Source organism: Paracoccus sediminilitoris, from assembly GCF_003259195.1.
GTDB classification, from domain to species: domain Bacteria; phylum Pseudomonadota; class Alphaproteobacteria; order Rhodobacterales; family Rhodobacteraceae; genus Paracoccus; species Paracoccus sediminilitoris.
Genome location: NZ_QJPK01000004.1, coordinates 1 through 55,142, shown reverse-complemented (window position 1 = coordinate 55,142; position 55,142 = coordinate 1). Strand labels below are relative to the sequence as shown.

The window sequence follows — 55,142 nt, the reverse complement described above, 5'->3', positions numbered from 1 at the left end:
AGTCCGAAGATCGTGTCATTGGCCTTGGCGATGGCCTCTTCCTCGGTGTCGAACTTGAACAGGGGGGCCAGGGGCCCGAAGGTTTCCTCGGTCGCGACCTTCATGCTGTCGGTGACGCCGGTGACAACGGTGGGTTCGAAGAACAGCCCCTCCATGGGTTTGCCGCCGGTCAGGACCTGGCCGCCATTGTCCTTGATGTCGCGAATATGCTCCTGAACCTTGTCGACAGCGTCCTGGTTGATCAGCGGGCCGGTGGTCACGCCATCCTCCAGCCCGTCGCCGACCTTCAGCTTGGCCACCGCCGCCGCCAGCTTTTCGGCGAAGGCGTCATAGACCCCCGCCTGCACATAGATGCGGTTGGCGCAGACGCAGGTCTGGCCGTTGTTGCGGAATTTCGACGCCATCGCCCCTTCGACGGCGGCATCCAGATCGGCGTCGTCGAAGACGATGAAGGGCGCGTTGCCGCCCAACTCCATGCTGCATTTCATCACCTGATCGGCGGCCTGACGCAGCAGAATGCGGCCCACCTCGGTCGAGCCGGTGAAGGTCAGCTTGCGGACCTTGGGGTTTTCGCAGAATTCCTTGCCCACATCGCTGGATTTCGACGATGTGACGACCGAAAGGATGCCCTTGGGCATGCCCGCGCGTTCGCCCAAAACCGCCATCGCCAGGGCCGACAGCGGCGTTTCCCGCGCGGGGCGGGCGACAAAGCCGCAGCCTACCGCCAGCGCGGGGCCGGCCTTGCGGGCGATCATGGCATTGGGAAAGTTCCAGGGTGTGATGCTGCCCACGACGCCGATGGGCTGTCGGATCACGGTCAAGCGCTTGTCGGCCTGATGGCCGGGAATGGTTTCGCCGTAAATGCGCTTGGCCTCTTCGCCGAACCATTCGATGAAGCTGGCGCCATAGGCGACCTCGCCCTTGGCTTCGGCCAGGGGCTTGCCCTGTTCGGCGGTCATGATGGTCCCCAGGTCGTCCTGATTCTGCATCATCAGGTCATACCATTTGCGCATCACCTGGGCGCGTTCCTTGGCCGGACGCGCCGCCCAATCCTTCATCGCGGCCTCGGCGGCATCGATGGCGCGCGAGACCTGCGCCCGGCCCATGTCGGCCACCTTGGCGATCACGTCGCCCCGCGCCGGGTTCATGACGTCGAAGGTCGCGCCGTCGGGCGCATCCATCCATTCGCCCGCGACATAGGCGCGGGTTTCCAGAAGCGACGGGTCTTTCAGCAATGTCTTTAGGTCTGTGGTGCCAGAGGTCATCGGACTATCCTTGCGCAGTGTTTCGGGCAGATATCTGTCATGCATAACCGTCGGTGCCCCGGCGCGTTCCAAAGACGCGGTCCTAGCCTGACAGGGTGCAATTTCGCATGAAACCCGATGCCGGGGTGATGCGTTCGGGATGGAATCATCAGGCTTCCCTCTTGATGATCTTTCTCTGTGTGGGGCGGCGCATTTACCGGTGCGCTGCCCCTTTCTTCATTTTTCCGGGTCATTCGACCGATCGGATGCGGGCAGATCGCACCAGCAGGATTGCAGGTCGCCCGGTGCGGGGCGCGCCGCATGAACAGCGCGCGCAATCGCCCGCGCCAAGGTGCAGGCAGCCGCGTGTCCCAAAACAAAGGGATCGGTCCCGTCATCCCGCATGGCCCGCGCACCGGTCGAGACCGCAAAGACCAGATCCCCGTCCAGCGGCGTGTGGCTGGGCACCAGCGCGCGCGCCATGCCGTCATGGGCCACGATCGCCAGCCGCTGCAACCCCGCCTTGTCCAGCGCGGCGTCGGTGGCGACGATGGCGATGGTGGTCGCCTGACCCAGGGTCTTGCCAAGGATCGGTTCCATGGCGGCCGGGAAGATCGCGGGCAGGCCCAGCCCGCCGAATTCAGCATCCAGTTCCCAAGGCGCGGCCCAGAAATGGGGACTGCCGTCGATATTGGCATGCCCCAGGGCGTTCACCACCACCAGCGCGCCGACCGTGATGCCGCTGTCCAGCACCGCCGAGGCCGATCCCAGCCCTCCCTTCAACCGCCCCGTCATCGCCCCGGTGCCCGCGCCGACGCTGCCGATGGCGAAACCGCTGGCGGCATCCTGCCATGCCTGGCGGCCCAGGGCGGGATAGGGGTTTTCCTCCCAATCCTTGTCGCCGCCGTTCAGCAGGTCAAAGCAGATCGCCCCCGGCACGATGGGCACGCGTACCGGTCCGACCGCATGGCCCCGTCCCGCGCGGCGCAGCGCATCCGCCACGCCGTCGCAGGCCGCCAGCCCGAAGGCCGATCCCCCCGACAGGACCAGCGCATCGACCGCCTGCACCAGCTTGTCGGGCGCCAGAAGGTCGGTCTCGCGCGTGCCGGGGGCGCCGCCCATCACGTGAACCCCTGCCGAGAAGGGGGCGTCGGCGGTCAGCACCGTCACGCCGGATTTCAGCGCGGCATGGGCAGCATGGCCGACCCGCAGGCCCGCCACATCCGTGATCAGATTGCGCGGTCCGGGTTTCATAGTGCGGGTCATCCCTTCAGGAACTCGATCTGCCGGATGCGGACATGGCGCAGCGCCTCTACCATCATGGCGGTGGTCAGGCCGAAAACCACCAGCCCGTTCACCGCCACCAGCCCGCCCAGGATGCGCCATTCCGCGGGCATCAGCACGTCACCATAGCCAAGCGTGGTGAAGGTGACCAAGGTGAAATACATCGCCAGCTCGAACCCCGCAAAATGCCCCAGCAGGTACAGCACCACCGCCCAAAGCCAGACCGACAGCGTGACCATCGCCATTACCCCAAGCGCCGTTCCGATGACCACCACGAACAGCTTCAGCCGATGCGGCGGCTTGACCAGCCAATGGGTGGACCGCGCGAAGGCCAGTTCAAGCAGCCAGAAGGTCATGCCCGACAGGATGACGCTGGCGACCATCATCAGCGATCCGATGGCGATCTGTTCGAACATGTCTTTTTCCCCTCTGCGTTCCATCCATCTTTACACAGGCCGCCCGCAACCCTATCTGACAGCCCTATGGCCAAGGACGATGACAGCAAGAACTACAAGGTGATCGCCGAGAACCGGCGCGCACGCTTTGACTATTTCATCGAGAGCGATCTCGAGGTGGGCATCATGCTGACCGGGTCCGAGGTGAAGTCCCTGCGGGTCGGGCAATCCAACATCGCCGAAAGCTACGCCTCGGTCGAGGATGGCGAATTGTGGCTGATCAACGGCTATATCGCGCCCCTGCTGCGCGCCGGGGTCTTCGGCCACGAGGCGCGCCGCCGCCGCAAGCTGCTGGTCAGCAAGCGCGAACTGGCCCGCATGTGGCAGGCCACGGGCCGCGAGGGGATGACCCTTGTTCCACTGGTGATGTATTTCAACCATCGTGGCATGGTGAAGCTGAAGATCGGCATCGCCAAGGGCAAAAAGAACCATGACAAGCGGGAAACCAGCGCCAAACGCGACTGGGGACGCCAGAAACAGCGGCTTCTGAAGCAAGGGTAGGCCTTGCGGCATTGCAGCGCAGGCGCTGGCCCTGTAAATCGGGGCGGCGCAGCAAGGGGGGCCGCAATGCAGGACGATCCGAAAACTCTGGTCTCGACCGACTGGCTGGCGGCGCATCTGAACGACCCCGACCTGCGGATCATCGACGCCAGCTGGCACATGCCGGATGCCGGGCGCGACGCGCGCGCCGAATATGACGCCGCCCATATTCCCGCCGCCCGTTTCTTCGACATCGACGCCATCAGCGACAAGCGCAGCGCCCTGCCGCACATGGCCCCCCCGGTCGAGATGTTCATCAGCCGCATGCGCGCGATGGGCATCGGCGACGGGCACCAGATGGTCATCTATGACAATTCCGACGTCCACAGCGCCTTCCGCGTCTGGTGGACCATGCGCCTGATGGGCAAGACCGACGTCGCGGTGCTGGATGGCGGCTTCGCCAAGTGGCGCGCCGAAGGCCGCCCGGTCGAGGATATGCCCCCCGTCATGCGCGACCGCCACATCACCGTGCAGCGTCAGGCGGGCCTTGTACGCGACGTAACGCAGGTGGCGGCGGCCAGCAAGCTGGGCGATCATCAGATCATCGACGCCCGCAGCCCCGACCGTTTCCGCGGCGAAACGCCCGAACCCCGCGCGGGCCTGCGTTCGGGCCACATCCCCGGATCGCGCAACCTGCCTTGGCCGCGGCTCTTCAACGCGGATGGCACGATGGTCGATACCGACGCCCTGCGTGCCCGTTTCGATGCCGCGGGCGTCGATCTGACCCAGCCCGCCATCACCACCTGCGGCAGCGGCGTGACGGCGGCGATCCTGTCGATGGCGCTGGAACGGCTGGGGCATCGCACTCACTCACTCTACGACGGCAGCTGGACCGAATGGGGCAGCTTCGCCGACCTGAACATCGCAACCGGAGACGCCTGAAGATGCTGTCCAACCTCAAAGCCCAAGCCCCCGACAAGATCCTGATGCTGATCGAGGAATTCAAGGCCGACACCCGACAGGGCAAGATCGACCTTGGGGTCGGCGTCTATAAGGACCCGCAGGGCGTGACGCCGGTCATGCGGGCGGTCAAGGCGGCTGAACAGCGCATCTGGGAAAGCCAGACGACCAAGGCCTATACCAGCCTTGCGGGCGAAGCCGAATATCGCAATTCCATGGCGCAGATGGTGCTGGGCGACGTGCCCGCCGACCGTCTGGCCTCGGTCGCGACGGTGGGGGGCACGGGGGCCATCCGCCAGGCGCTGGAACTGGCGCGTCTGGCCAATCCCGACGTGACAATCTTCGTGTCGAACCCGACCTGGCCCAACCACCTGTCGATCATGAAGTTCATGGGCCTGCCCTTCGTCGAATACGCCTATTTCGATGCCGAAACCCGCGGCGTCGATTTCGAGGCGATGAAGGCCGACATCTCGAAGGCCAAGAAGGACGACATCGTCCTGCTGCACGGCTGCTGCCACAACCCGACCGGCGCCAACCTGACGCTGGAACAGTTCGAGGAAGTCGCCGCGATCCTGGAAAAATCCGGGGCGATCCCGCTGATCGACCTGGCCTATCAGGGCTTTGGCGACGGCCTGGACGCCGATGCCGCCGCGACCCGCATGATCGCCAAGCGCCTGCCGCAGGTGCTGATCGCCGCATCCTGCAGCAAGAATTTCGGCATCTATCGTGAACGCACCGGCATCCTGATGGCGCTGACCGACAACACGGCGACGCGCGACCTGACCCAAGGCTCGCTGGCCTATCTGAACCGCCAGAACTATTCCTTCCCGCCCGACCACGGCGCGCGCATCGTCAGCACCATCCTGACCGACGACGCCCTGCGTGCCGATTGGGCCGCCGAACTGGAAGAGGTGCGCAACACCATGCTGGGCCTGCGCACGCAGCTGGCATCCGAACTGCGCCAGCTATCGGGCAGCGACCGTTTCGATTTCATCGAACATCATCGCGGCATGTTCTCTCGCCTGGGGGCCACGACCGAACAGGTCGAGACGCTGAAGCGCGACGCGGGCATCTACATGGTGGGCGATTCGCGGCTGAACATCGCGGGGCTGAACACCGACACGGTGCCGGTGCTGGCGCGGGCGATCATCGAAGCCGGGATCTGATCCCGCCACCGACCTGATGCGAAAGGGGGGCCATGCGGCCCCTTTTTCATGCGCGATTAACGGCGGGCCAGCTTGGCCTCGATATAGTCGCGCAATTCCTCGATCTCGGTGCGGCTGTCGCGCAGGCCCTCCAGCGCGGCCTCGGCCTCGGCACGGGCGCCCGCCAGTTGCGACGACAGTTCGGCCTCGCGCTGTTCCAGCAGGGCCACGGCGCTGTCGCGCTGTTCCTCGGCCTCGTGCAGCTTCTGGGCCATGTGATCCAGTTCGGTCATGTCCGACCGCACGGGACGCGCGATGCGATGCACAAGCCAGCTGGCGATCCAGCCAAGGACAAAGGCCCCGAACAGGATCACGGAGGTCACGGCGATGAATTCGGATCGGTTCATGGGGTCTTCGCTTCGTCTTCCTGGGTCGTGGCTTCTTGGGTCGCAGCGCGTTCGGCCACATCATCGGGACGCGGACCCGGACGCGGCGTGTCGGCGTCGGGGGTCTGCACCGGCACCCTAAGGTTTTCCTCGCGCGCGTCCAGCGACTCGAACTCTTCGCTGACGCCGATGGTCAGGGGGGTCATGCTGGACCCGTCATTGCTGCGCGGCAGGTTCGGTCCCTGCATCTGAGCCGGGCGCGGCGGCAGGTTCGGACCCTGCATCTGCGGCAGGTTCGGGCCCTGGACCGGCGGCGCATCCGGCTGTTCGGCCTGCTGGCCGGTGATGCCTGTGACGGCCGTGACCGCCGGCGCGGCTGCGCGGACCGGGTGGGGGGACAGCAGGCGGAACTCGATCCGGCGGTTCTCCTCGCGGCCTTCCTCGGTGTCGTTGGTGGCGATGGGCTGGCTTTCGCCATACCCGCGCGAGGTCATGTTGGTGACGTCGATCCCTGCATCCTTCATGGCGGTAACGATGGCTTGGGCGCGCCCGCGCGACAATTCGGCGTTGAACCCGTCCGAGCCCTGGGCATCGGTATGCCCGCCCGCCTCGATCTGGAAATCGGCGCATTCGACCATGGCCTGAGCCAGACGGTCCAGCGTCGGGCCCGGATCCCCCGCAATCGAGGAGCTGCTGGGTTCGAAGCCGATCTCGCTTTCCGACATGACGGTGTTCAGCTGCGCCACGCATTCGTCGCCATCCGGCAGCCCAAGCGCGGGGTCCAGCCGCCGGTCATAGCCGATCGTCAGGGCATAGCGCGCCCCCGTCCCCAGGCGCTGCGACAGCAGGGCCGCCGTGCGGTCGGTGGCATTGGGGTCGCCCGACATGCCGGTGACCTGCAACAAGTCGGGCGTGACGCGGACGCTGCCCGATTGCAGGGCGTCGATCGCCTCAAGCGCGGCGACGACGCGGACGGTCCAGCCGCCGGGCACGTCGGAATCGCTGCGCAGCCCGCTTTGGGTCACGTCGAAGCGCGACGTGGCAAAGCTGTCCACAGCCTCGCGCATCTGCTGGTCGGCGATGCGGCCCGTCATCGACAGGCTGCCGCTTTCTGTCAGGGTGGCCTCGAAGATGGCGGGGCCCTGGTCCTTGGGGCGGGCCTTTTCCAGCACCGCCTTCAGCGAGAAACCTTGGGGAAGGGCCTGTTCCAGCTCTCCCGCGGCGGCGTCGAAGCGGCCTTGGTCCATGCCCGGCGGCACGACCAGCGCCACATCCGCATCCAGGATCGTGACCTGCCCCGCGCCCAGCTGGCCCACGGCCTTGATGGCGGCCTCGGCGGCGGTGCCCCAGTCGGGGGATGGCGCGCCCAACCCCAGCGTGCAGTCCACCGCACCCTCCAGCCCGACGGTGCGGGCGGCGGCGATGATGCGGTCCTGGGCGGCTTCATCATCGGCGGCGCAGGCGTCGAATCGGGGGCCCTTGTCATCGATGGCAAAGCGCATCGTGAAGGGCGCGATGACCGGGCGGGGGGCCGTGATCCTGCTCTCCAGCCGGACCCCTTTGGGCAGGTCGCGCTTCAACGCTGCCTCCAGCCGGCCCTTGTCCTCGCGGTCCTTGGCAAGGGCTGCGACCACCACCAGTCCCGGCCCGATCGAGACCTTGGCCTGATCGGTCATCTGCGCGGCCTTGATGCCATATGCGACCGAGGCGTCCCACAGGTCGGGAACCTGGTAATCGGCGCTTTCCAGCAGGTCGGTCACCTGTCCGTCCTGCACATCGGCCCGCAAGGTGCGCAGGATCGCCGCGCGGTCCGTCGCGGCCGGCACAAGTCCGATCAACGATATGCCCTGGTCGTTGCGCAGCAGCTCGATCTTGAAATCGGGGGGCGTCATTGCCTCGACCGAGGCGACGGTCATCTGGTCCACGATGCGGTTGGCATCGACGACGGCCGTGGCCTGGGTCATGGCACGAAAGCGATCGACCTCGGTCGGGGCGGTGCCGGTCAGCCGGACGCGCAGGCCATCGGTCGATACCGTCGCCCAGTCAAAGCCGCCGCTTTGCAGCGCCAGCCCGACATCCTGCGCCGCGCGTTCCTCGATGAAGGTCGCAGCCGCTTCGGCCGCCACCCAGCAGAGTCCACCCGCCCCGCCCATGACCAGGACGGTTGCCAATGTGGTGGAAAATCTGCGGCGCGGGGAAGCCATGCGTGAAAACCTTGGTCTGTTGCAAGCGCGCAACGTTTAGCCCCCGGACCCCCTTGGCGCAATCACGCCAAGCCGGCCACGGCAAGAAACAGCGCAAGGATCAGCCCCGCATCGCGGTTCGACCGGAACAGGCGCAGGCAGACATCCCCTTGGTCGGGTTCGAATTTCTTCAGCTGCCATGCCAGATGGGCGGCGAAACCGGCCAGGCCCGCCCAGGCCATCAACAGATTGCGACCGGGAAGGGCGGTGGCGATGGCCAGCACCGCGACGGCCAGGATCGCAAAGCCCGCAAGGATGCGGGGGCTGGCATCGCCGAACAGGCGCGCGGTCGATTTCACGCCGATCATGGCGTCATCCTCGGCATCCTGATGGGCGTAGATGGTGTCATAGAAGATCGTCCAGGCGATCGCGCCCAGCCATGCGATCACGGGCGCCAGATCCACCCGGCCCATATGCGCGGCATAGGCCAGCATCACGCCCCAGTTGAAGGCCAGCCCCAAGAAGATCTGCGGCCACCAAGTGAACCGCTTGGCAAAGGGATAGATCGCCACCAGCACAAGCGACGCCACCCCCATCCAGACCGCCGCCTGCCCAAGCGTCACCAGGATCGCCAGCCCCACCAGCGCCTGCAGCGCCAGCCAGACATAGGCCCCCCGCAGCGATACCTGTCCCGAAGGCAGGGGCCGCGACCGCGTCCGCGCCACCTGGGCATCGATGTCACGGTCGGTGATGTCGTTCCAAGTGCATCCCGCGCCGCGCATGACGAAAGCACCGATGGCGCAGGCCAGCGCGATCCACAGATCGAACCAGCGCGGCGCATCCGTCATCATCGCCAGGCCCACCCCCCACCAGCAGGGCAGCAACAGCAGCCATGTCCCGATGGGGCGGTCGGCGCGCGACATGCGCAGCCAGGGGCGCGTCCGCGGCGGGGCATAGCGGTCGACCCAATTTCCCTTGGGCGCGTCGATGACGGCATCTGGCCTTTCGGTCTGGCTTTGCATAGCGTCGCACCCATCATGGCGAAAATCAGACTTTACATAGATCACCCTCTGGCCGCTGGACAACCCGTTGCGCTGGAACAGGGGCAGGCGCACTACCTGTCGGGCGTCATGCGCCAGAAGCCGGGCGATCGGGTCCGGGTCTTCAACGGGCGTGACGGCGAATGGCTTGCCGAACTGGACCAGATCGGCAAGCGCGGCGGCAGCGTCACCCCGGTGGAACAATCCGCCCCCCAGCAGGACCCGCCCGACCTGTGGCTGTGCTTTGCCCCCATCAAGAAGGCGCGGACCGATTTCATCGTCGAAAAGGCCGCCGAGATGGGCGCGGCCCGCATCCTGCCCGTGCAGACCGATCACACCAATTCCGAACGCATCCGCCAGGACCGCCTTCAGGCCCACGCCATCGAGGCCGCCGAGCAATGTGGCGGCACCTATGTCCCGCCCGTCGATGACCTGACGCCACTGTCGCGCCTGCTGGACGGATGGGACGATGCGCGCCGGATCCTCTGGGCGGATGAGGCGCTGGCCGGTCCCGCCCAGACCCTGGCCGGGTTGCAGGGCGGCCCCTGGGCCATCCTGATCGGCCCCGAAGGCGGCTTTTCGGCAACCGAACGCGCCCGCCTGCGGTCGCTGCCCTTCATCACGCCGGTCAGCCTCGGGCCGCGCATTCTGCGCGCGGATACGGCAGCGGTCGCGGCGATGGCCCTGTGGCAGGCATCTTTGGGCGATTGGCGTTAGGTCAACCTGGCGCCAACCGACCCCCTACATGGAATTTGCGACATTTCGGCAACGAAATCACCGGTGGCTGTTGCAGCCATCGCATAGCGGCAATGACCCTTTGGCGGCTACTCTTTGTCGGTTGCCCGAATTATCTCCTGTCTATCCGAAAACTGCCCGACGATAGGGCAATCTGAAAACAGGTGACACGATGACGACGATCGAAACGAACCGCAGCATGGCTGTCGGAGGCGTGGGCAACATCGTCGCGCATATCATCTCGCTGTTCGGCTCGTGGAAAGATACCCGCGTGACCCGTCGCGAGCTGAGCCGCCTGTCCGACCGCGAGCTGGACGATATCGGTCTGTGCCGTGGCGACATCGAGCGGATTGCGCGCGGCTTCTGAAGCCACTGCCCGTCCAAATGACGAACGAACCCCCGAAAGCCGAGGCTCGCGGGGGTTTTTTCATGTCCGATCGGTGGGGCGGGATCAGCCGCGGGTCAGGACCAGCGTCGTCCAGTCGCCCTGATCGTCGCGGCGATCCAGCGTGAAGCCGGTTTTGCCATATGCCTCGACAACTTCGTCGGCCTGAGTGGTCAGGATGCCCGACAGGATGATCTTACCCGCCTGCGCGACGTTGCGGGCCATGTCGCCCGCCAAGTCGATCAGCGGCTGCTTGAGAATATTGGCCAACACCAAGTCATAGGGCGCGGCCTGTTCCAGCGTCGGATGCTCGAAGCCCGCGGCCTCCATGCAGACGACGCGCCCGTCCAGGCCGTTGGCAATGACATTGGCGGCGGCCGTATCGACCGCGACCGGGTCGATGTCGCTGGCCAGCACCGTCACCTGCCACAGGCGCGCGGCGCCCATGGCCAGCACGGCGGTGCCGCAGCCGATATCGGCGATGCGCGTGGCCTTGAAGCCTTCGGTCGCCAGCCGGTCCAATGCCTCAAGGCAGCCCTTGGTGGTGTTGTGATGGCCGGTGCCGAAGGCCATCGCCGCTTCGATCCACAGTGGTTCGACGCCATCGGGGATCTCATCGGCATTGTGGCTGCCATGGACATAGAAGCGTCCCGCATGGACGGGGGTCAGTTCGCGGCGGACATGCGCGACCCAATCCACCTCGGGCAGTTCCGAGATGACGAAGGGGTTCGCGCCATGCGCCGCCGCCAGCAAGGCCAGACCGATCTCGTCGGGGCTTTCGGTGAAATAGGCGCCGACCTCCCACCGCTCCGATCCGTCCTCGATCTCGAAGACGCCGGTGCCGACCGGTTCGGGGGTCAGATCCTCGCAGGCCTCTGCCAAGGCTTCGGCGGCTTCGCGGCCTTGCAGGTGGGTCAGTGCAGTATATGTGGGCATCAGATGGGGTCCGGGTTGGGCATGGACGCCTCTACCCCTGTCCCCTTGAGGCCGCAATAACCCTCGGGGTTCTTTTCCAAGTATTGCTGATGGTCCTCGTGGGCGGGCCAAAGGGGTCCGGCTGGAATGATGGCGGTCGTGATCTCGGGGAAACCCTGCACGGCCAGGCGGTTGTTGTAGTCAGCCTTGGATGCCTCGGCGGCGGCTTCCTGGCTTTCGGAAAAGGTCATGATCAGGCTGCGATACTGGTTGCCCATGTCGTTGCCCTGCCGATCGCCCTGCGTCGGGTCGTGGTTTTCCCAGAACAGCTGCAGCAGGTGATCATAGCTGATCAGAGAGCTGTCATAGATGATCCGGACGACCTCGGCATGGCCGGTATCGCCGCGCTTGACTTGATCGTAGGTCGGGTTCTGAACATCGCCGCCGGCAAAGCCGACCTCGGTCAGCCAGATGCCGTTCTGCTGCCAGAACAGGCGTTCCACCCCCCAATAGCAGCCCATCCCGAAGATGGCCTGATCGTATCCCGGGGGCGGGGCGACACCCAAGGGGCGGTCGAAGATCGCGTGGTTGGTCATCCTGAAAGCCTTCTTTTCAACATGTTGTCGGGACAACGCCGCCCATGTGGCGCGGGTTCAACCGCGCGGATGGGCCGACCGATAGACGGCCATCAACTGGGCGTCATCGACCCCGGTATATACCTGGGTGGTGGACAGGCTGGCATGGCCCAGCAATTCCTGGATGGTGCGCAGATCGCCCCCCGCCGACAGCAGATGCGTGGCAAAGCTGTGGCGCAGCGCATGGGGCGTGGCCGTGGCCGGCAGGCCCAATGATGCCCGCGCCTTGCGCATCGCGCCCGCCACGGCATCCCCCGACAGGCGCTTGCCGCGCATGCCGCGAAACAGTGGCTGATCGGCGCGATGGCCCCAAGGTGACAGTTCCAGATAGGCCGCGATGGCCTGACGCGCGACGGGCAGCACCGGCACCTGCCTTTCGCGCCCGCCCTTGCCGCGGATGGTCAGCGCCTCGCGGAAGGGCCAGTCGCTGCCGTTCAGGGCCATCGCCTCGGAGATGCGCAGCCCGCTGCCCCACAGAAGGGTCAGAACGGCGGTATCGCGGGCCGCGATCCAAGGCGTGTCGTGCAACCCGACTTGCGCCAGCGTGTCCTGTGCCTGGTCGGGGGTCAGGGGGCGGGGCAGGGACCGCGCGTATTTCGGACTGCGGGCGGACAGCGCGGCGGACAGGTCATACCCCTCGCGGTCCGACAGCCAGCGCAGGAAGCTGCGCACCGCCGATTGCCGCCGCGCCAGCGACCGCGCGCCAAGGCCGCGGGCGCGTTCGGACGCCGAAAAGGCGCGCATGTCGGCTTGTCTCAGTGTGCCAAGCGAATTGGGCGTGGCGGGTTCGCCGTGATGACGGCCGATGAAGTGCAGGAAGGCGATCACATCGGACTGATAGGCGGTGATCGTGTGGTCGGACCGGTCCCGGGTCGAGGCTTCGGTCTCCAGCCAGCGGGCCAGGGCATGGCTGGTGGCAGGCGCCAGGGCCAGCAGCGGGGACTGGGTCATCGCCGCAGGCGGTCCAGCAGGACCATCCGAAAGACCTGCGCGAAAAAGCGCAGCAGGTCGGTGCCATGGGCGGGCATGAAGCGCGCGGCATCGGCACTGCCCATCAGCAGCATGGCCCGCGGCATGTTCGACCCCAGGTCAAGGGGCAGCAGCGCCTCGGACCCGACCGAGCGGCCGTGCAGCGGACGGGTCAGCACCAAGGCAGGGCGCAGCACGATGTCGTCGCCGCGCGGGGTGCGGCGCCCGGCCTGCAGGATGCTGTCGATCGCGCCCTCGGGGGTGATCAGCGTGTCCTCGGGCCAGTCGATGTCATGGGTGCCCTCAACGACCAGGCGCAGCGTTTCGATGCGCAGAAGGGGGGCGGTGTCCGATTGCAGGCGGCCCACCAGGTCGGGCAGGTCGGCCGCCTCCAGCAGGGCCAGCACGGCGCGATGCACGATCGCCACGCCGGACTGGTTGTCATAGGCGGCGGCGATCACGCTTTCATGCGTCGCCTCCAGCCGGTTCAGGCGCGTTTCCAGCGCCTGCATGGCACGGCCGCGGATGTCGATGACATTGGCACCCGTCTCGGCCTCGTGGGTGGCGACAAGGGCGCGCATGACATCACGGTCCGCCAGCAGGTCCTGGGGGCTGGCCAGCAGCCTGTCACGAAGTTCCTGTTCCAGACCGTCGCTCATGCCTTGCCCCTTGTCGCCGTTCCCTGGTGATCAGCCGATCTTCTGGCCGGTCTGTGCCCAGTCCGCATTGAACTGCGCCAGACCCTTGTCGGTCAAGATGTGGTTCGCCATCGCCTTGATGACCGCCGGGGGGGCGGTGATCACGTCGGCACCGATCTTGGCGGCATCGACGATGTGGTTCACGCTGCGGATGGATGCCGCCAGGATCTCGGTCTCGTAGCCATAGTTGTCATAGATCTCGCGGATATCCGCGATCAGGTCCATGCCGTCCAGGTTGATGTCGTCCAGGCGCCCGATGAAGGGGCTGATGAAGGTCGCGCCGGCCTTGGCGGCCAGCAGCGCCTGCGCCGCGGTGAAGCACAGGGTCACGTTGACCATGAAACCTTCGTCGGTCAGGACGCGGCAGGCCTTCAGGCCGTCCCAGGTCAGCGGCACCTTGATGGTGATGTTTTCCGCGATCTGGGCAAGGTGCTTGCCTTCGCGGATCATGTCATCGGCCTTTTCGGCGACGACTTCGGCGCTGACGGGACCGTCGACCAGGTCGCAGATCTCCTTGGTGACTTCTGCGATGTTGCGGCCCGATTTCAGGATCAGCGACGGGTTGGTGGTCACACCGTCCACCATGCCAAGATCGTTCAGTTCCTTGATGGCGGCGACGTCGGCGGTATCGACGAAGAATTTCATGGCCGGCTCCTCTTGCTCGGTTCAGCGGGGTCATACGACTTGTGGCGCAGGGCGGAAACGGAAACAACCCCCGCTGCGGGGCTTGCAACCGCGCAGGGGGGGCGTAGTTATCGCGGGTGATGATGGACACGTCCGCCTTTTTCCCGTCCCGCGCCCGGATCGCGGTCCTGACCTGCGAGCCGGTGGGCGTGCTGGACTACCTGTCGCCCGAGGGCGGCGTGCGCCAAGGCCAGCTGGTGCTGGTGCCGCTGGGGCCGCGCCGCGTCCTGGGCCTGGTCTGGGGCGAGGGCTTGGGCGATTTCGACTTGGCCAAGCTGCGCCCCGTGGCGCGCGTGCTGGACGCGCAGCCCTTTTCCGCCGGTTTCCTGGATTTCCTGACGCGGGCCGCCGATTATACCCTGACGCCGCTGCCCCTGATGCTGCGGATGGCTACCCGCGCGCCCGATCTGGACCAGCCGCCCGCCGCGCGGCGGGTGATCGTGCCGGGATCGGGCCAGCCCGAACGCATGACCGAGGCGCGGACCCGCGTGTTGCAGGTGATGGCCGATCATGGCGGGGCCAGTTTCGCGGCATCCGAGCTGGCGCAGCTGGCGGGGGTGGGGACATCCGTGGTCAAGGGGCTGGTGGCCATGGGCGCGCTGGCCGAGATCGAGGCCCCGCGCGATCTGCCCTATCCGCGCCTTGATCCGCAGATGTCCGGCAAGCCCCTAGCCGCCGACCAACAGGAGGCCGCCGATACGCTGCGCGACAAGATCCGCGTCCGCAGCTATGGCACCACCCTGCTGCGCGGGGTCACCGGGTCGGGCAAGACCGAGGTCTATCTGGAGGCCGTCGCCGAATGTCTGGCCCAGGGCCGTCAGGCGCTGGTCCTGCTGCCCGAAATCGCGCTGTCTTCGGAATTCCTGGACCGCGTCGAGGCACGTTTCGGCGCCCGCCCCGGCGAATGGCACAGCGGCATTACCCGCACCGAACGCAGGCGCCTGTGGCACATGGCCGGCACGAACCAGGTGGGTCTGGTCGTGGGCGCAAGGTCCGCGCTGTTCCTGCCCTTTGCCGATCTGGGCCTGATCGTCGTCGATGAGGAACATGACAGCAGCTACAAGCAGGAGGACGTGGTCTTCTACAGCGCCCGCGACATGGCGGTGATGCGGGCCTCGATCAACAAGGCGCAGGTGGTGCTGGCATCCGCCACGCCCAGCCTTGAAAGCTGGGTAAACGCGGCCAGCGGCAAATACACCCGTCTGGACCTGCGGTCGCGCTATGGCGAGGCAGAGCTGCCGCAGATGTCCGCCATCGACCTGCGGGCCGAGGCGATGGAACCGGGCCGCTGGATTTCCCCCACCCTGGTGCGCGAGGTTCAGGCGAGGCTGGCCAAAGGCGAACAATCGTTGATGTTCCTGAACCGGCGCGGCTTTGCGCCGGTGACGGTCTGCCGCGCCTGCGGGGAACAGATCGGCTGTCACCAATGCGATGCGCGGATGGTGGAACACCGCTTCCAGAACCGCCTGGTCTGTCACCAATGCGGCGAAACCCGGCCCATCCCCGCCGCATGTCCGTCTTGCGGGGTCGAGGGCAAGCTGGCCCCCATCGGCCCCGGCGTCGAACGCATCGCCGAAGAGGTCGCCGCCCGTTTCCCCGATGCCAAGGCGACGGTGCTGTCCTCGGACCTGTTCCATTCCTCGCGTGCGCTGAAGGAGGCGATCGCCCAGATCGCCGATGGCGATACCGACATCATCATCGGCACCCAGATCGTCGCCAAGGGCCATAACTTCAGTCGCCTGACGCTGGTGGGGGTCATCGACGCCGATCTGGGCCTGCAAGGCGCGGACCTGCGCGCCGCGGAACGCAGCTTTCAGCTGATGCGGCAGGTGGCGGGCCGGGCGGGGCGGCAATCGGGGGCGGCGCCGGGGGTTGCGATGCTGCAGACCCATCAGCCCGACCACGCGGTCATCCGCGCCATCCTGTCGGGGCAGGACGAGGGTTTCTGGGACGCCGAAGCCGCAGGTCGTCAGGCAGCGGGCATGCCCCCCTTCGGGCGGCTGGCGGGGGTCATCCTGTCGCATCCCGACCTGGGCGTCGTCAGCGATTTCGCCCGCCACCTGGCGTCCTTGGCCGCCCCCCTGGCGCAGGCGGGGGCCGAATTATGGGGGCCCGCACCTGCACCCATCGCGCGGGTCCGGGGTCGCCACCGGATGCGCATGCTGATCCGCGCGCCGCGCCAGGCGCCCTTGCAGACCGCCATCGCCGACTGGCTGGCGTTGGCCAAGCCGCCGACCAACCTGCGGCTGTCGGTGGATATCGATCCGCAAAGCTTTCTGTGACGGCTCAGTTCTTCAGGACGATGCAGCGCCCGCCGATCCGCTTGAAGCGGTTGCAGAAGGTCGCGGCGGCGGATTTGGATTCGTAGCCGACCTGAGCGGTATAGACCGCGCGCGGCATGCCGTTCATGCGCTTGCGGACATAGCCGACCTGCGCGCCCCGATCCAGGATGGGGCGCAGGGTGCGGTTCAGGCGGGCCACCTGTTGGGCGGCACCAGACCGGCTGGGATGGCTGGCCACGATCACGCCCCAAGGAAAGACGCGGGGCTGGGTTTCGAATTCGCGCAGGCTGCGATCGCCGGCCATCTTTTCGCAGGCGGGCCGGAAATCCAGATCCTTGTCCAACGCCAGCTTCAATTCGTCGTCGCCGGGTGGATTGTCACGCCAGCGATGCGCACCGAAACCCGTGATCGCCTCGACATAGTCGATGGTTTCATAGGGCAGGGTGGTCTGCTGCTGCATGAACCGCGCGGCGCGGTTTTCGCCCCCGTTATAGGCGACCGCCGCCATGCCGATATTGCCGAAACGATCCGACAGCGTCGCCAGATACCAAGCCGCCTTGTGGATCGCCTGCGCGGGGTTGAAAGGGTCGTCCAGCCGGTAAAGATCCGCCGTGCCAGGCATGAACTGGGCGATGCCAAGCGCCCCGGCGGGACTGACCGCCGAGGGTTCGAACCGGCTTTCCTTCCACAGAAGGCGGGCCAGGAAATTCGGGTCCAGCCCCTGTTCGCTGGCGTTGCGCTCGATCAGCTTGCAGACATCGGCGGCATAGCTGGCCTTGAGGATGCAGTCGCGCCCGTCATCGGTGCAGCGGCGATCCTCGGACGGGGGGCGGGGGGCAAGCCCGTGATAGGCATCGACCGCAGGCCGCGCCCGGGTTTCGGGCGCGGTGGACAGCGTCGCGCCAAGGGCCAGCGCGCCGCAAAGAATGAATCCGGGCAGTCTTTTCATATCATGCGTTTCCGCCGCCGGCGCGGCCGCTACTTGGCCTTCTTGGCTGCGGCACCCTTGTTCTTGGGGGGCTTGTCCTTCGGCGTCTTGGGCTTGGGTGCCTTTGCTGCCTTGGTCTTGGCGGTGTCTGTCTTGGGTTTGTCCGATTTCGGCTTTTCAGCCGATTGCGTCTTGAGGGCAGCAGGGGTAATTTCGGCACCCACTGCGGATTTGCGCCCGGCCTTGCGTTCGGCGCGCTCGGCCTGTTTTTCGGCCTTTTGCGCCGCGTCCTTTTCGGCCTTCCGCTCGGCCTTGCGTTCCGCGCGGGCCTGTTCCTTTTCGGCGTCCTTCAAGGCCTTGCGCTCGGCGCGGCGGGCTTCGCGGGCAGCGTCCTTCTCGGCGGCCTTGGTGGCCTCCTTTTCGGCTTTGCGGGCGGCCTTCTTCGCGGCCTTCTCGGTGTCCGTCAACGGCATCTTGCTGTTCCTCGTTACCATGGCGTCTTCCGCATCCGCCTCGATGGGGGCGGCGGGTCGTTTTGCCTTCTGCTTCGGCACCCTGTGGGGTTCGGTGCGCAGGTCGGTCTTGCGCGCCTCGGCGGATTTGCGACCGGCAGGCTTGCGGGGCGTGGCCGCGGCACGCCGCCGGGTGGTGGCAACAGCCTTGGGCGTAATAGGCGTGCGTCCGGCATTGGCCGAACCTGCCGCCATGCCGGGCGCAATGCCGCGCTTGCGCCGTTCCAGATCCACCCGCTTGATGGCGGCGGCCAGCAGTTGGGCGGGTCCAAGACCGCCATCGGCGGGATTGCCCGCGGGATCATCCGCGACCAGAGCCTTTTCGACACGCAGCTGTTCCAGCAGGGCCAGAAGGTCGGCATCGGCCAGAAGCCCCAAATCCGGCGCGCGGCTCTTGACCATCAGCGCCTGATGTTCGGCGGTCAGGATTTCCTGTTCACGTCTTGCGTAATTGGGCATGGCAAAAACTCTTGGACGGAATGGTCGGACGGCTTGGACCGACATTGCGCACAGATTGCCGTTTTTGCAATTGGAAAGACCCCGGCGCGAACCGGGGTCTGTCACAGTTGCCGAACTGCCCATGGGGCAGGAGCGATCAGGGTTGCGCGCGGCGCGTCACTGGCCCGGAACGGCACTTTCCACCGGCGACACGAAGGCCGCGTCATTGGCAAAGGGGTCGGTGACCATCGCGGTCTGTACCGTCGCCGTCGAGGCATAGGGATCGGCCGCCGTAACCGTGCCGGTGACCGGGGTCGCGACGGGTGCCGTGGCAGCGCCCGAAACGGCAGTCGCCTGCATGTCGGGCTGAATTTGGGCGGCGGGCTGGACATAGCCTTCGGGGGTTTCAGCCATGGGGCCTTCCATGCGCAGGCTGTCAGCTTCGGAGCGCACGATGACCTTGGTGCCCGTCGGTATCTGTTCGAACAGATCCATCACGTCCTGGTTGAACATGCGGATACAACCGGCCGAGGTGGCCTTGCCGATCGAGGACGGGTCCAGCGTCCCGTGGATGCGGTAATAGGTATCGACGCTGCCCTGATACAGATAGAGCGCGCGCGACCCCAGCGGGTTCTGCATACCGCCCGGCAGGCCGCCGGCGAACTGGGAATACAGTTCCGGTTCGGTCCGCAGCATGTTGTCGGTCGGACGCCAGCTGGGCCATGCGGCCTTGCGTGCGATCGTCGCGCTGCCTTCGAAACCCTTGCCCGCACGGCCCACCGCGACGCCATAGCGCATGGCCTGACCGCCGTCCTGCACGTGATACAGCACGCGGGCATAGGGGTCGACGACGATGGTGCCGGGGGTCTCGGTGCCGTTATAGGGGACCAGCTGACGGCGGTTGCGGTCAGTCAGATAGGCGGCGCGTACGGCTGCGATCTGGATCGGGTTGCCATCGGGACCAGTATCGGTGCGGGCCTTGTAGATGTCGGGAACGGTCGCGGGTTGTTGCACGGCCGGAGCGGCGGTTTCCTGCGAGGGACCGCAGGCCGCCAGCCCGAGGGCCGCCGCCGCGAGAAGAGAAGCGAGGCGCATCGTTTCAATTTCCTTGTTCATCGTCGGTGGCAGGCGGCAGAGCCCGCACCGAGGCAGCAAAAACATTTCACCACGGCAAAGGGTCGCCCCGATCCGTGATTCATCATCATTCCATGGGCACAGGGCCCTTCGCGCGTCAAGCCTTGCAGGCCTCCGAACGGGTCTTGGCAGGCAGACGCCGCGTCGCCTGTTGCGCGACGGCGTCAGCCTGTTCAACTTTCGCTGCCGTGGGAACAACTTGGCGTGTGGAAAGGTTTCATCATCGCCACGCAAATGCCCCTAATAAAACATTCCGGGAATCGCCGCGCCGCGATCCGGGCCGCCCCCTGCCCGGTTCAACGGCAGGGTGTGGGGGCTGCGCGGCATATCCGACACGCCTGCCAAGCCCGATACGCCTGCCAAGAAAGCCCGACCGCCAATCTGAAAGACGAAAAGCCTGTGCCCGACATCTCTGCGACCGACCCCGACCGCAAGCGCCCGAACGGCGCCTTGGCCCCGCTGTCCTATCCCGATTTCCGCCTGCTCTGGAGCGCAACGCTGGTCTCGAATTTCGGCGGGCTGGTCCAGGCCGTGGGGGCGGCCTGGCTGATGACGCAGCTGACCGACAGCGCGACGCTGATCGCCCTGGTTCAGGCCTCGAACACCCTGCCCATCATGCTGCTGGCCATCGCATCGGGAGCCTTGGCCGATATCTTTGACCGCAAAAGCCTGCTGATGGCGGCGCTGTGCTTCATGACCGTCGTGTCGCTGGCCCTGGCGGCGGTGGCCTATGCGGGCGGGCTGACGCCTTGGATCCTGCTGGGGTTCACCTTCATGCTGGGCGCGGGGCAGGCGCTCTACAACCCGCCCTGGCAGGCCAGCATCGGGGATCTGGTGGGCCGTCAGGACCTGCCTGCGGCGGTCAGCCTGAATTCGGTCGGCTTCAACCTGATGCGCAGCGTGGGACCGGCGGCGGGCGGCTTCATCGTCGCGGCCTTCGGCGCGGCGGCGGCCTTTGCGGTCAACGCGCTCAGCTATCTGCCGCTTTTGGGGGCGATGGCGCGGTGGAAGCCCCAGCTGGCCCCGCGCGTCACCACGCCCGAGCCCTTCATGGCCGCGATGGGGGCGGGGCTGCGCTATGTCGTGCTGTCGCCGAACCTGATCCGGGTGCTGCTGCGCGGGGCGCTGTTCGGTTTTGCCGCCATCGCCGTTCTGGCTCTGCTGCCATTGGTGGCGAAAAGCCACCCCGAGGGCGGGTCGCTTTTGTTCGGGGGGCTTCTGGGTTGCTATGGCGTCGGCGCCATCGGCGGCGCGCTGATGAACCCGCGCATCCGGGCGCGCATGTCGAATGAACATGTCGTGCGCATGGCCTTTGGCGGGTTCGCCTTCGCGGCGCTGGTGCTGGGCCTGACCGACGCGATCTGGCTGCATGGGCTGGCGATGCTGCCTGCTGGCGCGTCATGGGTGCTGGCCCTGTCGCTGTTCAACGTGACGGTTCAGCTGTCCACGCCGCGTTGGGTCGTGGCCCGCGCGCTGGCGCTGTACCAGACGGCGACCTTCGGCGGAATGGCCGCAGGGTCATGGGCCTGGGGCGGCGTCGCGGGCGCGCATGGCGTGCAGACGGCGCTGACGGCGGCGGGGCTGCTGTTGCTGGCGGGGGGTGCCCTGGGCATCTGGCTGCGGGCGCCCGAATTTGGCAGCCACGATCTGGATCCGGCCAACAGGTTCCGGGAACCGGCACTGCAGCTGGACCTGCGAGGGCGGTCGGGGCCGGTCATGGTGATGGTGGATTACCGCATCGATCACGACGACGTGCCGGAATTCCTGCGCCTGATGCAGCAGCGCCGGATGATCCGCCGGCGCGACGGGGCACGGGGCTGGGCGCTGCTGCGCGATCTGGAACATCCCGACCATTGGAGCGAGAGCTATCACATCGCCACATGGGACGAATATGTCCGCCACAACCTGCGCCGCACCAAGACCGACGCCGAGGTGACGACCCAGCTGCGCGCCCTGCATCGCGGCGATGGCGATCCCGCGGTCCATCGCATGATCGAACGCCACAGCGTCGGACCGCGCGACGACGTGCCCCTGGTCGGCAAGATCGAGGTTCCGTGAGCGTCCCCTACAGCGTGTCGCGCCAGCGGTTGACCAGCGGATAACGGCGATCCAGCCAGAAGGCGCGGGGCGAGATGCGCGGCCCCGGCGCCGCCTGATAGCGTTTCCATTCGCTGACATAGAGCAGCTTTTCCACCTGCCGCACGGTCTCGGCGTCAAAGCCCTGTTCGACCAGATCGGCCAGCGCTAGGTCCTTTTCGACCAGCCCCTCCAGGATGGCGTCCAGAACCTCGTAGGGGGGCAGCGAATCCTCGTCCTTCTGGTCGGGACGCAGTTCGGCCGAGGGCGGTTTCGAGATGATGCGCGGCGGGATCACCTCGCCGGGGTTGCCCAGCATCCAGTCGCGATGGTTGGCATTGCGCCAGCGGCAGGTTTCGAAGACGCGTGTCTTGTAGAGATCCTTGATCGGGTTATAGCCGCCCGCCATGTCGCCATAGATGGTGGCATAACCCACAGCGACCTCGGATTTGTTACCGGTGGTCAGCAGCATTTCCCCCAACTTGTTGGAAATCGCCATCAGCATCACGCCGCGCAGGCGGGACTGGATGTTTTCCTCGGTGATGTCGGGTTCGGTCCCCTCCATCAGATGCGCTAGCGCGCCGCCCACCGCGTCGCGGGCACCGTCGATGCGCACCGTGTCCAACCGCGCACCCAGACGGGTCGCGCAATCGGCGGCATCATCCAGACTGGTCTGCGAGGTATATTCCGACGGCAGCATTACGCAGCGGACATTGTCGGGCCCGATGGCGTCGGCGGCGATGGTGGCGACCAGCGCGGAATCGATGCCGCCCGACATGCCCAGCAAGACCTTGCGGAAGCCCGACTTGCGCAGATAGTCACGCAGGCCCAGCATCATGGCAAAGTAATCCTGTTCCCAGGCATCGGGTTGGACCGCCATGTCACCCGGCTGCGCCAGCCAGCCATCATCCCCGCGGATGAAGTCGACATGGGCGATGGCCTCTTGGAAGGCAGGCAGCTGCACGACCTTTTTGCCGCCGGGGTTCAGCACGAAGCTGGCCCCGTCGTAAAGCTGGTCGTCCTGACCGCCCACCAGGTTCACATAGACCAGCGGCAGGCCGGTTTCGACCACACGGCCGACCATGTGGCCCATGCGCAGGTCCAGCTTGTCGCGGTGATAGGGGCTGCCATTCGGGACGATCAGGATCTCGGCGCCCGTCTCCTCCAGCGTTTCGGCCACATCGGGGTACCAGCTGTCCTCGCAGATGGGGGACCCGATGCGGGCGGGACCGACGGGATAGGGGCCGCTGATCGGTCCACTGTCGAACAGGCGCAATTCGTCGAAAAGCTGCTTGTAGGGCAGGTGGTGCTTCAGCACGCGGGCGACCAGCGCCCCGTCGCGAAAGACCCAATAGGCGTTGTACAGCTTGCCGTCCTCGGCCCAGGGGCCGCCGATGCCGATGGCGGGGCCGTCCGTCAGCGATGTGCCCAGTTCCATCACCGCCTCGATCGCCTGCCGCGTGAAGGCGGGTTTCAGCACCAGGTCCTGCGTCTGATATCCGGTAATGAACATCTCTGGCAGGGCCAGCATGTCGGAACCGGCGTCGCGCGCCTGTTCCCACGCCTCGCGCGCCTTGGCGGCGTTGCCGGGCAGGTCGCCCACGGTGGCGTTCAGCTGGCCGATGGTCAGGCGGAAGCGTTCGGTCATGGTCGGATCCCCGGTGCGTTGCGCAATGGCTTGGGTCAAGGGGATAGAGGATCGGCGCGCCAAGGAAAAGTCGGCCTTTGCGCGCGGGGCCTTGCTGGGGTAAACCTTCGGTCAAAACACGATGAGGGCAGAGGCGATGAAGGCGGCAACTCGGGCGGCGACGGCAGTGGGCGCGGTGGCGCTGGCCGTGATGGGCATGACGGCGCAGGCGGGTGCCCAGGTCATCACCAAGCAGTATGACGACGGCGGCGTCTATGAAGGCACCTTCCGCAACGGGTTGCAGCATGGCCAAGGCAGCTATGTCCTGCCGAACGGCTATCGCTATGAAGGCGACTGGGTCGAAGGCCAGATCATGGGGCAGGGCCGCGCGGAATTCCCCAACGGGTCCGTCTACGAAGGCCAGTTCGCCCGCGGAAAGCCCGACGGCCAGGGCAAGATCACCTATGCCGATGGCGGCACCTATGAAGGCGCTTGGGCCGCGGGCGAGATCACCGGCGCGGGCAAGGCCACCTATGCCAACGGTTCCGTCTATGAAGGTCAGTTCGAAAAGGGCCTGCATCACGGCAAGGGCGTGCTGCGCCAATCGAACGGATACCGCTACGAGGGCGATTGGGTCGCGGGGGTCAAGGAAGGCCAAGGCAAGATCACCTATCCCGACGGCGCGACTTATGAAGGCGGAATGCTGGCGGGGCAGCGCGCGGGCAAGGGCAAGCTGACCATGGCCGACGGGCTGACCTATGACGGGGTCTGGGCTGCGGGCCAGATGTCGGGCACCGGCGTGCTGATCCAGTCCACCGGCGACAAGTACGAAGGCGCGCTGGAAGGCGGCCGCCGCCAGGGCCAGGGTGTCGCCACCTATGCCAATGGCGATGTCTATGACGGCGAATTCGCCAATGACCGCCGCGACGGGCAGGGCACCTTCACGGGCGCCGACGGCTATGTCTATGTCGGCGAATGGTCCAAGGGCCGGATGGAGGGGCGCGGCCAGATCACTTATCCCGACGGGTCGGTCTATCTGGGCCAGATGCGCGCCGACCGTCCCGACGGCACCGGCAAGATCACCTATGCCGACGGTTCCACCTATGAGGGCCAGTGGTCCGAGGGCGTGATCGAGGGCGACGGCAAGGCCAGCTATGCCAACGGCATGGTCTATGAGGGCAGCTTCCGCAATGCCCGCAATGACGGGCAGGGGCGGATGTCCTATCCCGACGGCTATGTCTATTCCGGCGCCTGGAAGGACGGCCAACGTCACGGTGAAGGCCAGGCGACCTATCCCGACGGCACGGTCTATACCGGCAATTTCGTCAATGGCGTGCGCGAAGGTCAGGGTCGCCTGACGACGCCCGACGGCTTCATTTATGAAGGCGGCTGGAAGGCCGGAGAGATCGACGGTTCCGGGGTGGCCACCTATGCCAATGGCGACCGGTACCAAGGCAATTTCGCCGCCGGCAAGCGCCAGGGCGAAGGCGTGATGCGCTATGCCACGGGGCAGGTCGCGTCGGGTGAATGGCGGGACAACCGACTGGTGACGCCCGACGATGCCTCGGAAGGGCAGGTTCCTGCGGATGGAGAGGATGCGCCCGAGCTGCCGGACGAAAGCGCGGCGCGACCGTGACGGTCACCTTCCGCCGCGCCCTTGGCGGCGATCTGCCCGCCATCGTCGCTTTGCTGAGCGATGACCGGCTGGGCGCCGCACGCGAGGCGGCGTCGGCTGCGGGTTATGCCCATGCCTTTGCCCGCATCGACGCCGATCCGAACCAGCTGCTGATCGTGGCAGAGGATGGCGGGCAGGTCATCGGCACGCTGCAACTGACCTTCACCCAAGGCCTGTCACGCGGCGGCGCAATTCGCGGCCAGATCGAGGCCGTGCGGATCGCCAGCCACATGCGCGGTCAGGGAATCGGTCAGCGGATGATCGAATGGGCGGTGGCGACCTGTCGGACGCGCGGCTGCGCGATGGTGCAGCTGACGACCGACAAGACGCGGGTCGATGCCCACCGGTTTTATGACCGGCTGGGGTTCGAACAATCGCATCTGGGATACAAGATGATCCTGTGAAGGATCACGCCTGATCGTCATTCCCGAACAGTCCGCGCAGGCCGCGCGTCACAAGGTTACCGACCTTGGGTCGGGGCTGGGCGATGAACGGCAGGGGGCGGCAGACCTCCATCGCGGCGATACCGACGCGGGCGGTCAGGGCACCGTTGACCAGCCCTTCGCCGAAACGGCGCGACAGCTTGGCAAGAATGCCGCCACCCGCGACCGTGTGGACCAGATCATCCCCCGCCGCGACGGCACCCGTCGCGATCAGATGGGTCATCACGGTGCGGGCCAGACGCCAGCCGCCCACGGCCCCGGCACGCCCGCCATAGATCTCGGCCATGCGGCGGATCATCCGCAGGTTGGCGGCCAGCGCCGCGGCCACGTCGGCCAGCGCCAGCGGCACCAGCGCGGTGGTGGCGGCAACGGTGCGGGCGGCGGCCTCGATCTCGCGCCGTGCCAGCTGGTCCAAGGGGGCCAGCAGCTCGGCCTCGGCCAGGGTCAGCAGGGCGGTGGCGTCAAACGTCTCGTGACGGCGTTCGGCCAGGCGCTGGCGCTGCCATTCCATCTCGGGGCGCTTGGCATAGACCCCGACCAGCTGGTCGGTGACCAGCTTGGCCTGGTCGAAACTGTCATCGGCCAGCGCCGCGCCCGCCTGACGCTGCAAGGCATCGATCTTGGCAAAGCGCCGCCATGCGCGCCATTCGCGCAGCGCCATCCCCAGGCAGGCCAGCGTGAACAGGCCGAACAGCGTGATCGCGATCCAGCCCAGCAACGGATAGCTGACCATCAGCCCGTTGATGAAATCCAGCGCCGCCACCCCCAGCAGAAAGGTGAAGAGCGCGACGCCCGTGTTGATGAAGAACCGCGTCATCCGTGACGGCGGGCGCCCGACAAGGCGGGTCACCATCTCCATCGTGCGGGGACGGGGCAGGGGGGCATTCGGTTCGTCGATGGGCGGCGCGTCGGCGGGGCTGGGCGCGTCGCTGTCCGATGTGTCGACATGGGGGGCGCGGGCCTGATTGCGGACTGGTTCGTCCAGCTGGATCAGGACGGGGCCGCGGGGGCGCTTGGGCTGGTCGCTCACAGGCGGTCTCCGATCAGGAATTCGGCGGCGCGGTCCAGGCGGATATGGGGCGGTCCGTCACCGGGGCGCGTGGTCAGGGGGGCGGGTGCAAAGTTCATGATCGCGTAGTCGGCGTCCAGCCAGGCATCCGCCCCCGCCCGCGCCGGATGCAGCAGCATCGAGGGATCGGCCGGCAGCTCGCCCGGATAGAACGCCGCCTGCCGCCCGTCCAGCAGGCGACCGCGCACGACGGGCAGTTCGTCGTCGCCCTGGCGGATCATGTCCTCGGTCGTGGCACGCAGGGCGGCGATGGCCATGGCCTCGGTCCGGGCGCCTTGGAAATCGGCGCGGTCGCGGGCCTCGCGCAGCATGGATGACAGGATCGCGGTCAGCCGGTTGTGCTGGATGTGATGCAGGTGGTCGGCCTTGGTCGCGGCAAAGAGGATGCGTTCCACCCGGCGCGTCCCCAGCAGCTGCGCCAGCCAACCCGCGCGCCCGGGGCGGAAGGCGGTCAGGATGTCGGCCATGGCACGGCGCATGTCCTCGACCGCGCGGGGGCCCTGATGGATCGCGCCCAGCACGTCGACCAGCACGACCTGGCGGTCGATGCGGGCAAAGTGGTCACGGAAGAAGGGCTTCACCACGCGCGACTTGTAGGCGTCGAAGCGGCGGCGGAATTCGCGGCCCAGCTTGCCGCCCTGCAGTTCGGGGGGCAGGGGCGCAAAGGTCAGCGCCGGCGATCCGGCCATCTCGCCGGGGATCAGGAAGCGGCCGGGGGTGCAATCGGACCAGCCCGCATCGCGCGCGGCATTCAGATGGGCGGTATAGATGTCGGCCAGGTCCTGCGCCTGCGGTTCGGTGAAATGGTCGGCTGCCTGCACCGCCGACAGGGCCGCGCGGAAACGGTCGGCGCCGGGGCGACCGTCGATGCGGTCAAAGACCTCGGCGGACCATTGCGCGAAATCGCGGTCCATCAGCCGCAGGTCCAGCAGCCATTCGCCGGGGTAATCGACGATGTCCAGATGCATCACCCGCGGCCCGCGCAGGCTGCCGAACAGGCCCCCCGATTCCATGCGCAGCGACAGGCGCAGCTGGCTGACATGGCGGGTGCCGTCGGGCCAATGCGGTTCGGGTCCGGTCAGCGCCGACAAGTGGCGTTCGAAATCGAAGCGGGGGATGGTGTCGTCGGGCTGGGGTTGCAGCCAGGCCGCCTTGATGCGCCCGTCGGCGGCGCCGCGCAGCGCCTGCATGCGCCCGCGTTCCAGCAGATTCGCTACAAGCGAGGTGATGAAGACCGTCTTGCCCGCGCGAGACAGTCCCGTCACGCCGATCCTGATGACCGGATCGCCAAGGCCCAGCCCCTCGATCACGTCGCTGCCGATGCCCATACTGCCCCTCTGGTGTCTTGTCTGCGGCTTAACGCCTTTGCCGCAAGAATAGGTCCGCAGGGCGGGGAAAGTCACGGCCCCACATCGCGATTGCATGCAGGTTGCGGGGGGCGGTATCACCGCCCCATGTCACAGACCCTGCCCATCGACGCGATCCTGCCCGACCTTTGCGCAACGCTGGCCCGCGCGGGCCGTGCCGTGCTGGTAGCGCCCCCCGGCGCGGGCAAGACGACACGGGTTCCGCTGGCGCTGATGGACCAGGTTCCGGGCCGCATCCTGATGCTGGAACCGCGCCGCCTGGCCGCCCGCGCCGCCGCCGAACGCATGGCCGACAGTCTGGGCGAGCCGGTGGGCGGGCGCGTCGGGTACCGCATCCGCGGCGAATCGCTCGCGGGCAGCCGGATCGAGGTCGTGACCGAGGGCATCCTGACCCGCATGATCCAGTCCGACCCGTCGCTGGAGGGGATCGGCTGCGTGATCTTCGACGAATTCCACGAACGCAGCCTGAATGCCGATCTGGGCCTGGCCTTGGTGTGGGAGGCACGCGGCGCCCTGCGCGAGGATCTGGCCGTGCTGGTCATGTCGGCCACGCTGGATGCGGGCCCGGTGGCGGCGCTGCTGGATGACGCGCCGGTCATCACGTCGGACGGGCGGGCGTTCCCGGTCGAAACCCGCTGGCTGGACCGGCCCTTGCCGCAGGGCATCCGGCTGGTCGACGAAGCGGCCCGCCTGATCCGGACCGCCGCCGCCGAGACCGTCGAGACCGGCGGCACGATCCTTGCCTTCCTGCCGGGCGAGGGAGAGATCCGCCGCGTCATGGCCCAGCTGTCGAGCATGGATCACGACATCATGCCACTTTACGGCGCGCTGGACGCCAAGGCGCAGCGGGCGGCGCTGTCGGATCCGGGCGCGCAACGTCGGATCGTGCTGGCCACGGCCATTGCGGAAACCTCGCTGACAATCCCGCAGGTGCGGGTGGTGGTCGATGCGGGGCGTGCGCGTCGGGCACGGTTCGATCCGGGCAGCGGCATGTCGCGGCTGGTCACCGAACGCGTCAGCCGGGCCGAGGCCGACCAGCGCCGGGGCCGCGCGGGCCGCGTCGCGCCGGGAGTCTGCTATCGCCTCTGGGCACGGGTCGAGGAAGGCGCGCTGCCCGCCTATGCCCCCCCTGAAATCACCGTCGCCGACCTGTCGGGGCTGGCGCTGGAACTGGCCAGCTGGGGGGCCGAGGCATCCGATCTGGCTTTCCTGACCCCGCCCCCCGAAGGCGCCCTGTCCGAGGCACGTGCCCTGCTGACCGCCCTGCAGGCGCTGGACCGGGACGGGCGCATCACCGATCACGGGCGGGCCTTGGCGCGGCTGCCGCTGCACCCGCGTCTGGCGCATATGCTGATCCTGGCGGGACGGGGGGCGGCCGATCTGGCGGCGCTGCTGTCGGACCGCGATCCCCTGCGCGGGGTGGGGGTGGACCTGGCGTTGCGCCTGACCGCCATCCGCGACCCCAAGCGGTTCCCCGAACAGGTCAACCGTCAGGGCGTCCAGCGCATCCGCGACGAGGCCGCCCGCCTGCGCCGCATGGTGGGGGACAAGCCCGCGCTGTCGCCGGGGGGTATGGCCTCGCTGGCCTATCCCGACCGGATCGGTCTGCGGCGAAAGGGCGATGACGCGCGCTTCGTCCTGTCGGGGGGCAAAGGGGCGGTGATTGATAACGCCGATATTCTGGCCGGCCAGCGCCTGATCGTCGCTGTCGATCTGGATGGCGACCAGCGCGAGGCACGCATCCGCATGGCCGCCACGCTGGACGAGGCCGAGCTGCGCGCGCTGCATGGCGACCGTATCGAACAGGTGCAGCTCTGCGAATGGTCGCGTCGCGACAACCGGGTTCTGGCCCGCGAGCAGGACCGCCTTGGCGCACTGGTGCTGTCGGACCGCATCTGGCGCGACGCCCCCGAGGATGCCATTGCCCGCGCCGCGCTGGAGGGGTTGCGCCTGAACGGCCTGACATGGTCGCCCGCCGCCGCCCGATACCGCGCGCGCATCGAACTGGTCGGCGGCCTGGGCGATGTCGATGATGCCAGCCTGCTGGGGGATGGCGACTGGCTGCTGCCTTGGCTGGGGCGGGCGCGCGGCCTGTCGGATCTGCGCGGCCTGGACCTGACCGAGGCCCTGAAGGCCCGCATCGGATGGGACGGCCAGCGCCGCCTGGATCAGGCCACGCCCGCGCATTTCGTGACGCCTCTGGGCCGCAAGGTGCCCATCGATTACGACGGCGACCACCCCGAGGTGCAACTGCGCCTGCAGGAGGTTTTCGGCGTCACCACCCATCCCGTCGTAGGCGGTCGCCCGCTGCGGATGGCACTGCTGTCACCGGGCGGCAAGCCGGTGCAGGTGACGATGGACTTGCCGGGCTTCTGGGCCAGTTCCTATCACGACGTCCGCAAGGACATGCGCGGCCGCTATCCCCGCCATCCGTGGCCCGAGGACCCGACACAGGCCGACCCCACCATGCGCGCCAAGCCGCGCGGGACGTAGCGCTCATTCGATGGGGCGGATCAGCTTCTGGTCCAGCACCCGCAGCACGGTCGCCAGATCATGCCCGCGCTTCAGGATGCGGCCATCCATGGCGATGACGGCATATTGCCCCTGCGCATTGCGCAGCCGCGGTCGTTTTTCGATGCGGTACAGGGGATGCTCGGCGGCGCGGCGAAAGACGCTGAAGATCGCCACGTCACGCAGGAAGGACATGCCGTAATCGCGCCATTCACCGGCCGCCACGAAGCGGCCATAGGTGGACAAGATCAGGTTCAGTTCCTTGCGGTCGAAGACGACCTGATCGGGGATCGGCTGGATCGGCGGCTGTGCGTTCATCACGCGATGGTGGCACAGCACGCCGGTGCAGATCAACGATCAGTAGCAGCCGATCTTGTGGATGATGCCCTTGCGGTCATATTCGATGTTCAGCCGGTCGGTGCGGTAATCGGCGGTGACCATGTCGTCGGGCCCGACGACGCGGGTGCCCTGCGGCAGGGTCAACTGGTCCAGCGCGGTGCGGTTCTGGCCCATCAGCCCTTGGAACCCCGACGCGCCGCACAGATCGGGCTGATCGGGCGTTTCGGGGGCGGGCTGGCAGGCGGCCAGCAGTGGCAGGGCCGCGATGGCCAGGACAAGACGGGTGGTCGCAAATCGGGTCATGGGGGTCATCCGCAATCGATGCTTGTGATGGTGCCGGCCTCGTCCAGACGGAAGACGACGCGGTTGGGGACATAGACCTGCGCCTCGATCCCGCGATATTCGACGATGCGATAGTCGCGCGTCAAGCCAAGCGTCGGGATCACGCTGGAGGGCTTGCCCACCGCATCCGCGATCTTGGCCGCCCCGCAAAGGTCGGGCTTGCGTTCGGTCAGCCCGCTGATGCCTTGCGCAGGCGCGGGCGCGGGCGCGGGGTCCGAAACCGGGATCGGCATCGGGGCGGGCACCGGCGCGACGGGTTGCGGCGCACCATAGCCCGCCGCCGGGGCATAGCCGTATCCGGGCGCCTGAGCAGCGCCCTGGACCGGCGCCACGCCCTGGACGGGTGCCATGGGCGGCATGCGATTGCAGCCTGCCAGTGCGGCCAGGCCAAGGGCCGCAACGGCGGCCCGCGAAATCCAGATGTGACGGATCATGTCCTGCTGTTCCCTGCCGGCCCTGAAACCGGGCCCTTGTTTTGTCCCGACACTACGCGCCAACCCCGCGCATGAGAACCCGCCGCGTCAATCACGTTTCGATCATCGCAGGAATGTCACAGCCCCGCGCGCGGGCCGTTCCGTGGTGGCGGTGACGGGCGGATTGCCTTAGCCTTGGGCAGTGCAAACATGACGCCGTCATTCAGGAGGAAAGCTGCCATGGCCCACAGGATCTCGTTCCGCGAATCAGTCGAGAAGATGTTCACCCACGCTGCCGGTCTGATGGAGCTGTCGCCGGGGCTGGAGGAGAAGATCCGGGTCTGCAACTCGACCTACACAGTGCGCTTCGGGGTCCGGCTGCGCGGCCAGATCCACACCTTCACCGGCTATCGGTCGGTGCATTCGGAACATATGGAACCGGTCAAGGGCGGCATCCGCTATTCGCTGGACGTGAACCAGGACGAGGTCGAGGCGCTGGCGGCCCTGATGACCTACAAATGCGCACTGGTCGAGGTGCCGTTCGGCGGGTCCAAGGGGGGCCTCTGCATTGATCCGCGCGCCTGGAACGAGGACGAGCTGGAGCGGATCACCCGCCGCTTCACCTATGAGCTGTCGCGCCGCAACCTGATCTCTCCGTCGCAGAACGTGCCGGCGCCCGATATGGGCACGGGTGAGCGTGAGATGGCGTGGATGGCCGATGCCTACAAGCGCCTGCATCCCGACGACATCAACGCCAAGGCCTGCGTCACCGGCAAGCCGCGCACTGCGGGCGGCATCGACGGTCGGGTCGAGGCGACGGGCCGGGGCGTGCAATACGCGCTGCGCGAGTTTTTCCGCCATGGCGACGTGATGACCAAGGCGGGGCTGACGGGCGTTCTGGCGGGCAAGCGCGTCGTCGTGCAGGGCCTGGGCAATGTGGGCTATCACGCCGCCCAGTTCCTGTCGGCCGAGGATCAGTGCCTGGTCACCTGCGTCATCGAGCGCGACGGCGTCATCCGCAATCCCCAGGGCATCAATATCGACGCGCTGCGCGGCCACATTCGCGCGACTGGGGGCGTCAAGGGCTTTGCCGGTGGCGATTACAGCGATGACGGGTTGCGCGCGCTGGAAGACGAATGCGACATCCTGATCCCCGCCGCCATCGAGAGCGTCATCGACGGCGACAATGCCGAACGCATCCGCTGCAAGCTGATCATCGAGGCTGCCAACGGTCCCGTCACCGCTGATGCCGACGAGATCCTGCGCCGCCGTGGCGTGGTCATCATCCCCGACATGTATGCCAACGCGGGCGGCGTGACGGTGTCCTATTTCGAATGGGTCAAGAACCTGTCCCAGATCAGCCTGGGCCGCCTGGAACGCCGCCACGAGGAAGCCCGCGCCCGCATGCTGATCGAGGAGCTGGAGCGGATCTCGGCCGATACGGGCACGAATTTCGAATTGGCGCGCGGGTTCAAGGAATCCTTCCTGCACGGCGCGGACGAACTGGACCTGGTGCGGTCGGGGCTGGACGACACGATGCGCGAATCCTTCAAGAAGATGAAGGAGGTCTGGATGAACAACGCCAAGGTCGACGACATGCGCACCGCGGCCTATGTGGTGGCGATCCGTCGGATCTCGAACGTCTACAACTCGCTTGGATTGTAAGGGCGGCGGGGTCCGGCCCCTACCTAACCGCGCGGGGCTGCCGCGCGCTGCAGCCGGTCGTTGATGGCCGCGCCCAGACCGTGTCGCGGGATGGGCGCGACCGAGATCGGCCGTCCCAGGGCATCGGCCCGGCGCAGCAGGTCGAACAGACGCGCCGCCGCCTGCGCCAGATCGCCGTCATCGGAGAGGCTGAAGGGGCCGGGGCTCCCGAAGGACAGATGCGTTTCGCCGGGACGTGGGTCCGCGTCCAGGCGCAGGGCCGCGTTCGGGGCATAATGGCTGGTCAGCTGACCGGGGGCGGTCGGCGCGACAGGATCACCATCGTGGCGGGTCAGGGGGGTGCCAAGGACGGCCTCGATCGCCTCGGCGGGGATGCCGCCGGGGCGCAGCAGGGTGGGGATGCCATCGGGCCAGCCGATGATGGTGGATTCGACACCCACTTCGCAGGGACCCGCATCCAGAACAGCCGCGATGCGCCCGTCCAGCCCGCCATCCGGGGACAGCACATGATCGACGCTGGTCGGGCTGATACGGCCCGATGCATTGGCCGAGGGCGCGGCCAGCGGGCCCCCGAAATCGCGCAGCAACGCGCGGGCCGTCGGATGGGCCGGAACGCGCAGCCCGATGGTCGCCAACCCCGCCGTCACCAGCGAGGCGATGCCCGCGTCGGGACGCAGCGGCAACACCATGGTCAATGCGCCGGGCCAGAAAGCATCGGCCAGCGCCTGCGCCTGCGGATGCATTGTGGCGATCGCAGCCGCGGCGCGGGCGTCGGGCAGGTGGACGATCAGCGGGTTGAAGCTGGGCCGGCCCTTGGCCTGATAGATGCGGGCGACCGCTTCGCCGTTGCGGGCGTCGGCGGCCAGGCCATAGACGGTCTCGGTCGGGATGGCGACGGTCCGGCCAGCCGACAGCAGCGCGCTGGCGCGCGACAGGCCGTCTGCATCCGGGGTCAGTCGAAGGGTGTACATGCGTGACGCGGGGTTTCGGTTGAGCCTGATCGGATCGCGGCCCAAGATGCCGCCTGACCGTTCTGATAGTCGCGCCGGCCCGGGATGCCAAGGCGCTTGGAGGAGGACCCGATGAGCTACAAGGCACCAGTCGAGCAGATCGACTTCATCCTGACCCATGTCGTGCCCTTCGCGGAGCTTGCCGGAACCGACCGCTTCGCCGAGGCGACATCCGAAACCGCCAGCGCCATCCTGTCCGAGGCCGGCAAGCTGGCCACGCACGTTCTGGCGCCCCTGAACATGGCGGGCGATGCCCATCCCGCGCGGTTGGAAAACGGCGTGGTGCGGTCTTCGCCCGGTTTTGCCGACGGGTTCCGCGCCATTGCCGAAGGGGGCTGGGTCGGCGTGTCCGCCGATCCCGAATATGGCGGGATGGGCTTGCCGCAGGCGCTGAACATGGCGGTCGCGGAAATGATGTCGGGTGCCTGCCTGGCGCTGCAGCTGAACCCGCTGTTGACCCAAGGGCAGATCGAGGCGCTGGAACATCACGCCAGCGACGAACTGAAGGCCGCCTATCTGCCCAAGCTGATCAGCGGCGAATGGTCCGGCACGATGAACCTGACCGAACCGGGCGCAGGCAGCGACGTGGGCGCGCTGGTGACCAAGGCCGAACCCCAGGGTAACGGCAGCTATCTGATCACCGGGCAGAAGATCTATATCACCTGGGGCGACAGCGACGTCACTGCCAATGTCTGCCATCTGGTGCTGGCGCGCCTGCCGGGTGCGACCAAGGGAACACGCGGGATCAGCCTGTTCATGGTGCCGAAATTCCTGCCCGATGATCAGGGCAATCCTGGCGTCGCCAACGATCTGAAGGTCGTCAGCCTGGAAGAAAAGCTGGGCATCCACGGCAGCCCCACCTGCGTCATGAGCTTCGAAGGGGCCAAAGGCTGGCTGGTCGGTGCCGAACACAAGGGCATGGCCGCGATGTTCACCATGATGAACTGCGCCCGCCTTGGCGTCGGCATGCAGGGCATCGGCGTGGCCGAGGCCGCGCTGCAGAAGGCCGTCGCCTATGCCACCGACCGCAACCAGATGGGCCCGATCATCCAGCACCCCGACGTGCGCCGCATGTTGGCCACCGCGCGGGCCGAGATCTTTGCCGCCCGCGCCATCGGTCTGGCCTGCGCCACCGCCATCGATATGGCGCGCGCCACGGGCGACGCCGACCAGAACGCCCGCGCGGCCTTTCTGACCCCCATCGCCAAGGCCTATGGCACCGATGTCGGCATCCGCGTGTCGGACATGGGCGTGCAGGTGCATGGCGGCATGGGTTATGTCGAGGAAACCGGGGCGGCCCAATACCTACGCGATGTGCGCATCACGTCCATCTATGAAGGCACGAATGGCATCCAGGCGATGGATCTGGTCGGTCGCAAGCTGGCCGACGGGGGCGATGCCGCCATGCGCCTGCTGGACGAGGTGACGGACGGTGCCCGCGCCGCGCAATCGGCCCATCCCGAAATGGCCCACCAGCTGTGGCAGGCCGCCGAGACCCTGCGCGAGGCGACCCAGAACCTGCTGGAGGCCGAGATGCCGGTCCGATTTGCCGGGGCGGTCGCCTATCTGACCGCCTTTGCGCGGGTTTTGGGCGGGCATTACCACCTGCGCGCGGCCCAGGCCGGAACCGCCGCGCATGTGGCGCTGGCGCAGGTCTTCATGGCCCGCGTCCTGCCGCGCCATGCCGGTGATCTGGCCGAGGCGCTGGCTGGCCTGGACGACCTGACGGGCATCAGCGACGCCGCCCTGGCCGGCGATTTCGCCGCGTGATCCGGACCCCCTTTCCGGCGCCGCCCCCCGAGGGTGGCGCCGTCACCGTTGCCCCCGGCGTCCTGTGGCTGCGCCTGCCGCTGCCGATGGCGCTGGATCACGTCAATGTCTATGCGCTGGATGATGGCGATGGCTGGACCATCGTCGATACCGGTTTCGACACGACGCGCGCCCGCGCCATCTGGACCGATCTGCGCGCCGGACCCCTGCAGGGGCGGCGCATCAACCGGGTGATCGGCACCCATCATCACCCCGACCACGTGGGCCTGCTCGGCTGGTTCATGGACACCGACGGGGCCGAGCTGCTGATGAGCCGCACCGCCTGGCTGACCGCGCGCATGCTGACGCTGGACGAACAGGCCATCGCCAGTCCTCAGCAGGTCGATTTCTGGCGCAAGGCCGGGATGCCCGCCGAGATGCTGGACAAACGCGCGGCGGCGCGGCCCTTCAACTTTGCCGATGTCGTGCATCCGATGCCCGTCGGCTTTACCCGCCTGACCGAGGGCGACATCGTGACCTTTGGCCAGCGCCGCTGGCGCGTGGCGATGGGGCATGGCCATGCGCCTTGCCACGCCACCTTCTGGTCGTTGGATGACGATCTGGTGATCGGGGGGGATCAGCTGCTGGCGTCGATCTCTCCGAATCTGGGGGTCTATCCGACCGAACCCGCCGCCGATCCCGTGGGCGAATGGCTAGAAAGCTGTGCGCGTCTGTCCACCCTTGCGCGCGAGGATCAGCTGATCCTGCCGGGGCACAAGCTGCCCTTCACCGGGCTGCCCTTCCGCCTGCGCCAGATGACCGAAAACCACCACGCCGCTCTGACCCGGCTGACCGCCGCGCTGGCCGTCGCGCCCCGCACTGCGGTCGGCTGTTTCGACCTGCTGTTCAAGCGCCGCATCGGCGATGGGGAATTCGGCCTGGCCCTGGTCGAGGCCGTGGCCCATATCAACCATCTGCACCGCGCCGGCGTGATCCAGGCTGTCGGTGAAAACCGGGGTGCGACGCTCTGGGGCGTGACAGGCGGTCAAGTTTCCGCTATCGCAGAAAAAACGCCAAACTGAGGTGACGTCATGACGAACAAACGCGACAATTCCTATAGCACGCCCGGAACGATGGATATCACCGAACACCAGAAGACCTTTGCAGGCTTCATCCGTGCGACCATCTGGGTCATCTGCCTGTCGCTGGCCGCGCTGATCTTCATGGCCCTGACGAACGCCTGATCGCCATGAAAAGACGCGTCTTCCTGGCAGCCGCGCTGCCCACGGTGCTGGCTGCCTGCGGCGCCGACAATATCTGGGCCAGCGACGAACGGGTGCGCGCGGCGCGTTTCGTGTCCGACCAGCCGCCTTCGATCACGCTGCTGACCGTCATCGGGATCCCGCGTGGCGAAGGTGGTCATTCCGCCCTGCTGATTAATGGCAGCCAGCGCGTCATCTATGATCCGGCGGGCAGCTGGCGCCACCCCGACATCCCCGAACGCCACGACGTGCTTTACGGGATCACGGACAACTTCAAGAACTTCTATATCGATTACCACGCGCGCGAGACCTATTACGTCGCCGAGGACACCGTCTTCGTCCCGCGCGAGGTGGCCGACATCGCCATCCGCCGCGCCGAGGCCAACGGCGCCGCCAACAAGAGCTTCTGCGCCGTGGAAACGGGGACCGTCCTGTCGGGCGTGCCAGGGTTTCAGGGTGCGCCGCGAGGCTTTTCACCGCTGAAGCTGCGCAACTGGTTCCTGACCCTGCCGAACGTGCAGTCCCGTCAAAACATGGACGGCGATCCGGCCAACAACCATGACGTCCTGCTGCAGCAGAAGGACGGGACGATCACGGGTTATCCCAGGACGTAAAGCATCCCGAAGAGCGTGATCGCCCCGGCCACGATCGACAGCATCACGTTCTTCGTCATGACCCCAACCGCCACGGTGGCCGCCGCTGCCGCGATGCGCGACGGGTCGGTTTCGCCGTTTGTCGCCGCGGGCCAGACGACCAGCGGTGCGACCAGTGCGGGCAGGACCGAAACTGGCGTATAGCGCAGCATCCGCATCACCCATCCGGGCAGTTCACGATTGCCCAAGGCGCCTAGGAACGACCAGCGCAGCAGGTATGTCCCGATGCCCAGCAGGATGATGATCAGCCAGATCTGAAATGCCGAAGCCTGCATGGTCATTGCCCCGCCTGACGTGTCGCGCGCGCTTCGGTGCGCGCCTCGATGATGGCGCCGGTCGCCATCCCCAGGGGCGCCGCGATCAGCAGCCCCAGCCCCGAAGGCAGCCCCGCCAGCAGCAGCGCCGCCAGGATGGCCACGAAACAGGCCGCCAGATGCGCCACCGTCCGCAGCATCGGCGCGATCATCGCCAGGAAGGTGATGGGCAGCGCGAAATCAAGCGCGATATCTTCCGGGATCATGTCGCCAAGCGCCGCACCTGCCCATGTCCCCGCCATCCAGGGCGCGCATAGGACCAGCGCCGTTCCGGCGAAATAGGCCAGTTTCTGGCGCATGCTCAGCCCGGGATGCCGTTCGTAATGCTGGATCGACAGCGCATAGGTCTGGTCGATCAGCACATAAGAGACCCAAGCCTTCTGACGCGCCGTCGCCTCGCGCAGCCAAGGCAGCAGGGATGCCGAATACATCGCCATCCGCAGGTTCACGGCCAATGCCGACAGAAGGATGACGATGGTCGGCGCATTGTCGGACAAAAGCTGCACCGCCGTGAACTGCGAGGCGCCCGCAAGGACCAGCACCGAAAATCCCATCACTTGCGCAATGTTCAGGCCGGCCTCGGTGGCGACGACACCGAACAGCACCGCGAATGGCAGGATGACGACCAGAAAGGGCAGGGATTGCGTCACGCCGTGCAGAAACGCGGCCCTTGGGCTGCGCGCCAGTGCCTTGGCCGAGGTCGCGTCGGCGGGCGCTTGCCCATTGTCGGGCCGGGGATGGGGCGTGGGTGACATGGCACTTTCGTCTGGTCGCTGTTCGCGGCACCTTGCTTGCATGACGCGCAACCCATGGCAAGCCGAACCGGCCCGCATTCTGGGCCCGATCCCGCCACAGGCCTTGCCCGAGGCGGCGCGGCTGTGGCGTGAGCATTTCGGAGGGCATTTCGGCGGGCACCTGACGGGGCGGGGCGGGTATGATCCGACGCGCGGGCTGGTCGCGCTGGACGGGCGGGACCGGGTGCTGGGGGTGATGGGACTGCGCGATGCGCAGGGCGGCTTTTGGCGGCAGGACGGGGGATGGCGCGACTGGCTCTATCGGCCTGCGCCACCGACGGGCGACCTGGTGATCGACGGCATCACCGTGATCGACCGGCGCATGGGCCTGGGGCGGGCGCTGGTGCAAGGCGCACTGGCGCTGGCAGGGCAGGGCGGCTTTGCGGGTCTGCGCGCCGAGGTCCGGTCGTCGAACCCCGGCGCGCTTGATTTCTATCGGGCGCTTGGCTTTGGGCTGGAATGTCGCGGGCGCTATGGCCTGCCCTGGTGGGGGCAGGTCCATGTGCTGCACCGCGACATCGCCCCCTAGCCGAAGATCCCCGACACGCGCCCCAGCAGCATGAAGGCCCGCGCCGAGCGGCTGTCGGCCAGGACCGAGATCTGCATGTCGTCCAGATCCGGCACGACGCGACCGATCAGGCCGTCGAAATGGCGCAGGAAGTGATGCGCCGTGTCGCGGAAGATCTCGTCCTGTTCCAGCATGCCGACGGCGATCTCCATGGCCTCGGGATCGTCGATACCGCCCAGGGCAGCGACCGCGCTGCCGCGTTCCCCGGCGGCGAAGCGGCGCCAGACCTCGGGGCGGGCGGGTTCGGGGGGCAGGTTGTCCATATAGACATCGCGCCCCGCCAGCAGCGTGACCACGTCTTGCGCCGACCGCAGGACCCGCGAATTGGCAGGGTCCTTCAGCGCCAGGCGCAGGGCGTCGATGGCGTCCTGATCCTCGGGGCCGTCGGGGAAGTTCAGCGCCCGGATCAGCGTGATGGAATCCACGGCTTGGCCGGATGGTGCATCCGCGCGGGTTTCGGCACGGGCGGATGCCGGTTCGGGCGCCGTGGGGCGCGGTCGCGTCGGCAGGGCCGCGGGCCTTGCAGCCGACGCGAGGGGGGCGGGCTTGCGATCACGGGCGGGCGCGGGTTCGGCGGTATCGCCGACCGGCTCGGGCGTGCCGCGCATACGGTTCAGGCGCGTACGCAGTTCATCGGCCTCGGCGCGCAGGATCGCGACCTGACGCGCCAGGGAAACCCCCATCCAGACCAGCGCGACGGGCAATACGACGCCCACCGTGGACACCAGGCGCGCGATGCCGCCGGCCGACCCTTCGCCGCCGGGGGCCAGCAGCCAGAACAGGGCCACCAGGAACAGCCAGCCCGCCGTCAGCGCAAGGCCGACGGTGGTGATGCGATCGCGTGTCGCCAGGCTTGAGATGCGTGCAATCACCGACATGGGGTCACTCGTACCGGATCGCGATGATTTCGTAGCTGCGCTGGCCGCCGGGGGTCACGACCTCGACGCTGTCGCCCTCGTCCTTGCCGATCAGGGCGCGGGCCAGGGGCGATCGGACGTTCAGGCGGCCATTCTCGATATCGGCCTCGGCCTCTCCGACGATCTGGTAAGTGCGCTCCTCGTCGGTATCCTCGTCGACCAGATCGACCGTGGCGCCGAACTTGATGCTGCCCGACAGCTTGGCGGGGTCGAAGACCTCGGCGCGCGACAGGATGCCTTCCAGTTCCTTGATGCGGCCCTCGATGAAGCCCTGCTTTTCGCGGGCTGCATGGTATTCGGCGTTTTCCGACAGATCGCCATGTTCGCGCGCCTCGGCGATGGCGCGAATGATGGCCGGACGTTCCTTGGATTTCAGGTGGCCCATCTCAAGCTCGAGCCGTTCACAGCCCTTGCGGGTCATCGGTATCTTATCCATCGCTGCCCTGTCCTTATGGGATGCGGTTTCCGTGCAAAACCTAAGGCAACGCCCCCGCCATTCGGATGGCAGGGGCGCTGAACCTTGTTCGCAGGCATCGTGACCCCAAAAGCGACAGCAATGCAAGCCTGCTTGGCCAATCAGGCGGCAATAGGCCTATCACTTCGCCGCGTCACGATTGCCCCTGTCGGCAAGCCGCGCTAATCCTGTCCCTGCCAGATTGCCAGGGAGGGCACCAGCGGATGACTGATCAGACCGGGATCGAACGCGAATCGATGGAATACGATGTCGTGATCGTTGGCGCGGGGCCTGCGGGTCTTTCGGCTGCGATCCGCCTGAAGCAGATCGACCCCGAGATCTCTGTCGTGGTGCTGGAGAAGGGCTCCGAGGTCGGCGCCCATATCCTGTCGGGGGCGGTGCTGGACCCGTCGGGCCTGGCGCGGCTGATCCCCGACTGGCAGGAAAAGGGCGCGCCGCTGAACACGCCCGTGACCGACGACAATTTCTTCGTGCTGGGCGAGGGCGGGCAGATGCGCGTCCCGAACTGGCCGATGCCGCCCCTGATGTCGAACCACGGCAACTACATCGTCAGCATGGGCAATGTCTGCCGCTGGATGGCCGAACAGGCCGAGGGATTGGGCGTCGAGATCTTCCCCGGGATGGCCGCCAGCCAGGTGGTCTGGGACGGTGATCGCGTCAAGGGCGTGGTTGCGGGCGAATTCGGCCGCAACCCCGATGGCAGCATCGGCGACGGCTATGAGCCGGGGATGGAGCTGCACGGCAAATACGTCTTCATCGCCGAAGGTGTGCGCGGATCGCTGGCCAAGGACATCATGGCGCGGCTGAACCTGTCGGACGGCCATGACCCCCAGAAATTCGGCCTGGGCATGAAGGAGATCTGGGAGGTCTCGCCCGAGAAGTTCCAAAAGGGCCGCGTGATCCACACCATGGGCTGGCCCCTGGGCAAGAACGCGGGCGGCGGCAGCTTCATCTATCACATGGAGGACAACCAGGTTCTGGTGGGCTTCGTCGTTCACCTGAACTATCAGAACCCGCATCTCTATCCCTACATGGAATTCCAGCGCTTCAAGCACCACCCGATGGTGGCCGAGCTGCTGGAGGGCGGCAAGCGCATCAGCTATGGCGCGCGCGCCATCAGCGAGGGCGGCTGGCAGTCGCTGCCGCAGCTGTCCTTCGACGGTGGCGTTCTGCTGGGTTGCAGCGCGGGCATGGTCAACGTGCCGCGCATCAAGGGCAACCATAACGCCATGCATTCGGGCATCGAGGCCGCAGACGCCGCCGCCGCCGCCCTGAAAGCAGGCCGCGAAGGCGATCGGCTGGAGGATTACGACAGCGCCGTGCGCGGCGGGGTGATCGGCACCGACCTGAAGAAGGTCCGCAACGTCAAGCCGATGTGGTCGCGCCTGGGCCTGTCGGCCAGCCTGATGCTTGGCGGCATCGACATGTGGGTCGCCAATGTCACCGGTCTTAACCCTTTTGGCACCTGGAAGCACGGCAAGACCGACGCCGCCGCCACCGGCAAGGCCAAGGATTACCCGAAGATCGACTATCCGCGCCCGGATGGTAAGCTGTCCTTCGACCGGCTGACGAACGTCGCCTTCAGCTTTACCAACCACGAGGAAAGCCAGCCTTGCCACCTGAAGCTGCGCGACCCCTCGGTGCCAATCGCGATCAACCTGCCGGAATATGCCGAACCCGCGCAGCGGTATTGCCCGGCAGGCGTCTATGAGGTGGTGGAGGATGCCGATGGCCCGCGCTTTGTCATCAACTTTCAGAACTGCGTCCACTGCAAGACCTGCGACATCAAGGACCCTAGCCAGAACATCGTCTGGACGACCCCGCAGGGCGGCGACGGGCCGAATTACCCGAACATGTGATGCACAGTTCAAGGCGGGGGCGTTGCGACGCCCCTGTCGGACCGATAGGCTTGCGGAAACGCAAATGTGATTTCCGGAAGGCGCCTTCGTGACCCTGACCAAAATTCGCCCGGTTTCCTCGCGGCTGGCACTGATCGCTGTCCTGATGTCGATGACCGGCGGTCTGGCCATGCCAGCCTGGGCACAGACCGAGACGCGCCCGGCTGCCCGTCCCCAGCATGAGGAAGCGGACGCGAAGGCCCCGCTGACCGCCGGTTTGGCCGGCCCCTATCTGGCCGCTCGTCTGGCGACTGTGGACAATGATTTCCGCGCTGCCGCCCGGTATTTTGCGCAGGCCGCCGCCAAGGACCCCTCTGATACCTATCTGCAGGACAGCGCGTTGGTCGCCCTGACCTCGGCGGGCGATGTGGACAAGGCCGTCGCGTTGTCGGACAGCCTGATCGAACAGGACCATTACACCGAACTGGCCGGGCTGGTGCGTCGCGCCAAGCTGGTCCGCAATGGCGAATGGGACGCGCTGATCACCTTCATCGACGAACACCGGCAATCCGACGTCGCGCTGCAGGACGATCTGCTGGACGGCATCATCCGGGCCTGGGCAATGCTGGGCGCGGGCCGCGCCTCCGACGCCATCGAAGCCTTCGAGGAGATGGGCCAGAACGCCAACATCCTGCCCATCGTGAACTATCACCTGGCCCTGGCCCGCGCCCTGGTCGGCGATTACGAGGCCGCCAGCACACTGATGCAGGATTCCGAGGCGAACGGCCATCTGCTGGGCATCCAGTCGCAGGTCCAGATCCTGGCCCAACTGGATCGTCGCGACGAGGCGCTGGCCCTGCTGGACACCCTGAACGGCGCCGATCAGGAACCCCAGCTGGCCGCCCTGCGCCAGCAGTTGCAGGATGACGAACCCATCGCCTTCGACGTGGTTGAAGGCCCCAAGGACGGCATCGCGCATCTGCTGCTGTCCTTCGCATCCGCCCTGTCGGGTGGCGCCGATCCCGAGCCGCTGTCGCTGATCCATGCGCGGCTGGCCGTCTGGATCGCCCCCGACAACCCCGAGGCGCATTTGATGGTCGCCCAGTTCCTGCAGGAACGTCAGCAATTCGACCTGGCCGAGGATGAATTCGAGACCGTCCGCCGCATGGGCCAGATGCGCCCGCAGGCCGAACTGTCGCGCATCGATGCCTTGGCGCGTGCCGACCGCACCGATGCCGCGGAAAAGGCGGCGCTGGCCCTGACCGCCGCCTACCCCGACATGGCGCCCGCCTGGATCGCGCTTGGCGACGTGATGCGCCAGAAGGAAAACTATGAGGCAGCGACCCCCAGCTATGACAAGGCCCTGAAATTGCTGGAGGATGCGCCCGCCGAGGTGCGCTGGTTCCCGCTGTACGCCCGCGGCATCGCGCTGGAGCGTGCGGGCCGGTTCGACCGCGCCGAGGCCGACATGCTGGCCGCGCTGGAAATCCGCCCCGATCAGGCCAGCCTGCTGAATTACCTGGGCTATTCCTGGATCGACCGGAACGAGAACCTGGACCGTGCGCTGGCCATGATCGAAAAGGCCGTCAAGCTGTCGCCCGATGACGGCTATATCCAGGATTCGCTGGCCTGGGCCTATTACCGGCTTGGCCGGTATGAGGAAGCGGTGGCCCCGATGGAACTGGCGATCGGCACCATGGCGTCGGACCCGGTGGTGAACGATCATCTAGGCGACATCTATTGGATGGTGGGCCGCAAGCGCGAGGCGCAGATCCAGTGGAAGCGTGCCCTGTCGCTGGCCCCCGCCGGATCGGGCGAGGTCGATCTGGACCGCATCCGCGACAAGCTGGACCGCGGGCTGACCGCGGTGCTGGAGGACGAAGGCAAGGATGCCGAAACCCCGCTGCCCCAGCCCGACGTCCCGGAACCCGCCACCGAAGCCTCGGAATGACCGCAGCCGCGCCGCTGTGGGGCGATGCGCCGGCCAAGCTGAACCTGGCCTTGCATGTGACGGGGCGTCGGGATGACGGCTATCACCTGCTGGATTCGTTGGTCTGCTTTGCGGCGGTGGGCGACCGGATTGCGCTGACGCCCGGTCCGCTGTCGCTGTCCATCGATGGGCCCTTCGCAGGGGGACTGGCGGTCGAGGACGACAACCTGTGCCTGCGCGCGGCACGGATGGCAGGGGGGCAGGCGGCGATCCGGCTGACCAAGAACCTGCCGGTGGCGTCGGGCATCGGCGGCGGCTCGGCCGACGCGGCGGCGGTCCTGCGTGGCCTGGCACGGATGGGGCATCCCTTGCCCGATGCGCCCGAAAGACTGGGCGCCGATGTGCCGGTCTGCATCGGATCACGGGCCGCGCGCATGCAGGGCGTGGGTCAGATCGTCACCCCGCTGGCCGACCTTCCCGCGCTGCACCTGGTTCTGGTCAATCCCGGCATCGCCATTCCGACCCCTCAGATCTTTGCGGCCATGACGAAACGCGACAATCCGCCCCTGCCTGCCATTCCGACCTTCGCCGATGCGCGGGAACTGATCGCTTGGCTGCGCGACACCCGCAACGACCTGCAGGCCCCGGCGATGTCCGTCGCCCCGGTGATCGGGCAAGTGCTGAAGGCGCTGGACGGTCTGGAGGCAGGCTTCAGCCGCATGTCGGGGTCGGGCGCCACATGTTTTGGCATCTTCGACAGCGCAGCCCGCGCCGAAGCCGCCGCTGCGACGCTTGGGCGCAAAGGCTGGTGGGCGGTGCCGACCGAACTGGCATCCCCGCCCCCGGCCCGCTAGACTGCGCCCGAACTCTTGCGGAGGATCCCATGCTGCGCCTTGGCGTCAATATCGACCACGTAGCCACCATCCGGAACGCCCGGGGCACGCCCTGGCCCGACCCCCTGCGCGCGGCCCGCATTGCCGAACAAGCCGGCGCCGATGGCATCACCGCCCATCTGCGCGAAGATCGCCGCCATATCAGTGACGCCGACATCGACGCGCTGATGGCCAACCTGACCCGGCCCCTGAACTTCGAGATGGCCGCGACAATGGAAATGCAGGCCATCGCCCTGCGCCACCGCCCGCATGCCGTCTGCATCGTCCCCGAAAAGCGCGAGGAACGCACGACCGAAGGTGGCCTTGATGTCGCGGGCAACGACAATGCGCTGGCCGGCTATATCGCGCCGCTGCGCGAGGCGGGCTGCCGGGTCTCGCTGTTCATCGGCCACGAACCTGCCCAGATCCGAGCCGCCGCCCGCATCGGCGCGGCAGTGGTCGAACTGCATACCGGCGCCTATTGCGATCTGGATACCGAAGGCCGCCACGCCGAACGCGACGTGGAACTGGACGCGCTGCGCCGGGGTGCCGAACTGGCCGACAGCCTCGGCCTCGAGGTGCATGCGGGCCATGGCCTGACCTATGACACCGTCGCCCCCATCGCCGCGATCCCGCAGATCAGGGAACTGAACATCGGCCATTTCTTGATCTCGGAATCCGTCTTCCTGGGGTTGGAGGGTGCCATCCGGGAAATGCGCGCGCGCATGGACGCGGCGCGGGCGTGATCTCTCCTTTGATCAAATACCCATCCGGAGCCGCGGCATGATCCTGGGCATCGGCACCGATCTGGCCAATATCGACCGCATCCAGGGAACGCTGGACCGCTTTGGCGACCGGTTCCGCAACCGGGTGTTCACGCCCACCGAACTGGCCAAGGCCGCCCGTCGCGCCGACGAGGCCGGGACCCTGGCCAAGCGGTGGGCCGCCAAGGAGGCGTGCTCCAAGGCCCTGGGCACGGGGCTTGCCATGGGCATCAGCTGGCGCGACATGGCGGTGACGAACCTGCGCAGCGGCCAGCCGGTCATGGCCCTGACCGGGTGGGCGGCCGAAAAACTGGCGGCGATGACGCCCGCGGGGCATCACGCGGTCGTGCATGTCACCCTGACCGACGACCATCCCTGGGCCCAGGCCTTCGTGGTGATCGAAGCCCGCCCCGGACCCGCCCAGACTTGACTTTGCCCCCCGTCGGGGATCAAGAACACGCCTGTGCGGGCAGGCTGCACAAGTGCCAGGAAGGAACGGACACATCATGGCCGACAGTACGGTCCCGAAAAAGGACGGCATCTGGGAAACGATCAAGACCGTCTTCTGGGCGCTTGTCATCGCGGGCATCTTCCGCACGCTGTTCTTCCAGCCTTTCTGGATCCCTTCGGGCAGCATGAAGGACACGCTGCTGATCGGCGACTTCCTGTTCGTGAACAAGATGGCCTATGGCTATGCGGCCGTGTCATGCCCGTTTTCGGCCTGCCCGATCTCGGGGCGGATCCTGGGGTCCGAACCCGAACGCGGCGACGTGGTCGTCTTTCGCCACCCGACCCGCAACGTCGATTTCATCAAGCGCGTCATCGGCCTGCCCGGCGATACCGTCCAGATGCGCGGCGGTCGCCTGTGGCTGAACGGCAAGGAAGTCCCCGTCACCCCGGCCCCCGATTTCGTCGAGACGAAGGAACAGCAGGGCCCGCAGGGCCTGGTGCCGCGCTGCGTCAACGATCCGGTGGGACAGGGCGGCGATTGCGTCAAGCAGCGCGCGACCGAGGAACTGCCCGGCGGGGCCAGCCATTCGATCCTGAACATCGTCGATGGCTGGGTGGCCGATGACACGCCGACCTTCACCGTCCCCGAAGGCCAGTATTTCTTCATGGGCGACAACCGCGACAATTCCGAGGATTCGCGTTTCCCGCAGGAAATTGGCGGCCTGGGCTTTGTTCCTGCCGAATATCTGATCGGGCGGGCCGACCGGATCATGTTCTCGTCGGCGGGACGATCGCTGTTGTATTTCTGGACCTGGCGTCCGGACCGCTTCTTCAAGGCGGTGGAGTGACCCCCGGCGCCGACATCCGCGCCTTCATGGACCGCTTGGGCCACGACTTTGCGCGGCCCGAACTGCTGCTGCGCGCGCTGACCCATGGCTCGATCGCCAGCGTCACGCGCCCCGACAACCAGCGCCTGGAATTCCTGGGCGACCGCGTCCTGGGCCTGGTCATGGCCGAGGCGCTGTTCTTTGCCGATGAAAAGGCCAGCGAAGGCCAGATGGCGCCCCGCTACAACGCCCTGGTCAAGGGCGAGACCTGCGCCGCCATTGCCCGCCAGATCGGCCTGGGCGAGGTGCTGAAGCTGGGTCGTTCGGAAATGCTGTCGGGCGGGCGGCGCAAGGATGCGCTGCTGGCCGACGGGATGGAGGCCGTGCTGGCCGCCGTCTATCTGGATGCCGGCTATGACGCGGCCCGCAGCGTCGTGCTACGCCACTGGAAGCGCCGCCTGGCCACGGTCGAGGATGACAGCCGCGACGCCAAGACCGCCCTGCAGGAATGGGCCCAGGCCCAAGGCATGCCACCCCCCGTCTATGAACAGACCGAACGCAGCGGCCCCGACCATGCGCCGGTCTTCCGCATCACCGTCCGCCTGGCCGATGGGCGTCACGCCCAGGCGCAGGGCGCAGGAACGAAACGCAGCATCGAACAGGCCGCCGCACAGGCGTTGCTGGCCCGGCTGGAAGGAACGACATGACACAGGATCTGGACCCGACTGACACCCCCGAGGATCACGGCCCGACCCGCGCCGGCTTCATTGCGCTGATCGGCGAACCCAATGCCGGCAAATCGACGCTGCTGAACCAGATGGTCGGCGCCAAGGTCGCGATCGTGACGCACAAGGTACAGACGACCCGCGCGCGCATTCGCGGCATCGCCGTGAACGGCCCCGCGCAACTGGTCTTTGTGGACACGCCGGGCATCTTCCGCCCCAAGCGCCGCCTGGATCGCAGCATGGTCGCCGCCGCATGGGGCGGGGCATCGGATGCCGACATCGTCCTGTTGCTGATCGAGGCGCATCGCGGTCTGACCGACGGGGTCCAGGCCATCCTGGAACAGCTGGCGCAGGTTGCCGAACACACCCCCGTCGCGCTGGTCATCAACAAGATCGACCGCGTCAAGGCCGAGGCCCTGCTGGAACTGTCGGCCAAGATGAACGCGGCCTTCCCCTTCGTGGAAACCTTCATGATCTCGGCCGAGCGCGGCCATGGCTGCGGCGGTTTGCGCCGCTGGCTGTCGGAAACGCTGCCGCTCAGCCCTTGGCTCTACCCCGAGGATCAGATCGCCGATCTGCCCATGCGCATGATCGCCGCCGAGATCACCCGCGAAAAGCTGACCCTGCGCCTGCATGAGGAAATCCCCTATCAGCTGACGGTGGAAACCGAATCCTGGGAGGAAAAGGACGATGGCAGCGCCCGGGTCGAACAGGTCGTCTATGTCGCGCGTCAGGGCCACAAGGGCATCGTGCTGGGCAAGGGCGGCGAGACGATCAAGGCCGTGGGCCAGGCCGCGCGGGTCGAGCTGGAGGAGTTCATGGGCCGTCGCTGCCACCTGTTCCTGCAGGTCCGCGTCCGCGAGAACTGGCTGAACGAGGCCGAACGCTATGACGAGATGGGCCTGAATTTCCGCGACGGGAATGCCTGAAGCAAGACTGGCGGCCGGGATCTGGGTCGCGGCCTATCTGGCGCGCCTGGGGCAGGCCAACATCCCCGCCTATGTGACGGCGCGGGGCGACGACACGGCAGGCGCGGTCGCGGTGAAATGCGCGCGCCTGGACGGGCAGGCGGATCTGTGGATGCGCGAATGGGACATGGATAGCGACACCCGCCCCTGGGTCCGTGTCGATGGCGGCCCCGAACGCGACATCGACGCCGCCATCGCCCGCCAGCGGTCCCGCGACCCCGACCTATGGGTGCTGGAGATCGAGAGCCGCGAAGGGCGGACCCTGCTGGATCAGGACGGCCTGTTCTAAGTTCTGGCGCGGCTGCATATTGCAGAATATGCACATGCCATGAGCAGCATTCCCGACCCTCAGACCGATTCGCCCAAGGGCCTGATCTTTGCGATCACGGCCTATGCCATCTGGGGCGTGCTGCCGGTCTTCATGAAGGCGCTGTCGCATTTGCCGGCAGCGGAAATCATTGCGCATCGCGTGCTGTGGTCGCTGCCCATCGCGGCGGGCGTGCTGATCTGGCAGGGCCGCACCGCCGAGGTGCGCGCCGCCCTGCGCAGTCCGCGCATGCTGGGCATGGCGGCGCTGACGGCGGTCCTGATCTCGGTCAATTGGACGATCTATGTCTGGGCGATCGCCCATGACCACGCGCTGGACGCGGCGCTTGGATATTACATCAACCCGCTATTCAGCGTGTTCCTGGGGGCGACGCTGTTGCGCGAACGCCTGTCGCGCGGCCAGAACGCGGCCATCGCGCTGGCGGCCTGCGCGGTGATCATCCTGACGGTCAGCGCGGGCAGCCTGCCCATCGTGGCGGTGGGGCTGACGCTCAGCTGGGGGATGTATGCCTATTTCAAGAAGAGCCTGCCGCTTGGCCCCAACCAGGGCTTCACGCTGGAGGTGCTGCTGCTGACCCCTTTGGCCGCCGGGTTCCTGATCTGGCAGGCGCTGCAGGGGCAGGCGCATTTCGGGACCACGACTTTCGACACGGTGATGCTGATCGCCTGCGGACCGATCACGGCGATCCCGCTGCTGTTCTACGCCAACGGGGCCAAGCTGATCCGCCTGTCCACCATTGGCATCCTGCAATACATCGCGCCCACGATGATCTTCCTCTGCGCGGTGATCCTGTTCCGCGAACCCTTCGAAGGGGCGCGGCTGATCGCCTTTCCGATGATCTGGGCGGCGCTGGTCGTCTATACGGCGACGTTGGTCGGACAGGCGCGCCGCCGTCGCCGGGCCATCGCACCGACTGCCGCGCGCATCCAATAGGCCGCGCTCAAGGCTGTGATGCAGCCGCGCCGCAAAGTTGCGCATGCGCGGCACATTTCAAGCTTTCTACCCCAGGTTGTTTCACTCACGGGTTGTCGCATGATAGGCGCGTTCCGTGCCTTGGTTGATGGGGGCGCATTTCGTTCGATATTTCTGACTGACATGACTGGATTGATCTCATGCCAACGACGTGGAACGCCCTTTATCTTGGAAGACTGACGCAGGTCCTTGATCCGACCGAAGGAAACAACGCTTCCGAAGATGCGTCGCTGCTGGTGGGCCGCACCTTTGGTTCCAGCACCCAGCCCCTGTCAAAGCAGATCTTCTCGGTCGCCACCATCAACAATGGCGGGGTCGCAGGGGTGATGGACAACAACAACACCGCCGCCAACGACACCTATCGCATCGACCTGAACAAGGATGGCACGGCCGAAACCTATACCCACGACGCGGCGGTCTATTACAACGCCACGTTGACCTATCTGGACGGGACGACGACGACGATCGCCGCGCGGGTGATCCAGATGACCAATGGCGACACCTATCTTGCGCCCTCGGTCCCCGCCGCCGACGTCGCCAAGCTGGAGGCCAAACCGATCCAGTCCCTGCGCGTGGACGGCATCAACAACAGCACGACGGTGTCCTTCACGCAGGATCGCCCGGTGACGAATTTCGTCTGCTTTGCCGATGACGTGATGATCCGCACCGCCGATGGCCAGGCGGCCGTCTAGGATCTGCGCGTGGGTGACAGGGTCGTGACGCTGGACGACGGTCCCCAACCCATCCGCTGGATCGGATGCATCGATGTCGATCTGGCCGCGATGCCCCGGATGCGACCGATCCGCATCCGCGCCAGCGCCTTGGGCGGTGGCCTGCCGCAGGCCGACCTGCTGGTGTCGCCGCAGCATCGCGTGCTGGTCCGTTCGGCCATCGCGCAGCAGATGTTCGGCACGACCGAAGTTCTGGTCGCCGCCAAGCAGTTGACGCTGCTGGAGGGCATCGACCTGGCCGATGATCTGGACCGGGTCGGCTATACGCATTTCCTGTTCGACAAGCACCAGATCGTCGTCTCGAACGGGGCGCCGACCGAATCGCTTTATACCGGACCCGAGGCCCTGCTGTCGGTCGGCCCCGCCGCGCGCGAGGAGATCCTGGCGCTGTTCCCCATGCTGGTCGATGATGACCACCAGGCCCCGCCCGCGCGAATGCTGGTAAAGGGACGCGTGGGCCGCGACATGGCCCAACGCCATGCCGAAGGCGGCGCGACACTGGTCGCCTGACGCGAAATTGCGGGGGCGGAACGCTGCGGCGTCTGGCCCTGCGGCCCTGCCTGTCGCAAGCTGCCCTTCGGATCGGAGGCGGTGATGGAATGGCAGGCTGAAGGAACGGTGATCGCGCGCCGTACGCATGGCGAAACGGCGGTGATCATTGATGTGCTGACGCTGGAACATGGCCGCCATGCCGGCGTGGTCCCTGGCGGAACATCGCGGACGCGGGCCGCGATGTTGCAGCCCGGTTCCCGGCTGGCCCTGCGCTGGCGTGCGCGCCAAGCCGATCAGCTGGGCACCATTACCGCCGAACCCCTGCGCCTGCGTCCCGGCCTGATGGGCGATGCGCTGTCGCTGGCCGGGCTGAACGCCATCTGCGCGCTGCTGGTCTTTGCCCTGCCCGAACGCGACCCCCATCCCCGGCTTGTCGAACAGACCGAGGCCCTTCTGGACCTGATCGAAGCGGGCGGGGATTGGGCACCGCTGTATCTGGCCTGGGAAATGCGCCTGCTGGACGAGATGGGCTTCGGGCTGGACCTGTCATCCTGTGCGGTGACGGGCGCGCGCGACGGTCTGGCCTATGTCAGTCCGAAATCGGGCCGCGCGGTCAGCCGGGAAGGGGCGGGGGAATGGGCGGAGCGGCTGTTCCCGCTGCCTGCCATCATGGAGGGCGCGGATACGAACCGCGCCCATGGCCTGCATGACGGGCTGGCGATCACCGGGCATTTCTTGGAAAACCGTCTGGGGGCCGAACTGGTCGGCCGCCATTTGCCCGCCGCGCGGGATCGTCTGGTCAGGCGGCTGGCCCGCGAGAGGGACCAGCCGCCGGTCTGATCACTCGTTTCCGCGCGCCGACGACAGGGCGTCGGTCTGCAGGTTGGCGGGGCGGCCGCTTTCGAAGATCAGCCAGGTCGGCCCCTTGATGCGCAGGACGCCGCCGTAATATTCCATCACGTTGGCCTGCTGCAGGGCGTTGAAGAAGCGCTGCTCGACGGCGGCATCCTTGCAGTCGCTGACACCGGTGGTTTGCAGCGGCTCGAAGGCGACGGCGGGCAGCTGGGCGGTGTTCTTGGCGGCATAGCCGTTGCACGGCCCGCGGCCCGACACGCCTTCGGGGCGCACGGTGATGGTGATGTTGCGCAGCGGCACCGTGCCGTTGGCGATGCCGACCAGAACATAGTCATTGGCCGGAATGCCACCCATCGGATCGCCCGCGGGCTGCTGGGCACAGGCGGCAAGGGTCAGTGTCGCGGCGGCAGCAGCGAAGAAGGTGGGGCGAAGGGTGAACGACATGGCGGGCTCCTTGGGGGGGAATTCGAAACTGACCTGAAATAACCCTAATCCAGATGCCGTTCCACCCTTCTGCGCGTTATCCCAGAAGACGGCGCGCGATCACCTGGGCCTGAATTTCCGCCGCACCCTCGAAGATGTTCAGGATCCGCGCATCGCACAGCACCCTGCTGATCTGATATTCCAGCGCAAAACCGTTACCACCATGGATTTGCAGGGCATTGTCGGCGCTGGACCATGCAACGCGGGCACCCAGCAGTTTGGCCATGCCTGCCTCCAGATCGCAACGGTGACCGTGATCTTTTTCCCACGCACTGAAATAAGTCAGCTGTCGCGCGATCATGATTTCGACAGCCATCATGGCCAATTTGTCGGCAACGCGGGGGAATTCGACCAGGGCCTTGCCGAACTGCTTGCGGTCCAGCGCGTATTTCAGCCCCAGTTCCAGTGCGTTTTGAGCAACACCGATCGCGCGGGCGGCGGTCTGGATGCGGGCCGATTCGAAGGTCTGCATCAGCTGCTTGAAGCCCTGGCCGGTTTCGCCCCCCAGCAGGTTGTCGCCCGCCACGCGGAAACCGTCAAAGCCCAGCTCGTATTCCTTCATCCCGCGATAGCCCAAGACCTCGATCTCGCCGCCGGTCATGCCGGGGGTGGGGAAGGGGTCGGCATCGTCGCCCGGCGTCTTTTCGGCGATGAACATCGACAGACCGCGGTAATCGGTGGTGTCTGGGTCGGTGCGGGCCAGCAGCGTCATGATATGGGTGCGCGCGGCATGGGTGATCCAGGTCTTGTTGCCGGTCACCAGCCAGTCGTCGCCGTCCCTGACCGCGCGAGTACGCAGGGACCCCAGATCGCTGCCGGTATTGGGTTCCGTGAAGACGGCAGTGGGCAGGATCTCTCCGCTGGCCAGTTTGGGCAGCCAATGGGCCTGCTGAGCTTCGGTGCCGCCGCCGATGATCAATTCGGCCGCGATCTCGCTGCGGGTGCCAAGCGACCCCACGCCGATATAGCCGCGCGACAATTCCTCGGACACGACCACCATGGCGGCCTTGGACATGCCCAGGCCCCCCTGATCTTCGGGAATGGTCAGGCCAAAGACGCCCAGTTCGGCCAGTTCCTCGATGATCTCCATCGGGATCAGCTGATCCTTCAGGTGCCAGCCATGGGCATGGGGGACGACCTTGTCATCGGTCCAGCGCCGGAACTGGTCGCGGATCATGTCCAGATCCTCGTCCAGACCGGTTGCGCCAAAGGTCGCCGCACCGGGATTCTGCGCCATCAGCGCGGCCAGTTCGGCGCGGGCTTGGGGGGTGTTCCCGGACATCAGCGCAGCGGCGGCATCCGACGGGGTCCAGTCGATCCCAAGGTCGGACAGGCGGGCGAATTCGGTCTGGCTCATGGGGATGCCATGGGCGATCTGGGTCAGGTATTCGCCAAAGCCGATCTGCGCGATCAGCCCTTCGATCGGGCCCCTCACGCGTTCGGACCAGGCCTGCAGCTGTTTCAGCGATTCGACATAGGTGGCCAGCCAGGACAGGGCATGTGCTGCATGCTGATGGGTCTCCAGCAGCTGGGCATCGACGCGGCCCGACGGGGCCACCCGGTCCTTCAAGGCGGCAGTGGCGCGGGTCAGCAGGTCCTGGATCTCGGTCAGGACGGTTGCGGTCTGTTGCTGCATGTCTTTCATCGCTTCACTCTTTTGCGGCACTGCAGCATGGATAGACGCTTGCGAACCTACGCGCAACAATTTTGCGGATAACGGCGATTCAAAGTTCGAATATGTCGCAGTGGACATCGACGTTGCACGGGATGCAGAAGCGGCTTTTCCTTTGCCGATGCGGCAGTTAGCGTGCCGCCATGTTCGGTTTGGAAATGTGGCAATTCTTGGCGGCCGTGGCGGTCACGGGCTTTGCGGGGTTCGTGAAGGGCGCCGTGGGGTTTGCGATGCCGATGATCATGATCTCGGTCTTCGGGTCGATCATGACGGCGCCCGTGGCGCTGGCGGCGATGATCCTGCCGACGCTGATCACCAACATCCAGCAGGCCTTTCGCGAAGGGGTTGGCCCCGCCATCGCCTCGACCCGCAAGTTCCGGCTGCATATCGCGATGGTGGCGCTGTTCATCTGCGTGTCGGCGGGCTTTGCCGCATCGATCCCGCAGGACGTCATGTATGCATTGCTGGGCGTGC

The 55,142-nt window shown here is 66.8% G+C and carries 55 protein-coding genes and 2 pseudogenes (1 of these 57 running past the window's edge); 30 read left to right on the top strand and 27 right to left on the bottom strand.

All coding sequences use genetic code 11. The annotated features are described in order from the left end of the window. From DKT70_RS06775 to DKT70_RS06765, 3 genes are all read right to left on the bottom strand, one after another. Positions 1–1,265: the 5' portion of an NAD-dependent succinate-semialdehyde dehydrogenase gene (locus DKT70_RS06775; protein ID WP_111558430.1), read on the bottom strand. 208 nt of this gene lie to the left of the window's left edge; 1,265 of the gene's 1,473 nt are visible here — the first part of the coding sequence; the start codon lies at positions 1,263–1,265; its stop codon lies beyond the left edge, outside the window. Positions 1,266–1,481: 216 nt separating this feature from the next. Then, positions 1,482–2,498, bottom strand: a complete 1,017-nt coding sequence (locus DKT70_RS06770) for a P1 family peptidase (protein WP_111558429.1) — start codon at positions 2,496–2,498, stop codon at positions 1,482–1,484. A gap of 8 nt (positions 2,499–2,506) precedes the next feature. After that, the gene (locus tag DKT70_RS06765) at positions 2,507–2,944 is read right to left on the bottom strand and encodes an ion channel (protein WP_233490460.1); all 438 of its coding nucleotides are present in this window, start codon (positions 2,942–2,944) and stop codon (positions 2,507–2,509) included. Between the two features lie 66 nt (positions 2,945–3,010). On the opposite strand from DKT70_RS06765, the gene smpB reads away from it, so the two are divergent. The 3 genes from smpB (at position 3,011) to DKT70_RS06750 (ending at position 5,589) form a co-directional block, all read left to right on the top strand. Beyond that, positions 3,011–3,484, top strand: a complete 474-nt coding sequence (gene smpB, locus DKT70_RS06760) for an SsrA-binding protein SmpB (RefSeq protein WP_072295768.1) — start codon at positions 3,011–3,013, stop codon at positions 3,482–3,484. A gap of 66 nt (positions 3,485–3,550) precedes the next feature. Next, complete coding sequence (sseA, locus tag DKT70_RS06755) at positions 3,551–4,405, top strand: 3-mercaptopyruvate sulfurtransferase (protein WP_111558428.1); 855 nt, start codon at positions 3,551–3,553, stop codon at positions 4,403–4,405. 2 nt (positions 4,406–4,407) lie between these two features. Next, positions 4,408–5,589, top strand: a complete 1,182-nt coding sequence (locus DKT70_RS06750) for an amino acid aminotransferase (RefSeq protein ID WP_111558427.1) — start codon at positions 4,408–4,410, stop codon at positions 5,587–5,589. A 56-nt stretch (positions 5,590–5,645) separates the two neighbouring features. Here DKT70_RS06750 and DKT70_RS06745 read toward each other — a convergent pair whose 3' ends face one another. The 3 genes from DKT70_RS06745 to ubiA form a co-directional block, all read right to left on the bottom strand. Beyond that, the gene (locus DKT70_RS06745; protein WP_111558426.1) at positions 5,646–5,975 is read right to left on the bottom strand and encodes a hypothetical protein; all 330 of its coding nucleotides are present in this window, start codon (positions 5,973–5,975) and stop codon (positions 5,646–5,648) included. After that, positions 5,972–8,158 (bottom strand): OmpA family protein, encoded by a 2,187-nt coding sequence (locus DKT70_RS06740; RefSeq protein WP_111558425.1) that lies wholly within the window; start codon positions 8,156–8,158, stop codon positions 5,972–5,974. The genes DKT70_RS06745 and DKT70_RS06740 overlap by 4 nt, the downstream gene beginning before the upstream one ends. 62 nt (positions 8,159–8,220) lie before the next feature. Continuing rightward, entirely contained in the window at positions 8,221–9,159 is a 939-nt protein-coding gene (gene ubiA, locus DKT70_RS06735) for a 4-hydroxybenzoate octaprenyltransferase (RefSeq protein ID WP_111558424.1), read from the bottom strand. Between the two features lie 15 nt (positions 9,160–9,174). On the opposite strand from ubiA, the gene DKT70_RS06730 reads away from it, so the two are divergent. Both DKT70_RS06730 and DKT70_RS06725 read left to right on the top strand, forming a co-directional pair. Beyond that, positions 9,175–9,894: a 16S rRNA (uracil(1498)-N(3))-methyltransferase gene (locus tag DKT70_RS06730; RefSeq protein ID WP_111558541.1), complete on the top strand. Its 720-nt coding sequence runs from the start codon at positions 9,175–9,177 to the stop codon at positions 9,892–9,894. Positions 9,895–10,084: 190 nt separating this feature from the next. Beyond that, positions 10,085–10,279: a DUF1127 domain-containing protein gene (locus DKT70_RS06725; RefSeq protein WP_072295774.1), complete on the top strand. Its 195-nt coding sequence runs from the start codon at positions 10,085–10,087 to the stop codon at positions 10,277–10,279. An 84-nt stretch (positions 10,280–10,363) separates the two neighbouring features. On the opposite strand, the gene DKT70_RS06720 is transcribed toward DKT70_RS06725, so the two are convergent. Genes DKT70_RS06720 through fsa form a run of 5 tightly spaced genes read right to left on the bottom strand, consistent with a single transcriptional unit; the run spans position 10,364 to position 14,159 of the window. Beyond that, the gene (locus DKT70_RS06720) at positions 10,364–11,233 is read right to left on the bottom strand and encodes a 50S ribosomal protein L11 methyltransferase (RefSeq protein ID WP_111558423.1); all 870 of its coding nucleotides are present in this window, start codon (positions 11,231–11,233) and stop codon (positions 10,364–10,366) included. Further along, complete coding sequence (gene msrA, locus DKT70_RS06715) at positions 11,233–11,808, bottom strand: peptide-methionine (S)-S-oxide reductase MsrA (RefSeq protein ID WP_111558422.1); 576 nt, start codon at positions 11,806–11,808, stop codon at positions 11,233–11,235. The genes DKT70_RS06720 and msrA overlap by 1 nt, the downstream gene beginning before the upstream one ends. Positions 11,809–11,865: 57 nt before the next feature. Beyond that, positions 11,866–12,798 (bottom strand): tyrosine recombinase XerC, encoded by a 933-nt coding sequence (locus DKT70_RS06710; RefSeq protein ID WP_111558421.1) that lies wholly within the window; start codon positions 12,796–12,798, stop codon positions 11,866–11,868. Next, positions 12,795–13,475 (bottom strand): DUF484 family protein, encoded by a 681-nt coding sequence (locus DKT70_RS06705; protein ID WP_111558420.1) that lies wholly within the window; start codon positions 13,473–13,475, stop codon positions 12,795–12,797. The genes DKT70_RS06710 and DKT70_RS06705 overlap by 4 nt, the downstream gene beginning before the upstream one ends. Positions 13,476–13,505: 30 nt before the next feature. After that, positions 13,506–14,159, bottom strand: a complete 654-nt coding sequence (gene fsa / locus DKT70_RS06700; protein WP_111558419.1) for a fructose-6-phosphate aldolase — start codon at positions 14,157–14,159, stop codon at positions 13,506–13,508. Between the two features lie 122 nt (positions 14,160–14,281). Between fsa and DKT70_RS06695 the strand changes: the two genes are divergently transcribed. Next, positions 14,282–16,480, top strand: a complete 2,199-nt coding sequence (locus DKT70_RS06695) for a primosomal protein N' (RefSeq protein ID WP_111558540.1) — start codon at positions 14,282–14,284, stop codon at positions 16,478–16,480. Positions 16,481–16,484: 4 nt separating this feature from the next. Here DKT70_RS06695 and DKT70_RS06690 read toward each other — a convergent pair whose 3' ends face one another. From DKT70_RS06690 to DKT70_RS06680, 3 genes are all read right to left on the bottom strand, one after another. Next, positions 16,485–17,429: a lytic transglycosylase domain-containing protein gene (locus DKT70_RS06690; protein ID WP_111558418.1), complete on the bottom strand. Its 945-nt coding sequence runs from the start codon at positions 17,427–17,429 to the stop codon at positions 16,485–16,487. Between the two features lie 29 nt (positions 17,430–17,458). Next, positions 17,459–18,379 (bottom strand): hypothetical protein, encoded by a 921-nt coding sequence (locus DKT70_RS06685; protein WP_111558417.1) that lies wholly within the window; start codon positions 18,377–18,379, stop codon positions 17,459–17,461. Between the two features lie 156 nt (positions 18,380–18,535). Next, complete coding sequence (locus DKT70_RS06680; RefSeq protein WP_111558416.1) at positions 18,536–19,453, bottom strand: L,D-transpeptidase; 918 nt, start codon at positions 19,451–19,453, stop codon at positions 18,536–18,538. A gap of 447 nt (positions 19,454–19,900) precedes the next feature. Here DKT70_RS06680 and DKT70_RS06675 point away from each other — a divergent pair, with 447 nt between their 5' ends. Beyond that, positions 19,901–21,550 carry an MFS transporter gene (locus DKT70_RS06675; RefSeq protein ID WP_407672196.1) on the top strand — a complete coding sequence of 550 codons (1,650 nt, stop codon included), beginning with the start codon at positions 19,901–19,903 and terminating at the stop codon, positions 21,548–21,550. Positions 21,551–21,557: 7 nt separating this feature from the next. On the opposite strand, the gene DKT70_RS06670 is transcribed toward DKT70_RS06675, so the two are convergent. Beyond that, positions 21,558–23,216, bottom strand: a complete 1,659-nt coding sequence (locus DKT70_RS06670) for an NAD+ synthase (RefSeq protein ID WP_111558539.1) — start codon at positions 23,214–23,216, stop codon at positions 21,558–21,560. 136 nt (positions 23,217–23,352) lie between these two features. On the opposite strand from DKT70_RS06670, the gene DKT70_RS06665 reads away from it, so the two are divergent. Continuing rightward, a complete protein-coding gene (locus DKT70_RS06665; RefSeq protein WP_111558414.1) occupies positions 23,353–24,831 on the top strand; it encodes an MORN repeat-containing protein in 1,479 nt (492 codons plus the stop codon). Then, a complete protein-coding gene (locus DKT70_RS06660; protein WP_233490459.1) occupies positions 24,828–25,274 on the top strand; it encodes a GNAT family N-acetyltransferase in 447 nt (148 codons plus the stop codon). The genes DKT70_RS06665 and DKT70_RS06660 overlap by 4 nt, the downstream gene beginning before the upstream one ends. Positions 25,275–25,278: 4 nt before the next feature. Here DKT70_RS06660 and DKT70_RS06655 read toward each other — a convergent pair whose 3' ends face one another. Continuing rightward, positions 25,279–26,343, bottom strand: a complete 1,065-nt coding sequence (locus DKT70_RS06655) for a YcjF family protein (RefSeq protein ID WP_111558412.1) — start codon at positions 26,341–26,343, stop codon at positions 25,279–25,281. Beyond that, positions 26,340–27,710: a YcjX family GTP-binding protein gene (locus DKT70_RS06650; RefSeq protein ID WP_111558411.1), complete on the bottom strand. Its 1,371-nt coding sequence runs from the start codon at positions 27,708–27,710 to the stop codon at positions 26,340–26,342. The genes DKT70_RS06655 and DKT70_RS06650 overlap by 4 nt, the downstream gene beginning before the upstream one ends. Positions 27,711–27,836: 126 nt before the next feature. On the opposite strand from DKT70_RS06650, the gene hrpB reads away from it, so the two are divergent. Next, entirely contained in the window at positions 27,837–30,242 is a 2,406-nt protein-coding gene (gene hrpB, locus DKT70_RS06645; RefSeq protein ID WP_111558410.1) for an ATP-dependent helicase HrpB, read from the top strand. A gap of 3 nt (positions 30,243–30,245) precedes the next feature. Here the strand turns inward: hrpB and DKT70_RS06640 are convergent, their stop codons facing one another. From DKT70_RS06640 to DKT70_RS06630, 3 genes are read right to left on the bottom strand one after another with little or no spacing between them, the layout of a single operon-like run. Continuing rightward, complete coding sequence (locus DKT70_RS06640) at positions 30,246–30,578, bottom strand: DUF2794 domain-containing protein (protein WP_111558538.1); 333 nt, start codon at positions 30,576–30,578, stop codon at positions 30,246–30,248. A gap of 39 nt (positions 30,579–30,617) precedes the next feature. Next, positions 30,618–30,902, bottom strand: coding sequence for an I78 family peptidase inhibitor (locus tag DKT70_RS06635; protein WP_111558537.1), 285 nt, complete (start codon positions 30,900–30,902; stop codon positions 30,618–30,620). A gap of 5 nt (positions 30,903–30,907) precedes the next feature. After that, positions 30,908–31,375: a hypothetical protein gene (locus tag DKT70_RS06630; protein WP_233490458.1), complete on the bottom strand. Its 468-nt coding sequence runs from the start codon at positions 31,373–31,375 to the stop codon at positions 30,908–30,910. Positions 31,376–31,594: 219 nt separating this feature from the next. Between DKT70_RS06630 and DKT70_RS06625 the strand changes: the two genes are divergently transcribed. After that, the gene (locus tag DKT70_RS06625; RefSeq protein WP_111558409.1) at positions 31,595–33,019 is read left to right on the top strand and encodes a Glu/Leu/Phe/Val family dehydrogenase; all 1,425 of its coding nucleotides are present in this window, start codon (positions 31,595–31,597) and stop codon (positions 33,017–33,019) included. A 23-nt stretch (positions 33,020–33,042) separates the two neighbouring features. Here the strand turns inward: DKT70_RS06625 and DKT70_RS06620 are convergent, their stop codons facing one another. Further along, on the bottom strand, positions 33,043–33,990 hold the full coding sequence (locus DKT70_RS06620) for an L-threonylcarbamoyladenylate synthase (RefSeq protein ID WP_111558408.1): 948 nt from the start codon (positions 33,988–33,990) through the stop codon (positions 33,043–33,045). 111 nt (positions 33,991–34,101) lie between these two features. On the opposite strand from DKT70_RS06620, the gene DKT70_RS06615 reads away from it, so the two are divergent. From DKT70_RS06615 to DKT70_RS06600, 4 genes are read left to right on the top strand one after another with little or no spacing between them, the layout of a single operon-like run. Continuing rightward, a complete protein-coding gene (locus DKT70_RS06615; RefSeq protein ID WP_111558407.1) occupies positions 34,102–35,799 on the top strand; it encodes an acyl-CoA dehydrogenase in 1,698 nt (565 codons plus the stop codon). After that, positions 35,796–36,860: an MBL fold metallo-hydrolase gene (locus tag DKT70_RS06610; protein ID WP_233490457.1), complete on the top strand. Its 1,065-nt coding sequence runs from the start codon at positions 35,796–35,798 to the stop codon at positions 36,858–36,860. The genes DKT70_RS06615 and DKT70_RS06610 overlap by 4 nt, the downstream gene beginning before the upstream one ends. Before the next feature lie 9 nt (positions 36,861–36,869). Further along, positions 36,870–37,022 carry an aa3-type cytochrome c oxidase subunit IV gene (locus DKT70_RS06605; protein ID WP_111558406.1) on the top strand — a complete coding sequence of 51 codons (153 nt, stop codon included), beginning with the start codon at positions 36,870–36,872 and terminating at the stop codon, positions 37,020–37,022. 5 nt (positions 37,023–37,027) lie between these two features. Further along, a complete protein-coding gene (locus tag DKT70_RS06600) occupies positions 37,028–37,654 on the top strand; it encodes a hypothetical protein (RefSeq protein ID WP_111558405.1) in 627 nt (208 codons plus the stop codon). On the opposite strand, the gene DKT70_RS06595 is transcribed toward DKT70_RS06600, so the two are convergent. Both DKT70_RS06595 and DKT70_RS06590 read right to left on the bottom strand, forming a co-directional pair. After that, complete coding sequence (locus tag DKT70_RS06595) at positions 37,639–37,968, bottom strand: AzlD domain-containing protein (protein ID WP_111558404.1); 330 nt, start codon at positions 37,966–37,968, stop codon at positions 37,639–37,641. The genes DKT70_RS06600 and DKT70_RS06595 overlap by 16 nt on opposite strands. A gap of 2 nt (positions 37,969–37,970) precedes the next feature. Beyond that, entirely contained in the window at positions 37,971–38,762 is a 792-nt protein-coding gene (locus tag DKT70_RS06590; protein ID WP_111558403.1) for an AzlC family ABC transporter permease, read from the bottom strand. 40 nt (positions 38,763–38,802) lie between these two features. Here DKT70_RS06590 and DKT70_RS06585 point away from each other — a divergent pair, with 40 nt between their 5' ends. After that, positions 38,803–39,330 (top strand): GNAT family N-acetyltransferase, encoded by a 528-nt coding sequence (locus DKT70_RS06585; RefSeq protein ID WP_158529960.1) that lies wholly within the window; start codon positions 38,803–38,805, stop codon positions 39,328–39,330. Here the strand turns inward: DKT70_RS06585 and DKT70_RS06580 are convergent. Together DKT70_RS06580 and greA are read right to left on the bottom strand one after the other, a co-directional pair. Continuing rightward, a complete protein-coding gene (locus DKT70_RS06580) occupies positions 39,327–40,247 on the bottom strand; it encodes a hypothetical protein (protein WP_111558402.1) in 921 nt (306 codons plus the stop codon). The two genes, DKT70_RS06585 and DKT70_RS06580, sit on opposite strands and share 4 nt — an antisense overlap. Positions 40,248–40,251: 4 nt before the next feature. After that, positions 40,252–40,722 (bottom strand): transcription elongation factor GreA, encoded by a 471-nt coding sequence (greA, locus tag DKT70_RS06575; protein WP_072295799.1) that lies wholly within the window; start codon positions 40,720–40,722, stop codon positions 40,252–40,254. Between the two features lie 242 nt (positions 40,723–40,964). Here greA and DKT70_RS06570 point away from each other — a divergent pair, with 242 nt between their 5' ends. From DKT70_RS06570 to recO, 13 genes and pseudogenes are all read left to right on the top strand, one after another. Beyond that, positions 40,965–42,620: an electron transfer flavoprotein-ubiquinone oxidoreductase gene (locus DKT70_RS06570; RefSeq protein WP_111558401.1), complete on the top strand. Its 1,656-nt coding sequence runs from the start codon at positions 40,965–40,967 to the stop codon at positions 42,618–42,620. Positions 42,621–42,708: 88 nt separating this feature from the next. Next, complete coding sequence (locus tag DKT70_RS06565; RefSeq protein WP_111558400.1) at positions 42,709–44,550, top strand: tetratricopeptide repeat protein; 1,842 nt, start codon at positions 42,709–42,711, stop codon at positions 44,548–44,550. Then, a complete protein-coding gene (locus DKT70_RS06560; protein WP_111558399.1) occupies positions 44,547–45,383 on the top strand; it encodes a 4-(cytidine 5'-diphospho)-2-C-methyl-D-erythritol kinase in 837 nt (278 codons plus the stop codon). The genes DKT70_RS06565 and DKT70_RS06560 overlap by 4 nt, the downstream gene beginning before the upstream one ends. 29 nt (positions 45,384–45,412) lie before the next feature. Then, positions 45,413–46,147 carry a pyridoxine 5'-phosphate synthase gene (locus DKT70_RS06555; protein WP_111558398.1) on the top strand — a complete coding sequence of 245 codons (735 nt, stop codon included), beginning with the start codon at positions 45,413–45,415 and terminating at the stop codon, positions 46,145–46,147. A 37-nt stretch (positions 46,148–46,184) separates the two neighbouring features. After that, positions 46,185–46,595 carry a holo-ACP synthase gene (gene acpS / locus DKT70_RS06550; RefSeq protein WP_111558397.1) on the top strand — a complete coding sequence of 137 codons (411 nt, stop codon included), beginning with the start codon at positions 46,185–46,187 and terminating at the stop codon, positions 46,593–46,595. A gap of 76 nt (positions 46,596–46,671) precedes the next feature. Then, on the top strand, positions 46,672–47,463 hold the full coding sequence (gene lepB, locus DKT70_RS06545) for a signal peptidase I (protein ID WP_111558396.1): 792 nt from the start codon (positions 46,672–46,674) through the stop codon (positions 47,461–47,463). A 26-nt stretch (positions 47,464–47,489) separates the two neighbouring features. Beyond that, a pseudogene (gene rnc, locus DKT70_RS06540) lies at positions 47,490–48,171 on the top strand (ribonuclease III). Then, positions 48,146–49,096 (top strand): GTPase Era, encoded by a 951-nt coding sequence (gene era, locus DKT70_RS06535; protein ID WP_072295805.1) that lies wholly within the window; start codon positions 48,146–48,148, stop codon positions 49,094–49,096. Before rnc ends, era begins: the two are co-directional and overlap by 26 nt. After that, positions 49,089–49,424: a DUF1491 family protein gene (locus DKT70_RS06530; protein ID WP_111558394.1), complete on the top strand. Its 336-nt coding sequence runs from the start codon at positions 49,089–49,091 to the stop codon at positions 49,422–49,424. Before era ends, DKT70_RS06530 begins: the two co-directional genes overlap by 8 nt. A gap of 39 nt (positions 49,425–49,463) precedes the next feature. Next, positions 49,464–50,396 carry an EamA family transporter RarD gene (gene rarD / locus DKT70_RS06525; protein WP_111558393.1) on the top strand — a complete coding sequence of 311 codons (933 nt, stop codon included), beginning with the start codon at positions 49,464–49,466 and terminating at the stop codon, positions 50,394–50,396. A 179-nt stretch (positions 50,397–50,575) separates the two neighbouring features. Then, the gene (locus DKT70_RS18320) at positions 50,576–51,127 is read left to right on the top strand and encodes a hypothetical protein (RefSeq protein ID WP_233490456.1); all 552 of its coding nucleotides are present in this window, start codon (positions 50,576–50,578) and stop codon (positions 51,125–51,127) included. 9 nt (positions 51,128–51,136) lie between these two features. Next, positions 51,137–51,676, top strand: coding sequence for a Hint domain-containing protein (locus tag DKT70_RS18315; protein ID WP_233490455.1), 540 nt, complete (start codon positions 51,137–51,139; stop codon positions 51,674–51,676). Between the two features lie 81 nt (positions 51,677–51,757). After that, positions 51,758–52,498, top strand: a complete 741-nt coding sequence (recO, locus tag DKT70_RS06515; RefSeq protein WP_199559543.1) for a DNA repair protein RecO — start codon at positions 51,758–51,760, stop codon at positions 52,496–52,498. On the opposite strand, the gene DKT70_RS06510 is transcribed toward recO, so the two are convergent. Both DKT70_RS06510 and DKT70_RS06505 read right to left on the bottom strand, forming a co-directional pair. After that, complete coding sequence (locus DKT70_RS06510) at positions 52,499–52,957, bottom strand: META domain-containing protein (RefSeq protein WP_111558391.1); 459 nt, start codon at positions 52,955–52,957, stop codon at positions 52,499–52,501. Between the two features lie 76 nt (positions 52,958–53,033). Next, positions 53,034–54,632 (bottom strand): acyl-CoA dehydrogenase family protein, encoded by a 1,599-nt coding sequence (locus DKT70_RS06505; protein WP_233490454.1) that lies wholly within the window; start codon positions 54,630–54,632, stop codon positions 53,034–53,036. A 179-nt stretch (positions 54,633–54,811) separates the two neighbouring features. On the opposite strand from DKT70_RS06505, the pseudogene DKT70_RS06500 reads away from it, so the two are divergent. Next, positions 54,812–55,142, top strand: a pseudogene (locus DKT70_RS06500) (sulfite exporter TauE/SafE family protein); the annotation flags it as partial.

What these genes read in the sequence shown, in the direction of transcription:
- DKT70_RS06555 (WP_111558398.1), top strand. Translation starts at nt 45,413, where the DNA reads ATGCTGCGCCTTGGCGTCAATATCGACCACGTAGCCACCATCCGGAAC.
- DKT70_RS06560 (WP_111558399.1), top strand. Translation starts at nt 44,547, where the DNA reads ATGACCGCAGCCGCGCCGCTGTGGGGCGATGCGCCGGCCAAGCTGAAC.
- DKT70_RS06765 (WP_233490460.1), bottom strand. Translation starts at nt 2,944, where the DNA reads ATGTTCGAACAGATCGCCATCGGATCGCTGATGATGGTCGCCAGCGTC.
- DKT70_RS06705 (WP_111558420.1), bottom strand. Translation starts at nt 13,475, where the DNA reads ATGAGCGACGGTCTGGAACAGGAACTTCGTGACAGGCTGCTGGCCAGC.
- DKT70_RS06710 (WP_111558421.1), bottom strand. Translation starts at nt 12,798, where the DNA reads ATGACCCAGTCCCCGCTGCTGGCCCTGGCGCCTGCCACCAGCCATGCC.
- DKT70_RS18320 (WP_233490456.1), top strand. Translation starts at nt 50,576, where the DNA reads ATGCCAACGACGTGGAACGCCCTTTATCTTGGAAGACTGACGCAGGTC.
- DKT70_RS06650 (WP_111558411.1), bottom strand. Translation starts at nt 27,710, where the DNA reads ATGGGCATCGGCAGCGACGTGATCGAGGGGCTGGGCCTTGGCGATCCG.
- DKT70_RS06770 (WP_111558429.1), bottom strand. Translation starts at nt 2,498, where the DNA reads ATGAAACCCGGACCGCGCAATCTGATCACGGATGTGGCGGGCCTGCGG.
- DKT70_RS06740 (WP_111558425.1), bottom strand. Translation starts at nt 8,158, where the DNA reads ATGGCTTCCCCGCGCCGCAGATTTTCCACCACATTGGCAACCGTCCTG.
- DKT70_RS06585 (WP_158529960.1), top strand. Translation starts at nt 38,803, where the DNA reads ATGACGCGCAACCCATGGCAAGCCGAACCGGCCCGCATTCTGGGCCCG.
- DKT70_RS06630 (WP_233490458.1), bottom strand. Translation starts at nt 31,375, where the DNA reads ATGATCCGTCACATCTGGATTTCGCGGGCCGCCGTTGCGGCCCTTGGC.
- fsa (WP_111558419.1), bottom strand. Translation starts at nt 14,159, where the DNA reads ATGAAATTCTTCGTCGATACCGCCGACGTCGCCGCCATCAAGGAACTG.
- DKT70_RS06570 (WP_111558401.1), top strand. Translation starts at nt 40,965, where the DNA reads ATGACTGATCAGACCGGGATCGAACGCGAATCGATGGAATACGATGTC.
- DKT70_RS06670 (WP_111558539.1), bottom strand. Translation starts at nt 23,216, where the DNA reads ATGACCGAACGCTTCCGCCTGACCATCGGCCAGCTGAACGCCACCGTG.
- DKT70_RS06505 (WP_233490454.1), bottom strand. Translation starts at nt 54,632, where the DNA reads ATGCAGCAACAGACCGCAACCGTCCTGACCGAGATCCAGGACCTGCTG.
- DKT70_RS06620 (WP_111558408.1), bottom strand. Translation starts at nt 33,990, where the DNA reads ATGTACACCCTTCGACTGACCCCGGATGCAGACGGCCTGTCGCGCGCC.
- DKT70_RS06720 (WP_111558423.1), bottom strand. Translation starts at nt 11,233, where the DNA reads ATGCCCACATATACTGCACTGACCCACCTGCAAGGCCGCGAAGCCGCC.
- DKT70_RS06680 (WP_111558416.1), bottom strand. Translation starts at nt 19,453, where the DNA reads ATGCGCCTCGCTTCTCTTCTCGCGGCGGCGGCCCTCGGGCTGGCGGCC.
- smpB (WP_072295768.1), top strand. Translation starts at nt 3,011, where the DNA reads ATGGCCAAGGACGATGACAGCAAGAACTACAAGGTGATCGCCGAGAAC.
- hrpB (WP_111558410.1), top strand. Translation starts at nt 27,837, where the DNA reads ATGTCACAGACCCTGCCCATCGACGCGATCCTGCCCGACCTTTGCGCA.
- rarD (WP_111558393.1), top strand. Translation starts at nt 49,464, where the DNA reads ATGAGCAGCATTCCCGACCCTCAGACCGATTCGCCCAAGGGCCTGATC.
- DKT70_RS06605 (WP_111558406.1), top strand. Translation starts at nt 36,870, where the DNA reads ATGACGAACAAACGCGACAATTCCTATAGCACGCCCGGAACGATGGAT.
- DKT70_RS06595 (WP_111558404.1), bottom strand. Translation starts at nt 37,968, where the DNA reads ATGCAGGCTTCGGCATTTCAGATCTGGCTGATCATCATCCTGCTGGGC.
- DKT70_RS06510 (WP_111558391.1), bottom strand. Translation starts at nt 52,957, where the DNA reads ATGTCGTTCACCCTTCGCCCCACCTTCTTCGCTGCTGCCGCCGCGACA.
- era (WP_072295805.1), top strand. Translation starts at nt 48,146, where the DNA reads ATGACACAGGATCTGGACCCGACTGACACCCCCGAGGATCACGGCCCG.
- DKT70_RS06730 (WP_111558541.1), top strand. Translation starts at nt 9,175, where the DNA reads ATGGCGAAAATCAGACTTTACATAGATCACCCTCTGGCCGCTGGACAA.
- DKT70_RS06615 (WP_111558407.1), top strand. Translation starts at nt 34,102, where the DNA reads ATGAGCTACAAGGCACCAGTCGAGCAGATCGACTTCATCCTGACCCAT.
- DKT70_RS06745 (WP_111558426.1), bottom strand. Translation starts at nt 5,975, where the DNA reads ATGAACCGATCCGAATTCATCGCCGTGACCTCCGTGATCCTGTTCGGG.
- greA (WP_072295799.1), bottom strand. Translation starts at nt 40,722, where the DNA reads ATGGATAAGATACCGATGACCCGCAAGGGCTGTGAACGGCTCGAGCTT.
- DKT70_RS06590 (WP_111558403.1), bottom strand. Translation starts at nt 38,762, where the DNA reads ATGTCACCCACGCCCCATCCCCGGCCCGACAATGGGCAAGCGCCCGCC.
- DKT70_RS06600 (WP_111558405.1), top strand. Translation starts at nt 37,028, where the DNA reads ATGAAAAGACGCGTCTTCCTGGCAGCCGCGCTGCCCACGGTGCTGGCT.
- DKT70_RS06580 (WP_111558402.1), bottom strand. Translation starts at nt 40,247, where the DNA reads ATGTCGGTGATTGCACGCATCTCAAGCCTGGCGACACGCGATCGCATC.
- DKT70_RS06695 (WP_111558540.1), top strand. Translation starts at nt 14,282, where the DNA reads ATGGACACGTCCGCCTTTTTCCCGTCCCGCGCCCGGATCGCGGTCCTG.
- acpS (WP_111558397.1), top strand. Translation starts at nt 46,185, where the DNA reads ATGATCCTGGGCATCGGCACCGATCTGGCCAATATCGACCGCATCCAG.
- DKT70_RS06625 (WP_111558409.1), top strand. Translation starts at nt 31,595, where the DNA reads ATGGCCCACAGGATCTCGTTCCGCGAATCAGTCGAGAAGATGTTCACC.
- DKT70_RS06750 (WP_111558427.1), top strand. Translation starts at nt 4,408, where the DNA reads ATGCTGTCCAACCTCAAAGCCCAAGCCCCCGACAAGATCCTGATGCTG.
- DKT70_RS06725 (WP_072295774.1), top strand. Translation starts at nt 10,085, where the DNA reads ATGACGACGATCGAAACGAACCGCAGCATGGCTGTCGGAGGCGTGGGC.
- DKT70_RS06690 (WP_111558418.1), bottom strand. Translation starts at nt 17,429, where the DNA reads ATGAAAAGACTGCCCGGATTCATTCTTTGCGGCGCGCTGGCCCTTGGC.
- DKT70_RS06685 (WP_111558417.1), bottom strand. Translation starts at nt 18,379, where the DNA reads ATGCCCAATTACGCAAGACGTGAACAGGAAATCCTGACCGCCGAACAT.
- DKT70_RS06665 (WP_111558414.1), top strand. Translation starts at nt 23,353, where the DNA reads ATGAAGGCGGCAACTCGGGCGGCGACGGCAGTGGGCGCGGTGGCGCTG.
- DKT70_RS06640 (WP_111558538.1), bottom strand. Translation starts at nt 30,578, where the DNA reads ATGAACGCACAGCCGCCGATCCAGCCGATCCCCGATCAGGTCGTCTTC.
- ubiA (WP_111558424.1), bottom strand. Translation starts at nt 9,159, where the DNA reads ATGCAAAGCCAGACCGAAAGGCCAGATGCCGTCATCGACGCGCCCAAG.
- msrA (WP_111558422.1), bottom strand. Translation starts at nt 11,808, where the DNA reads ATGACCAACCACGCGATCTTCGACCGCCCCTTGGGTGTCGCCCCGCCC.
- sseA (WP_111558428.1), top strand. Translation starts at nt 3,551, where the DNA reads ATGCAGGACGATCCGAAAACTCTGGTCTCGACCGACTGGCTGGCGGCG.
- DKT70_RS06635 (WP_111558537.1), bottom strand. Translation starts at nt 30,902, where the DNA reads ATGACCCGATTTGCGACCACCCGTCTTGTCCTGGCCATCGCGGCCCTG.
- lepB (WP_111558396.1), top strand. Translation starts at nt 46,672, where the DNA reads ATGGCCGACAGTACGGTCCCGAAAAAGGACGGCATCTGGGAAACGATC.
- DKT70_RS06530 (WP_111558394.1), top strand. Translation starts at nt 49,089, where the DNA reads ATGCCTGAAGCAAGACTGGCGGCCGGGATCTGGGTCGCGGCCTATCTG.